Origin of the sequence: Salmonella sp. SSDFZ54 (genome assembly GCF_004010735.1) — a bacterium.
Lineage (GTDB): Bacteria > Pseudomonadota > Gammaproteobacteria > Enterobacterales > Enterobacteriaceae > Salmonella > Salmonella enterica.
In genome coordinates this window covers 403,085-460,755 of the sequence record NZ_CP034819.1, presented here as the reverse complement: position 1 = coordinate 460,755, position 57,671 = coordinate 403,085, and the positions used below count along the sequence as shown (strand labels likewise).

Annotated in this window: 52 protein-coding genes (2 of these 52 running past the window's edge); 35 read left to right on the top strand and 17 right to left on the bottom strand. The window is 55.2% G+C overall.

Features of this window, described 5'->3' with window-relative positions; genetic code table 11:
- From ppx to purM, 4 genes are all read right to left on the bottom strand, one after another.
- On the bottom strand, window positions 1–794 hold the 5' portion of the coding sequence (ppx, locus tag EOS97_RS02195) for an exopolyphosphatase (protein WP_001123330.1). 748 nt of this gene lie to the left of the window's left edge; only the first 794 of its 1,542 coding nucleotides appear in the window; it begins with the start codon at window positions 792–794; its stop codon lies beyond the left edge, outside the window.
- 4 nt (window positions 795–798) lie between these two features.
- Window positions 799–2,865: a polyphosphate kinase 1 gene (ppk1, locus tag EOS97_RS02190; RefSeq protein WP_000529555.1), complete on the bottom strand. Its 2,067-nt coding sequence runs from the start codon at window positions 2,863–2,865 to the stop codon at window positions 799–801.
- Between the two features lie 188 nt (window positions 2,866–3,053).
- A complete protein-coding gene (gene purN / locus EOS97_RS02185) occupies window positions 3,054–3,692 on the bottom strand; it encodes a phosphoribosylglycinamide formyltransferase (protein ID WP_001028589.1) in 639 nt (212 codons plus the stop codon).
- The gene (gene purM, locus EOS97_RS02180) at window positions 3,692–4,729 is read right to left on the bottom strand and encodes a phosphoribosylformylglycinamidine cyclo-ligase (RefSeq protein ID WP_000130477.1); all 1,038 of its coding nucleotides are present in this window, start codon (window positions 4,727–4,729) and stop codon (window positions 3,692–3,694) included. The genes purN and purM overlap by 1 nt, the downstream gene beginning before the upstream one ends.
- Before the next feature lie 413 nt (window positions 4,730–5,142).
- On the opposite strand from purM, the gene upp reads away from it, so the two are divergent.
- The 3 genes from upp (at window position 5,143) to EOS97_RS02165 (ending at window position 7,942) form a co-directional block, all read left to right on the top strand.
- On the top strand, window positions 5,143–5,769 hold the full coding sequence (upp, locus tag EOS97_RS02175) for a uracil phosphoribosyltransferase (protein ID WP_000706208.1): 627 nt from the start codon (window positions 5,143–5,145) through the stop codon (window positions 5,767–5,769).
- A gap of 87 nt (window positions 5,770–5,856) precedes the next feature.
- The gene (gene uraA / locus EOS97_RS02170) at window positions 5,857–7,146 is read left to right on the top strand and encodes a uracil permease (protein ID WP_000198345.1); all 1,290 of its coding nucleotides are present in this window, start codon (window positions 5,857–5,859) and stop codon (window positions 7,144–7,146) included.
- A 94-nt stretch (window positions 7,147–7,240) separates the two neighbouring features.
- Window positions 7,241–7,942, top strand: coding sequence for a DnaA inactivator Hda (locus EOS97_RS02165; RefSeq protein WP_061835882.1), 702 nt, complete (start codon window positions 7,241–7,243; stop codon window positions 7,940–7,942).
- Window positions 7,943–7,968: 26 nt separating this feature from the next.
- Here the strand turns inward: EOS97_RS02165 and arsC are convergent, their stop codons facing one another.
- Window positions 7,969–8,328, bottom strand: a complete 360-nt coding sequence (gene arsC, locus EOS97_RS02160) for an arsenate reductase (glutaredoxin) (RefSeq protein ID WP_000132650.1) — start codon at window positions 8,326–8,328, stop codon at window positions 7,969–7,971.
- Between the two features lie 39 nt (window positions 8,329–8,367).
- Window positions 8,368–9,831, bottom strand: coding sequence for a beta-barrel assembly-enhancing protease (bepA, locus tag EOS97_RS02155; protein ID WP_000489632.1), 1,464 nt, complete (start codon window positions 9,829–9,831; stop codon window positions 8,368–8,370).
- Between the two features lie 207 nt (window positions 9,832–10,038).
- Between bepA and EOS97_RS02150 the strand changes: the two genes are divergently transcribed.
- The 4 genes from EOS97_RS02150 to EOS97_RS02135 all read left to right on the top strand — a co-directional run bounded on the left by EOS97_RS02150 (window position 10,039) and on the right by EOS97_RS02135 (window position 15,051).
- Entirely contained in the window at window positions 10,039–11,106 is a 1,068-nt protein-coding gene (locus EOS97_RS02150) for an AI-2E family transporter (protein ID WP_000892057.1), read from the top strand.
- 276 nt (window positions 11,107–11,382) lie between these two features.
- Window positions 11,383–12,570, top strand: a complete 1,188-nt coding sequence (locus EOS97_RS02145) for a sugar diacid recognition domain-containing protein (RefSeq protein WP_023138796.1) — start codon at window positions 11,383–11,385, stop codon at window positions 12,568–12,570.
- A gap of 67 nt (window positions 12,571–12,637) precedes the next feature.
- A complete protein-coding gene (locus tag EOS97_RS02140) occupies window positions 12,638–13,906 on the top strand; it encodes a GntP family permease (protein ID WP_000200859.1) in 1,269 nt (422 codons plus the stop codon).
- A 5-nt stretch (window positions 13,907–13,911) separates the two neighbouring features.
- Complete coding sequence (locus tag EOS97_RS02135; protein WP_000706384.1) at window positions 13,912–15,051, top strand: glycerate kinase; 1,140 nt, start codon at window positions 13,912–13,914, stop codon at window positions 15,049–15,051.
- A gap of 46 nt (window positions 15,052–15,097) precedes the next feature.
- Here EOS97_RS02135 and bcp read toward each other — a convergent pair whose 3' ends face one another.
- Together bcp and EOS97_RS02125 are read right to left on the bottom strand one after the other, a co-directional pair.
- Window positions 15,098–15,568: a thioredoxin-dependent thiol peroxidase gene (gene bcp / locus EOS97_RS02130; RefSeq protein WP_001068686.1), complete on the bottom strand. Its 471-nt coding sequence runs from the start codon at window positions 15,566–15,568 to the stop codon at window positions 15,098–15,100.
- Entirely contained in the window at window positions 15,568–16,140 is a 573-nt protein-coding gene (locus EOS97_RS02125) for a glycine cleavage system transcriptional repressor (protein WP_000189061.1), read from the bottom strand. The genes bcp and EOS97_RS02125 overlap by 1 nt, the downstream gene beginning before the upstream one ends.
- Before the next feature lie 145 nt (window positions 16,141–16,285).
- On the opposite strand from EOS97_RS02125, the gene dapA reads away from it, so the two are divergent.
- From dapA to tmcA, 5 genes are all read left to right on the top strand, one after another.
- Window positions 16,286–17,164, top strand: coding sequence for a 4-hydroxy-tetrahydrodipicolinate synthase (gene dapA, locus EOS97_RS02120; RefSeq protein ID WP_000494020.1), 879 nt, complete (start codon window positions 16,286–16,288; stop codon window positions 17,162–17,164).
- A gap of 16 nt (window positions 17,165–17,180) precedes the next feature.
- A complete protein-coding gene (bamC, locus tag EOS97_RS02115) occupies window positions 17,181–18,215 on the top strand; it encodes an outer membrane protein assembly factor BamC (protein WP_000331877.1) in 1,035 nt (344 codons plus the stop codon).
- Between the two features lie 174 nt (window positions 18,216–18,389).
- Window positions 18,390–19,103, top strand: a complete 714-nt coding sequence (purC, locus tag EOS97_RS02110) for a phosphoribosylaminoimidazolesuccinocarboxamide synthase (RefSeq protein WP_001171630.1) — start codon at window positions 18,390–18,392, stop codon at window positions 19,101–19,103.
- Window positions 19,104–19,233: 130 nt separating this feature from the next.
- Window positions 19,234–20,097, top strand: a complete 864-nt coding sequence (locus EOS97_RS02105) for a neutral zinc metallopeptidase (RefSeq protein WP_001267523.1) — start codon at window positions 19,234–19,236, stop codon at window positions 20,095–20,097.
- A gap of 15 nt (window positions 20,098–20,112) precedes the next feature.
- The gene (gene tmcA, locus EOS97_RS02100; protein ID WP_001279816.1) at window positions 20,113–22,131 is read left to right on the top strand and encodes a tRNA cytosine(34) acetyltransferase TmcA; all 2,019 of its coding nucleotides are present in this window, start codon (window positions 20,113–20,115) and stop codon (window positions 22,129–22,131) included.
- 26 nt (window positions 22,132–22,157) lie between these two features.
- Here tmcA and EOS97_RS02095 read toward each other — a convergent pair whose 3' ends face one another.
- The 3 genes from EOS97_RS02095 to EOS97_RS02085 are packed head-to-tail and all read right to left on the bottom strand — an operon-like array spanning window position 22,158 to window position 23,873.
- A complete protein-coding gene (locus tag EOS97_RS02095; RefSeq protein ID WP_000383842.1) occupies window positions 22,158–22,358 on the bottom strand; it encodes a YpfN family protein in 201 nt (66 codons plus the stop codon).
- A gap of 27 nt (window positions 22,359–22,385) precedes the next feature.
- Window positions 22,386–23,513, bottom strand: coding sequence for a succinyl-diaminopimelate desuccinylase (gene dapE / locus EOS97_RS02090; protein ID WP_001277825.1), 1,128 nt, complete (start codon window positions 23,511–23,513; stop codon window positions 22,386–22,388).
- 3 nt (window positions 23,514–23,516) lie between these two features.
- The gene (locus EOS97_RS02085; RefSeq protein WP_000631923.1) at window positions 23,517–23,873 is read right to left on the bottom strand and encodes an ArsC family reductase; all 357 of its coding nucleotides are present in this window, start codon (window positions 23,871–23,873) and stop codon (window positions 23,517–23,519) included.
- A 412-nt stretch (window positions 23,874–24,285) separates the two neighbouring features.
- Between EOS97_RS02085 and ypfM the strand changes: the two genes are divergently transcribed.
- Window positions 24,286–24,345 (top strand): protein YpfM, encoded by a 60-nt coding sequence (ypfM, locus tag EOS97_RS02080; RefSeq protein ID WP_001386977.1) that lies wholly within the window; start codon window positions 24,286–24,288, stop codon window positions 24,343–24,345.
- A 101-nt stretch (window positions 24,346–24,446) separates the two neighbouring features.
- Here the strand turns inward: ypfM and acrD are convergent, their stop codons facing one another.
- Both acrD and narQ read right to left on the bottom strand, forming a co-directional pair.
- Entirely contained in the window at window positions 24,447–27,560 is a 3,114-nt protein-coding gene (gene acrD / locus EOS97_RS02075) for a multidrug efflux RND transporter permease AcrD (protein ID WP_001263055.1), read from the bottom strand.
- Between the two features lie 184 nt (window positions 27,561–27,744).
- Window positions 27,745–29,445: a nitrate/nitrite two-component system sensor histidine kinase NarQ gene (gene narQ / locus EOS97_RS02070; protein WP_000216812.1), complete on the bottom strand. Its 1,701-nt coding sequence runs from the start codon at window positions 29,443–29,445 to the stop codon at window positions 27,745–27,747.
- 185 nt (window positions 29,446–29,630) lie between these two features.
- Here narQ and aegA point away from each other — a divergent pair, with 185 nt between their 5' ends.
- The gene (gene aegA, locus EOS97_RS02065; RefSeq protein WP_001078943.1) at window positions 29,631–31,592 is read left to right on the top strand and encodes a formate-dependent uric acid utilization protein AegA; all 1,962 of its coding nucleotides are present in this window, start codon (window positions 29,631–29,633) and stop codon (window positions 31,590–31,592) included.
- A 448-nt stretch (window positions 31,593–32,040) separates the two neighbouring features.
- On the opposite strand, the gene pbp4b is transcribed toward aegA, so the two are convergent.
- Window positions 32,041–33,339, bottom strand: coding sequence for a penicillin binding protein PBP4B (gene pbp4b, locus EOS97_RS02060; RefSeq protein WP_127836110.1), 1,299 nt, complete (start codon window positions 33,337–33,339; stop codon window positions 32,041–32,043).
- 203 nt (window positions 33,340–33,542) lie between these two features.
- On the opposite strand from pbp4b, the gene nudK reads away from it, so the two are divergent.
- From nudK to EOS97_RS02045, 3 genes are all read left to right on the top strand, one after another.
- Window positions 33,543–34,118 (top strand): GDP-mannose pyrophosphatase NudK, encoded by a 576-nt coding sequence (gene nudK, locus EOS97_RS02055; protein ID WP_000084033.1) that lies wholly within the window; start codon window positions 33,543–33,545, stop codon window positions 34,116–34,118.
- Window positions 34,119–34,242: 124 nt separating this feature from the next.
- Window positions 34,243–35,286: a DUF1176 domain-containing protein gene (locus EOS97_RS02050; protein WP_001270674.1), complete on the top strand. Its 1,044-nt coding sequence runs from the start codon at window positions 34,243–34,245 to the stop codon at window positions 35,284–35,286.
- Between the two features lie 127 nt (window positions 35,287–35,413).
- Complete coding sequence (locus EOS97_RS02045; RefSeq protein ID WP_000700635.1) at window positions 35,414–35,644, top strand: hypothetical protein; 231 nt, start codon at window positions 35,414–35,416, stop codon at window positions 35,642–35,644.
- A 62-nt stretch (window positions 35,645–35,706) separates the two neighbouring features.
- Here the strand turns inward: EOS97_RS02045 and tkt are convergent, their stop codons facing one another.
- Together tkt and tal are read right to left on the bottom strand one after the other, a co-directional pair.
- Window positions 35,707–37,707, bottom strand: coding sequence for a transketolase (tkt, locus tag EOS97_RS02040; RefSeq protein WP_000087326.1), 2,001 nt, complete (start codon window positions 37,705–37,707; stop codon window positions 35,707–35,709).
- 19 nt (window positions 37,708–37,726) lie between these two features.
- The gene (gene tal, locus EOS97_RS02035) at window positions 37,727–38,677 is read right to left on the bottom strand and encodes a transaldolase (RefSeq protein WP_001072442.1); all 951 of its coding nucleotides are present in this window, start codon (window positions 38,675–38,677) and stop codon (window positions 37,727–37,729) included.
- Window positions 38,678–38,948: 271 nt separating this feature from the next.
- Between tal and maeB the strand changes: the two genes are divergently transcribed.
- The 18 genes from maeB to eutR all read left to right on the top strand — a co-directional run bounded on the left by maeB (window position 38,949) and on the right by eutR (window position 56,435).
- Window positions 38,949–41,228, top strand: a complete 2,280-nt coding sequence (gene maeB, locus EOS97_RS02030) for an NADP-dependent oxaloacetate-decarboxylating malate dehydrogenase (protein WP_000344299.1) — start codon at window positions 38,949–38,951, stop codon at window positions 41,226–41,228.
- 416 nt (window positions 41,229–41,644) lie between these two features.
- Window positions 41,645–41,980 carry an ethanolamine utilization microcompartment protein EutS gene (eutS, locus tag EOS97_RS02025; RefSeq protein WP_001031445.1) on the top strand — a complete coding sequence of 112 codons (336 nt, stop codon included), beginning with the start codon at window positions 41,645–41,647 and terminating at the stop codon, window positions 41,978–41,980.
- 12 nt (window positions 41,981–41,992) lie between these two features.
- Complete coding sequence (gene eutP, locus EOS97_RS02020) at window positions 41,993–42,472, top strand: ethanolamine utilization acetate kinase EutP (protein ID WP_000820751.1); 480 nt, start codon at window positions 41,993–41,995, stop codon at window positions 42,470–42,472.
- Complete coding sequence (eutQ, locus tag EOS97_RS02015; protein WP_000733862.1) at window positions 42,450–43,139, top strand: ethanolamine utilization acetate kinase EutQ; 690 nt, start codon at window positions 42,450–42,452, stop codon at window positions 43,137–43,139. The genes eutP and eutQ overlap by 23 nt, the downstream gene beginning before the upstream one ends.
- The gene (gene eutT / locus EOS97_RS02010) at window positions 43,136–43,939 is read left to right on the top strand and encodes an ethanolamine utilization cob(I)yrinic acid a,c-diamide adenosyltransferase EutT (RefSeq protein ID WP_000997656.1); all 804 of its coding nucleotides are present in this window, start codon (window positions 43,136–43,138) and stop codon (window positions 43,937–43,939) included. Before eutQ ends, eutT begins: the two co-directional genes overlap by 4 nt.
- Window positions 43,936–44,952 carry a phosphate acetyltransferase gene (pta, locus tag EOS97_RS02005; RefSeq protein ID WP_000582928.1) on the top strand — a complete coding sequence of 339 codons (1,017 nt, stop codon included), beginning with the start codon at window positions 43,936–43,938 and terminating at the stop codon, window positions 44,950–44,952. The genes eutT and pta overlap by 4 nt, the downstream gene beginning before the upstream one ends.
- A 40-nt stretch (window positions 44,953–44,992) precedes the next feature.
- Entirely contained in the window at window positions 44,993–45,283 is a 291-nt protein-coding gene (gene eutM / locus EOS97_RS02000; RefSeq protein ID WP_000387716.1) for an ethanolamine utilization microcompartment protein EutM, read from the top strand.
- 112 nt (window positions 45,284–45,395) lie between these two features.
- Complete coding sequence (gene eutN, locus EOS97_RS01995; RefSeq protein ID WP_001522340.1) at window positions 45,396–45,683, top strand: ethanolamine utilization microcompartment protein EutN; 288 nt, start codon at window positions 45,396–45,398, stop codon at window positions 45,681–45,683.
- Between the two features lie 11 nt (window positions 45,684–45,694).
- Window positions 45,695–47,098, top strand: coding sequence for an aldehyde dehydrogenase family protein (locus EOS97_RS01990; protein ID WP_001075644.1), 1,404 nt, complete (start codon window positions 45,695–45,697; stop codon window positions 47,096–47,098).
- 10 nt (window positions 47,099–47,108) lie between these two features.
- Entirely contained in the window at window positions 47,109–47,948 is an 840-nt protein-coding gene (gene eutJ / locus EOS97_RS01985; protein WP_000929670.1) for an ethanolamine utilization protein EutJ, read from the top strand.
- The gene (gene eutG, locus EOS97_RS01980) at window positions 47,938–49,125 is read left to right on the top strand and encodes an ethanolamine utilization ethanol dehydrogenase EutG (RefSeq protein WP_001147501.1); all 1,188 of its coding nucleotides are present in this window, start codon (window positions 47,938–47,940) and stop codon (window positions 49,123–49,125) included. Before eutJ ends, eutG begins: the two co-directional genes overlap by 11 nt.
- A gap of 119 nt (window positions 49,126–49,244) precedes the next feature.
- The gene (eutH, locus tag EOS97_RS01975) at window positions 49,245–50,471 is read left to right on the top strand and encodes an ethanolamine utilization protein EutH (protein WP_127836109.1); all 1,227 of its coding nucleotides are present in this window, start codon (window positions 49,245–49,247) and stop codon (window positions 50,469–50,471) included.
- Complete coding sequence (gene eutA, locus EOS97_RS01970; protein ID WP_001097526.1) at window positions 50,468–51,871, top strand: ethanolamine ammonia-lyase reactivating factor EutA; 1,404 nt, start codon at window positions 50,468–50,470, stop codon at window positions 51,869–51,871. Before eutH ends, eutA begins: the two co-directional genes overlap by 4 nt.
- An 11-nt stretch (window positions 51,872–51,882) precedes the next feature.
- Entirely contained in the window at window positions 51,883–53,244 is a 1,362-nt protein-coding gene (eutB, locus tag EOS97_RS01965) for an ethanolamine ammonia-lyase subunit alpha (RefSeq protein ID WP_000769990.1), read from the top strand.
- 18 nt (window positions 53,245–53,262) lie between these two features.
- A complete protein-coding gene (gene eutC, locus EOS97_RS01960; RefSeq protein ID WP_000372344.1) occupies window positions 53,263–54,159 on the top strand; it encodes an ethanolamine ammonia-lyase subunit EutC in 897 nt (298 codons plus the stop codon).
- A gap of 9 nt (window positions 54,160–54,168) precedes the next feature.
- Window positions 54,169–54,828, top strand: coding sequence for an ethanolamine utilization microcompartment protein EutL (eutL, locus tag EOS97_RS01955; protein ID WP_001111056.1), 660 nt, complete (start codon window positions 54,169–54,171; stop codon window positions 54,826–54,828).
- Between the two features lie 12 nt (window positions 54,829–54,840).
- A complete protein-coding gene (eutK, locus tag EOS97_RS01950; protein WP_000606272.1) occupies window positions 54,841–55,335 on the top strand; it encodes an ethanolamine utilization microcompartment protein EutK in 495 nt (164 codons plus the stop codon).
- 47 nt (window positions 55,336–55,382) lie between these two features.
- Window positions 55,383–56,435: an HTH-type transcriptional regulator EutR gene (eutR, locus tag EOS97_RS01945; protein ID WP_000753665.1), complete on the top strand. Its 1,053-nt coding sequence runs from the start codon at window positions 55,383–55,385 to the stop codon at window positions 56,433–56,435.
- Window positions 56,436–56,634: 199 nt separating this feature from the next.
- On the opposite strand, the gene EOS97_RS01940 is transcribed toward eutR, so the two are convergent.
- Window positions 56,635–57,671, bottom strand: the 3' portion of a protein-coding gene (locus EOS97_RS01940; protein WP_000344437.1) for a DUF1963 domain-containing protein. The gene runs 241 nt beyond the window's last position; only the last 1,037 of its 1,278 coding nucleotides appear in the window; its start codon lies beyond the right edge, outside the window; the stop codon is at window positions 56,635–56,637.

Here is a 57,671-nt window from a genome sequence, read left to right as displayed (position 1 = left end):
TCAGACAGACCCGGCAGGCTGAGAGCATTAAAGGAGCGGTGCTTCAACACTTCTGACTTCAGTTTATCGAGGCGCTCCGGCGTAATGAAGCCATCTTTCTCACCCAGCGCCAGGAGAACTTCATGAGCGGCCTTAATCGTACCGGAAGCGCCCATCGCCACGTTCCAACCCTGAATACGATACTGCCAGGTTAAGGTTTCCAGTTTTTGCGCCGCCGCCATTCGGGCGCGCTGGAAGTTTTCTTTATTGATAACGCCGCCGGGAAAGTAGAGCTGCGCGAAGCTCACGCAGCCCATACGACGGCTTTCAACCAGCCTGGGTTCGAAGTTTTCGCCAATGACCAGCTCTGTTGACCCGCCGCCGATATCGATCACCAGCTTGCGGCCTTTTTCCGGCTGCGTATGTTCTACGCCCATAAAAATCAGGCGCGCTTCTTCGTTACCGGAAATAATCTCTATCGGGTAGGGAATAACCTTTTCCGCGCGTTTGAGAAAATCAGCGGCATTTTGCGCCTGACGTAACGTATGGGTGCCTACGATACAGACGCTGGAAGGGGAGAAACCTTGTAAGCGTTCAGCAAACAGCGACAGACAGCTAAGCCCCCGTTCCATGGCTTCTTCGCTGAGTTTGTTATCTGCGCCCAGCCCGTCCGCCAGATGGACGCGCTGTTTTAAACGGCCGATAATCTGCATTGCGCCGTCAACCACGCGGGCAATGACCATATGAAAGCTGTTTGAGCCGAGATCGACCGCAGCGAACTCCTGCGGACGAGGGGATTTATCGTAAATTGGCATAGCGTTAGTCTGGTTGCTCGAGTGATTTGATGTAGTCATAAATTGCCAGCTGCGCCTGGACTTTACGGCGATTGCCGCGCGGTACGTAGCGGTTGCTGAGTTCTTTATCGATAAAACGCGCTTTTACCGTGTCGCTAAACAGAATGTCAATGATATCCAGGACGCGTTGTTTAAGCCGCGGGTCGAGGATAGGCGTAGCGACTTCGATACGGTAGTCAATATTACGCGTCATCCAGTCAGCTGAAGAGAGCCAAACTTGCTTATCACCGCCGTTTTCGAAAATATAAACCCGATCGTGTTCCAGATAGCGATCCACGATGCTAATCGCGCGAATATTATCGCTAATGCCTTCCAGTTGCGGAATAAGAGAACACATACCGCGCACCAGCAGATTGACCTGGACGCCCGAACCCGACGCGGCGTATAGCCTGTCGACTAGCCCTTTATCGACCAGGTTGTTAAGCTTTAAGGTAATCCCTGACGGTAAGCCTTGCTGGGCATTGGCGATTTCACGATCGATCATCTCATACAGCAGACGCCGTGAGTTTTGTGGAGAAACCATCAAATAATCGAAAGTGACCGGGCGATAGGGGTTTTCAATAAAATTAAAGACCCGGCGCACTTCATTGGTAATGCGCGCATCGGCGGTCAGCAGCGAATAATCGGTATACAGCCGCGCCGTTTTTTCGTTGAAGTTACCGGTGCCGATATGCGCATAACGCACCACGTCATCGCCCTCTTTTCGTGAGATGAGAAAGAGTTTGGCGTGAATTTTCAGCCCAGGCGCAGAGAAAATAACATGGACGCCCGCTTCGGTTAACCGCTTGGCCCAGTGAATATTCGCCTCTTCATCGAAGCGCGCCTGCAACTCCACCACCACGGTGACTTTTTTGCCGTTATGGGCGGCATGGATCATCGAGTCAATAATGCGCGAGTCTTTCGCTACGCGATAAATATTGATTTTGATCGCCAGCACGCTTGGGTCAAACGACGCCTGACGCAGCAGTTCCAGCACATGTTCAAAGGTGTGATAAGGATAATAGAGCAGCACATCACGTTCACGAATCGCGTCGAAACCGTTACGAAACTTCTCTTTATCAAACCAAAGATGGCGTAACCGCGGTAACGGTTTATTGACCAGGTTGGCTTTACCGACATTCGGAAAATTAATAAAGTCTTTAAAATTGTGGTAGCGCCCGCCGGGTACGATTGAGTCATACCGGGAGATCGTCAGTTTTTCCCGCAGTACGTCGACCAGCGCGGCGGGCATATCGCGTTGGTAGACAAAGCGCACAGGTTCAGCGGTCAGGCGCTGCTTCAGGCTGGAAGACATCAGCTCCATCAGACTGGATTCCATCTCATGCACCAGGTCATATTCGGCATCGCGGGTCATTTTCATCGAATAGGCATTAAGCGCGTCATAGTCGAAGAACCCTTTAAAAATGTCATCCAGGCAGTAGCGCAGAATATTATCCAAGAGGATCATCGGCTTGCGTCTGCGTGGTGTTTCCGGCGGCAGATTAACGAAGCGTGGGACTTTGTCGGACGGTATCTCCAGCAGCGCATAGTTGATGGTGTCGCCGCGGATAATCTCCACCGCCAGATAGGTGTAATCATCTTTTAAAAACTGAACAAGATCCGTCTCCCGGTTAATGAGAATCGGGGTAATATGCTGGCGCAAATAGTGCTTAAAATAGTGGCGCAACCAGCTTTGTTGGTTCACCGAGAGCTGACGCTCGTTGATCAGAAAGATTTGATTACGCGCCATTTCCAGCAGTAATTCGTTGTACAGGCCGTCGAACTCCTGGTCTGCTTTCAACACGCGGGACTGAATTTTGCCTAACAAATGGCGTGAATGAGAATTTGAACCCTGTTCTTCGCTGATAATAATACGTCGTTTCAGTTCAGCGAAACGCACTTTGTAGAACTCGTCGAGGTTATTAGAATAGATTCCCAGGAACCGCATCCGCTCAATCAACGGGTTGGATTTGTCCGCCGCTTCCTGTAACACGCGTTCGTTAAATGCTAACCAGCTTAGTTCTTTCTCGATATATAGCTTTTCCTGACCCATTACTACCTATACTCCGTTTTATTCACGGGACACTGCCTGATGATTATGGCGAGCATTACGCGTTAATGTCCAACTGCGCCAGAAAAATATGACAATAAACTGATAGCATAAAGGAAGGGAAAAGAGTAGGCCGGATAGGCATTTATGCCGCCATCCGGCAAGCAGACGCAGTCCTGTTCGATGACGTATTATTCGTCAGACGCATAACCTTGCGGCGGCAGACGACGCCCGTCCAGCCAGGCGGCGTTATCGCGCATCTTTAGACGCCCCTGCGCAAACCAGCTAATCACCAGCGGATAAATCGCATGTTCCTGAGTCTGTACGCGTGCGGTGATATCATCTTCGCTGTCGTCGGCAAAAACCGGCACCTTCGCCTGGAGAATGACCGGGCCGCCGTCGAGTTCGTCTGTCACGAAATGTACCGAGGTACCGTGCTCCTCATCGCCGTTTTCCAGCGCCTGGCGATGGGTATGCAACCCCGGATATTTTGGCAGCAGGGAAGGGTGAATGTTCAGCAGACGCCCGTAGTAATGCGCGACAAACATCGGACTCAGAATACGCATAAAACCGGCCAGCACGACCACATCGGGCGCATACGCGTCTATCTTGCGAATCAACTCGCGATCGAAGGCGTCGCGGCTGTCAAACCGATCGGCAGTCAGCGCTTGCGCCGGAATGCCGGCTTCTCTGGCGCGTTCAAGGCCGAACGCGTCGGCCTTATTGCTGAATACTGCCCTGAGGGTGCCTTTAATTTTCTTCGCTTCGCAGGCATCGATAATCGCCTGTAAATTGCTTCCATTGCCGGAAATCAGCACCACAATATTCATTATTCAATAACCACACGCTGTTCGGAATCAGAGGCTTTGATGATACCGATTTTCCATGCGTTTTCACCTTTCTCGTTTAGCAGAGCAAGCGCTTTGTCCGCTTCCGGAGCGGAGAGCGCAATCACCATGCCGACGCCGCAGTTAAAGGTACGGTACATTTCATGTCGGCTGACATTACCGGCGGTTTGCAGCCAGGTAAAGATGGCGGGCCACTGCCAGGACGACTCATTAATTACCGCCTGGGTATTCTCCGGCAGAACGCGCGGAATATTTTCCCAAAAGCCGCCGCCGGTGAGGTGGGCGATAGCGTGCACATCGACGTTTTCAATCAGTTCCAGAACCGATTTTACGTAGATACGGGTCGGTTCAAGCAGATGATCGGCCAGCGGCTTCCCTTCCAGCAGAGTGGTTTGTGGGTCGCAGCCGCTAACGTCAATAATTTTCCGCACCAGCGAATATCCATTCGAGTGCGGGCCGCTGGAGCCGAGCGCAATCAGCACGTCGCCTTCGGCAACCCGGGAGCCGTCGATGATTTCTGATTTTTCGACTACGCCGACGCAGAAACCCGCCACATCGTAATCTTCGCCGTGATACATGCCCGGCATTTCCGCCGTCTCGCCGCCGACCAGCGCGCAGCCGGATTGCAGGCAGCCTTCGGCAATACCGTTGATCACGCTGGCAGCGGTATCGACATCCAGTTTACCCGTGGCATAGTAATCGAGGAAAAACAGCGGTTCCGCGCCCTGAACGACCAGATCGTTTACGCACATCGCCACCAGATCAATACCGATAGCGTCGTGACGCTTTAAGTCCATCGCCAGGCGAAGTTTGGTGCCTACGCCGTCAGTGCCGGAAACCAGTACCGGTTCACGATATTTTTGCGGCAACGCGCACAGCGCACCGAAACCGCCCAGACCGCCCATAACCTCCGGGCGGCGAGTTTTCTTCACTACGCCTTTGATTCGATCAACCAGAGCGTTACCCGCATCAATATCGACGCCGGCATCTTTATAGCTAAGAGAGGTCTTATCGGTCACTGCCTGGTTCCCCACGTTTTTTCTTGCGGTAAAAGTTAAATTCGGCGCAATTCTAACAGGGAAAGCAAACGTTTGCGAGCGTGGTCTGCGCCCTGGATATCCGGGCGATTTTTTTTGCATGGTTTCGGTCGCTGCTTGAAAATTTCTCTGTTGGTAAAAAAGAAAAGGATATCCAGCACTTGGTTTACGACAGGTGGCCTGGACAGGCCATTCACCCTTAAAATTGCTAAGATTCAATCGGTTGTTAGCCTTTATCGCCTGTTTCAACGTGAGTGATTTATACTCACTTTTCCGCTATCTGCGCTTTTGGTTGATCCAGGTCAAGCATACATTGTGTTGCGTCAGAGAGGAAAAGCGGTATAATCCGGCGATTTTTTTTGTGGTTGCCAGTCATCTGAGGATAGGAGAAGAGTATGAAGATCGTGGAAGTCAAACACCCACTCGTCAAACACAAGCTGGGTCTGATGCGTGAAAACGACATTAGCACTAAACGCTTTCGTGAACTCGCCTCAGAAGTAGGCAGCCTGCTGACGTATGAAGCGACAGCCGACCTGGAAACGGAAAAAGTCACCATCGAAGGCTGGAATGGCCCGGTGGAAATCGACCAGATCAAAGGTAAAAAAATTACCGTTGTGCCGATTCTGCGCGCGGGTCTGGGCATGATGGAAGGCGTTCTGGAAAATGTACCGAGCGCGCGTATCAGCGTAGTCGGGATGTACCGTAACGAAGAGACGCTTGAGCCAGTACCTTATTTCCAGAAACTGGTATCGAACATTGATGAGCGCATGGCGCTGATCGTCGACCCGATGCTGGCGACCGGCGGTTCTGTCATCGCGACCATCGACCTGCTGAAAAAAGCAGGCTGTAGCAGCATTAAGGTGCTGGTGCTGGTCGCCGCGCCGGAAGGCATTGCGGCGCTGGAAAAAGCGCACCCGGACGTTGAACTGTACACCGCCTCTATCGATCAGGGGCTTAACGAGCACGGATACATTATTCCGGGGCTTGGCGATGCCGGCGATAAGATTTTTGGTACCAAATAAGTGAATAAATAATTAAAAGCCGACTTTAAGAGTCGGCTTTTTTTTGAATAAAACAACTCATAACAAACACACTTAGAGGAAAACACTATGACGCGCCGTGCTATCGGGGTGAGTGAAAGACCGCCGCTTTTACAGACAATCCCGCTTAGTTTACAGCACCTTTTCGCCATGTTTGGCGCGACCGTGCTGGTGCCAGTTCTGTTTCATATCAACCCCGCGACGGTGCTGCTGTTTAACGGTATCGGAACGCTGCTGTATCTCTTTATCTGCAAAGGTAAAATTCCGGCCTACCTCGGATCGAGCTTTGCCTTTATTTCCCCGGTATTACTGTTGTTGCCGCTGGGTTATGAAGTGGCGCTGGGCGGTTTTATTATGTGCGGCGTGCTGTTCTGTCTGGTCTCTTTCATCGTTAAAAAAGCGGGCACCGGCTGGCTGGATGTGATGTTCCCGCCTGCGGCAATGGGCGCAATCGTTGCCGTCATCGGTCTGGAGCTGGCTGGCGTCGCGGCGGGGATGGCCGGATTGCTGCCTGCGCAAGGGCAGTCGCCGGACACGAAAACAATTATCATCTCCATGGTCACGCTGGCGGTGACGGTGTTCGGCTCCGTACTGTTTCGCGGTTTCCTGGCGATCATTCCGATTTTGATCGGCGTGCTGGCGGGCTATGCGCTGTCATTCGCGCTGGGAGTGGTCGATACCACGCCGATTGCCCAGGCACACTGGTTTGCGCTACCGACTTTCTATACGCCGCGTTTTGAATGGTTCGCGATCCTGACGATTCTGCCCGCAGCGTTGGTCGTGATCGCCGAGCATGTCGGTCATCTGGTGGTGACGGCGAATATCGTCAAAAAAGATTTAGTGCGCGATCCCGGTTTGCACCGCTCGATGTTCGCTAACGGACTGTCGACGATCGTCTCCGGTTTCTTCGGCTCCACGCCGAATACCACCTATGGGGAAAATATTGGCGTCATGGCGATCACCCGCGTTTACAGTACCTGGGTTATCGGTGGCGCGGCGATTTTCGCCATTCTGCTTTCCTGCGTTGGCAAACTGGCGGCGGCGATTCAGATTATCCCGTTACCCGTGATGGGTGGCGTCTCGCTTCTGTTGTACGGCGTCATCGGCGCGTCGGGGATTCGCGTATTGATCGAATCAAAAGTCGACTACAACAAAGCGCAAAACTTGATCCTCACCTCGGTGATTTTGATCATCGGCGTGAGCGGCGCGAAAGTGCATATCGGCGCGGCAGAATTGAAAGGGATGGCGCTGGCGACCATCGTCGGGATTGGCCTGAGCCTGATTTTTAAACTGATTAGCCTGTTGCGTCCGGAAGAAGTGGTACTGGAGGCAAATGATGCGGAGCCTCCGCATCAGTAACGGGTTGCCGGGCAGCGATGCTGCCCGGTTCTATCTCAAGGGAATTATGTGGTAAACTCAGCGCGATTTTATGTCATCCTGGGTTGAGGTATCTCTGAACACACCGGCACAGCTCTCTTTGCCACTTTATCTTCCTGACGACGAAACTTTCGCAAGTTTCTGGCCGGGGGATAACGCCTCTCTACTGGCCGCGTTACAAAACGTGTTGCGCCAGGAACATAGTGGATATATCTACCTTTGGGCGCGTGAAGGCGCGGGCCGCAGCCATTTGCTGCACGCCGCCTGCGCTGAATTGTCGCAGCGTGGAGATGCGGTAGGCTACGTCCCGCTCGATAAACGCACCTGGTTCGTGCCGGAAGTGCTCGACGGTATGGAACACCTCTCGCTGGTGTGTATTGATAACATTGAGTGTGTCGCTGGCGATGAACTGTGGGAGATGGCGATCTTTGATCTCTATAACCGCATTCTGGAGTCTGGTAAGACGCGGTTATTGATCACCGGCGATCGTCCGCCAAGACAGTTAAATCTGGGCTTGCCCGATCTCGCTTCCCGTCTGGACTGGGGGCAAATCTATAAACTCCAGCCTCTTTCCGATGAAGACAAACTTCAGGCGCTACAGTTGCGCGCCCGGTTACGGGGGTTTGAACTGCCGGAAGATGTCGGGCGGTTTTTGCTCAAACGTCTTGATCGCGAAATGCGCACGCTGTTTATGACGCTGGATCAGCTCGATCATGCGTCGATCACTGCCCAGCGAAAACTGACGATCCCGTTTGTCAAAGAGATCCTGAAACTGTAATACGCCGCGACGGCGGCGTTCAACGGTTAACCGAGGATGTCCAGCACCTGCTCAGGCGGTCGGCCAATGCGCGCCTGACCATTTGCCACCACAATGGGGCGCTCCATCAGTTTAGGGTGTTCAACCAGCGCCTGGATTAACGCCTCTTCACTCAGCTGGCTATCCGCCAGGTGAAGCGTTTTATAGAGATCTTCTTTCTGGCGCATCAGTTCGCGCGCGCTGGACATGCCCAACATACGCAGCAGTTCCCGCACAGTGGCGGCGTCGGCGGGCGTATCCAGATAAAGCACCACTTCCGGTTCCACGCCGTTAGATTTCAGCAGGTTCAGCGTGTCGCGGCTCTTCGAGCAGCGCGGGTTATGGTAGATTTTAATCGTGTCGGTCATGAGTTCTCCTTGTGACGCCATCCGGCTAATAAACGGCGATTACATTTTCGTGTATGGCTTGAAGCGTTCCTGTAACTGGCGCAACTGGTCGATACGCGCATCGTAACGCGCCTGTTGCTGACTACCCAGTTTTGCCTGGGCGCTGGCGCTGCTGAGCAGTGAAATTGCCTGATCCAGTCGTCCCGCCAGCGCATAACTTTCAGCGCGCGCCGCCAGCTCCTGATCGCGGTTGTTCAGCGCGGCTTCGGCCTGAGCGAGCAGATCCCAGCCGTTACCGTCATCTTTATGGCTAAAGGTGTAGCGATTCAGAATGGTTTCCGCCGCTTTCGGCTGGCCTCCCTGGAGGTACGCATTGGCGAGGTTTAACTGCAGCACAGGATTAACGCGCAGATCGCGGGCATTTTTCAGGCGATTAATCGCGTCGTTGGCTCTTTTCTGCCCCAGGTCAATATCGGTGGCGAGGTCAAGATACCAGGCATTGTTCGGCTCTGCGCTTAACAGCGGCTGCAACGTTTTGCGCGCTTCATCGTACTTGCTCGCTTCCATCGCCTGCAACGCCCAGCCATATTGCGCCGCATGTTGCTGACGCACGTTGCCTTTAGACCACTGATCCAGCAGGTCGCTGGTGAGCTGGTTACGTCCGGAATTGTACATTCCCAGGGCGCGCGCTTTGGCGAGATAAAAGTCGGCGGAAGATTGCACCACGACCGGGCGCATCTGGTTGGCACGGTTGCGGGCATCCGCAAGGCGGCTTTCCGGTAAGGGGTGAGTGAGCAAAATTTCAGGCGGACGCGTGGAGTAACGCGCCTGGTCGAGCAGTTTTTCGAGGAAAGAGGGCATCGCCTGTGGGTCAAATCCGGCGCGTTGCAGTACCTGAATACCAATACGGTCGGCTTCTTGCTCATTTTGCTGGGTGAAACTTATCATTCCCTGGCGCGTTCCCGCCAGAGTACCGGTTAGTGCCGCCATACCGGCCTGTGGGCTGGCCATGGCCAGCAAAATGGAACCCAGCGCGCCCACCCAGGTAAGCGGCGCGCTGCGCTTTTGATCTTCCATCGCGCGCGCCAGGTGGCGCTGCGTCACGTGGGAGATTTCATGCGCCATGACTGAAGCTAGCTGGCTTTCGTTATCCGCGTAGCGAAAAAGCGCCGAGTGCAGCACCACATTGCCGCCAAAGAACGCGAACGCGTTGATTTCGTCATTATTGATCAAGAAAAAATGGAAGGGCGTTTTGACGGAGTCGGCGTGCGAGACCAGACGCATACCCAGCGCGTTAATGTATTGCACCAGCAGCGGATCGTTGATTAACGGCGCGCTGCCGCGTAGCTGGCGCACATAAAAGTCGCCCATTTGCATCTCTTGTCCGATAGAAAGCGTGCTTCCTGCCGAGGTTCCCATATCGGGCAGCGTGTCGGCAGGGTCGGCAAATGCGGGCGCGACCTGACCGAGAGCCAATGCTGCAATGAGGGTTGCCACCAGGTTTTTTTTCAACTGCCTGAACATAACCTCTATCCTGTTGTTTTGAGATAGCCCTTTGACCAACGTCGTGAAATATCGTTCCACGCTCCGACACTTCATAAGTGTAACTGTGATGAGCACAGACTCACTATTTTAGTTTCCTGAATCAACGATAAAAAGCGAAGTCTTTTTTGTGACATTTCGATACAATTCGGCATCACAATCCCGCAGTTGAGTTCTGGGAAGGGTTTTATGCTCGAAATGTTAATGCAATGGTATCGCCGTCGCTTCAGCGACCCGGAGGCGATTGCCTTGCTGGTCATTCTGGTGGCTGGTTTTAGCATCCTCTTTTTCTTTAGCGGCCTGTTAGCGCCGCTGCTGGTCGCTATCGTACTGGCCTACCTGCTGGAGTGGCCGACGGCGCGCCTGCAGGCGATTGGCTGTTCCCGGCGCTGGGCAGCCTCCATTGTCCTTATCCTCTTTGTCGGCATTCTGTTATTAATGGCGTTTGTGGTGATGCCGATTGCCTGGCAGCAGGGTATTTACCTGATTCGTGATATGCCCGGTATGCTGAATAAACTGTCCGATTTTGCCGCGACCTTGCCGCGACGCTATCCGGCGCTGATGGATGCGGGCATTATTGATGCGATGGCGGAAAACATGCGTACCCGGATGCTTAACATGGGCGATTCGGTGGTGAAGTATTCGCTGGCTTCGTTAGTCGGGCTACTGACGCTGGCGGTATATCTGGTGCTGGTGCCGCTGATGGTCTTTTTCCTGGTAAAAGATAAAGAGCAGATGCTGAATGCCGTGCGCCGCGTGCTGCCGCGTAATCGCGGGCTGGCGGGGCAGGTGTGGAATGAGATGAATCAGCAGATCACCAACTATATCCGCGGAAAAGTGCTGGAGATGGTAGTGGTGGGCGTGGCGACCTGGCTGGGCTTTTTGCTGTTTGGCCTCAACTATTCGCTACTGTTGGCGGTACTGGTGGGCTTTTCGGTCCTGATCCCCTATATCGGCGCCTTTGTGGTGACAATTCCGGTGGTGGGCGTCGCGCTGTTTCAGTTTGGTCTGGGGACGGAATTCTGGAGCTGTTTTGCCGTTTATCTGATTATTCAGGCGCTGGATGGCAATCTGCTGGTACCGGTACTTTTCTCCGAAGCGGTGAATTTGCATCCGCTGGTGATTATTCTGTCAGTGGTGATTTTCGGCGGTCTGTGGGGATTCTGGGGGGTGTTTTTCGCCATTCCATTGGCGACGCTGATTAAAGCCGTTGTCCATGCCTGGCCGGATGGTCAGGTGACGGATACCTCATCCTGAGCGGTCTGTACAAAAGTTGTAAAGCGTGAACGACATCATAGTGCCCTGCCGCCATTTTGCGCACGCCTGATGAGGGACAAGCGCTTAGAAAGCCGCTCTTTTTTTTAATGCCGCACCGTGTTGCGGCATTTTTATTGTTGGAACCTACAAAATTCTCGCTGTAAAGCCGCCAAAATTTGGTGACTTAGCCTAAGCATTCTTCTGAGAAATTCGTTAATAAGTGACATCATTGATGCGAGATTGTTTTTTTAATGTGAAGCGATAACGAAACAGGGAATGAGTGTGTTGAGAAAACATTACTTGAAAGGGTATACCGCGCGGCAAATTGTACAGCGAGCCATGAAAATTATTCCTTACTCGGTAAACGTCATGGATGAACATGGCGTCATTATCGCGTCTGGCGAACCTTCGCGGCTTCGCCAGCGTCATGAAGGAGCCATTCTGGCGCTGAAGGAAAACCGTATTGTAGAAATTGATTCCGCTACCGCCAATCAGCTTAAAGGCGTGCGATCCGGCATTAATCTTCCCATCTCTTTTCATGAACAGCTTATCGGCGTGGTCGGCATTACCGGCGAGCCGGAGGTGGTTCGCGCGTATGCCGAGCTGGTTAAAATGGCGGCGGAGCTGGTGATCGAGCATATGGTGCTGATCGAACAGCGACAGTGGGATAAACGCTATCGCGAAGAGCTGATCAACCAATTGATTTTGCGAGAAAATTCAACAGAGTCGTTGCGCTCCATGGCGGCCTATCTGGGCATTGATCTGGCGGTTCCCAGAGTGGTGCTGATTATTGAACTTTCCCAGCCGGATCGCGAAGCGCTGCGCAATGTAATGGATTATTTCGAGAATCACGCGCGCAACCATTTGGTGACGTTTACCGAATTTAATGAATTAATCATTATTAAGCCTATCACGTTAAAAGAGGGAAAGTGGAATACCCGCCAGGAAATGGGGGAATTGCAGATTTTTAAATCATGGGCTGCATCATCGGGCTTTAGCCGTATTTTGGTTGGGGGCTATTTTGCCGGCGAGACGGGATTGCACCGATCTTTGCTCACAGCGAGAGCCACGCAGGCGATGGCGAAAAGACAAAAGCTGCGCAGCCAGTATATTTTTTATCATGACCACGCGCTTCCCGCGCTGCTAAGCGGGCTGTCTGAAAGTTGGCAAGTGCAGGAGTTATCGCGTCTGTGGCTACAACTGGCGCAACATGACGCGAAAGGCGTATTGCAACAGACGCTGCGGACCTGGTTTGAACATAATTGTGACCTGACGCAAACAGCCAAAGCATTGCATATTCATGTGAATACATTGCGCTATCGCTTACAGCGCTGTGAGGATATTACGCACATAAAAATCAACGAGTTAAAAAGTACGCTTTGGCTTTATATCGGTATGGAGCTCCAGGCCGAATCTGTACCGTCCGACAAGTTACCGCTGCCAGGTCGAATCGAAATTTGTTGAAAGCTCCAGCGGATTTTTAGGCGGGTTTTTCCATACTGCGCGCTCCATGTTAAAGGAGGCGCAGTATATGACGTCGATATCCACCCTGGGAGCCATTGCCGCATTGGTTGTGGCCATCGTATTAATTTTAAGAAAAGTGTCGCCAGCCTACGGCATGATGGCGGGCGCGCTGGTCGGCGGTTTGATTGGCGGCGCCGATCTTCTGCAAACCGTGTCGTTGATGGTGTCAGGCGCGCAGGGCATCGTTAATGCCGTATTGCGTATTCTGGCCGCAGGCGTACTGGCGGGCGTATTAATTGAGTCCGGGGCGGCGAATACGATTGCTGAGACGATTGTCCGCAAAGTGGGGGAAACCCGGGCGTTATTGGCATTAGCCATTGCCACACTATGTCTGACCGCCGTCGGCGTATTTATTGATGTGGCGGTGATTACCGTCGCGCCGATTGCGCTGTCGATTGCGCGTAATGCAGGGCTGTCAAAAAGCGCTATTCTGCTGGCGATGGTCGGCGGCGGCAAGGCGGGTAACGTGATGTCACCCAACCCGAACGCTATTGCCGCCTCCGATGCGTTTCATGTTCCTCTTACCTCTATTATGCTGGCGGGCGTGGTTCCGGGCATCGTTGGGCTTATTATCGCCTATCTGTTAGCGAAACGGCTGAATAATAAAGGCGCGGGCGTCGCCGATCATGAAGTGACTCACCATGATGACTCCGTCGCCAGACCCGGCTTTCTGGTGGCGATTAGCGCGCCGCTGGTCGCTATTTTCCTGCTTTCTCTCCGTCCGTTTGCCGGCATTTCCATTGACCCGTTAATTGCCCTGCCCGTAGGGGGATTGGTCGGTCTGCTGTTGATGGGACGCGCGCGCCACTGTAACCAGTACATGGTCGCCGGTCTGATGCGTATGGCGCCTGTCGCTATTATGTTGCTGGGAACCGGTACGCTGGCTGGCATTATCGCTAATTCCGAACTTAAAGATGTCCTGATTCATGGCCTCACCGCTTCGGGATTGCCGTCCTGGCTGCTGGCGCCCGTGTCTGGCGCCATGATGTCAATGGCGACGGCCTCAACCACGGCGGGAACGGCGGTGGCGTCCGGCGTTTTCTCTCCCACGTTACTTGAACTTGGCGTTTCCGCCCTGGCGGGAGCCGCTATGATCCATGCGGGCGCCACGGTGCTGGACCATCTGCCGCACGGCAGCTTTTTCCACGCGACGGGCGGCAGCGTCAATATGCAAATTCATGAACGTTTAAAGCTAATGCCGTATGAAACGCTGGTGGGGTTAGCCATTACCTTTATTTCTACTCTGATGTTCGGTTTCTTTGGTTTTGCAGGATAATCCCTATGAAAATTGTTATTGCTCCTGATTCATTTAAAGAAAGTTTGTCCGCAATGGCGGTCGCTGAGGCGATAGAAAAGGGGTTCCGCGAAATTTATCCTGACGCCGACTACGTTAAAGTGCCCATGGCGGATGGCGGGGAAGGAACCGTACAATCAATGGTGGAGGCCAGCGGCGGGCGTTATGTCGACCAGTGGGTACAAGGCCCGCTTGGGCAACCGGTGACCGCGCGCTGGGGAATGCTGGGCGATAGCGATACCGCCGTGATTGAAATGGCGGCGGCATCCGGGCTGCATCACGTTTCGCCTGAATTGCGCAACCCGCTTAATACCACCAGCTACGGCACCGGCGAGTTAATCGTCGCGGCGCTGGAGCGTGGCGTAAAGCGTATTATTCTGGGAATTGGCGGCAGCGCGACGAATGACGGCGGCGCGGGGATGATGCAGGCGCTTGGCGTTATATTGCGCGATAAACAGGGGCGCTCGCTTTCTCCGGGCGGCGAGGCGCTGGCGGCGCTGGCCTCTATCGATCTGTCCGGTTGTCACCCATTGCTGCGTAAGGTATCGATAACCGTGGCGTGTGATGTCAACAATCCGCTGTGTGGTCCCCAGGGCGCATCGGCCATTTTTGGCCCACAAAAAGGGGCGACAGCGGAAATGGTGAACACCCTGGACGCGGCGCTGGAAAACTGGGGCCGGCATATTTATCAGGCTACGGGACGTGAGGTGATTAATGCTCCCGGCGCGGGCGCGGCAGGTGGAATGGGCGCCGCGCTTTTAGGGTTGCTCAATGCGGAATTACGCGCCGGCGTAGAGATTGTCGTGGAAACGCTACAGCTTGAGCAGGCGGTTAAAGATGCCGATCTGGTGATTACCGGAGAAGGGCGGCTGGACAGCCAAAGTATTTGCGGCAAGACGCCGATTGGCGTCGCCAGAGTGGCGAAGCGGTATCATAAACCGGTTATCGCGCTCGCCGGTGGGCTGCAACACGATCATCACGTTGTGTATCAGCAGGGTATCGATGCGGCGCTGTCGATTTTGTCGCATATCGTTACGTTGCCGGAAGCCTTACACGAGGCGGAATATAACCTGAGCCTGTCGGCGCGCAATGTGGCGGCGATATGGCGTCTGGCGCGGCAAGCCTGACGGCGCATTCTCTTTCCAGGCCGCACATCAGCGCGGCCTGAGGCTTTTACGCGTTTTCTTTCAGCCAGTTCAGCACCACATCATGGTGATTGCTGGTTTTAAAATCATTAAAGACGTGTTCAATCTTACCATCAGCGTCAATCAAAAAGCTGATGCGGTGAATGCCGTCATACGTTTTGCCCATAAACGACTTTTCGCCCCAGACGCCGAACTGTTCACACACCTGATGGTTTTCATCGGACAAAAGGGTAAAGTTCAGCAGCTCTTTTTCAGCGAAACGGGAGAGTTTTTCAGGTTTATCGGTGCTGATGCCCAGCACGTCCACGCCTGCTTTTTTGAGCTCGTCCATGTTATCGCGTAAGCCGCAGGCCTGCACGGTACAGCCGGGTGTCATGGCTTTTGGGTAGAAATAAACCAGAACGCGCTGTCCCTGGAAGTCGGTCAAATTTACTTGTTCCCCGTCTTGATCCGGCAAGCTAAATTTCGGTGCGATATCACCGGCTTTCAGTGGATTCATTACTTAACTCCATCCTGTTCATCATGTTGTGAGTAATTGACGACGTTTATACTGCCTTGCGCATTGAGTTCTGTACATAGTGCTTTAAAGGCTTGCTCAATATTTGCGGAATTTTGCGACGCCGGGCTATGTGCGGTGATTTGAATAAATAATTGCGCAGCTTTATCACCTTCAGCCGGCTGCGTGCGGGAGACCAGCTCCGCAATATTCATTTCATGACTATTAAACAGCGCGGTGAATCGCTCAATTAAATGCGGGGAGTCGGCGACCTCAACCTGAACCCATACCGTCGCGGGCATTGCCGGGCGGGGGCGGTCGGACGTCCGTTTCATCACAATCAGCAGATCCAGCTCCGCGCCTTTTAACGGCAATGTCGATTCAATCAAGGTAATCGCGTTCCACGTGCCGGACAACAGCATAATAAACGTGAATTCATCGCCCAGCATCGCCAGTCGGCTGTCTTCGATATTACAGCCGCAACTGCTGACATGGCGAGTAATGGTATTCACAATACCGGGCCTGTCGGCGCCCAGCGCAGTGATAACCAAATAGTGTTGTGATGACGGTGTCAAACCAGTTATTCCTTTGAGCGGTGAGGTAATCTTAAGGAAACCATAAAAAAAACCTGCATACAACAATCAGAACGGCTTTGGTCGCTTGCTTTTATTGCCATACCAAACGTACCATTGAGAGACTTGTTTGCACAGAGGATGGCCCATGTTCACGGGAAGTATTGTCGCGCTTGTTACGCCGATGGATGAGAAAGGTAACGTCAGTAGGTCTTGCCTGAAAAAACTCATTGATTATCATGTCGCCAACGGTACCTCGGCGATTGTTTCGGTTGGCACTACCGGCGAGTCTGCCACGCTAAGCCATGATGAACATGGCGATGTCGTGATGATGACGCTGGAACTGGCTGACGGACGTATTCCGGTTATCGCCGGCACGGGCGCAAACGCGACCGCGGAAGCGATTAGCCTGACGCAGCGTTTTAACGATAGCGGCATTGTTGGCTGCCTGACGGTAACGCCGTACTACAATCGCCCCACGCAGGAAGGTTTGTTCCAGCATTTCAAAGCCATCGCGGAACACACTGACTTGCCGCAAATTCTGTATAATGTGCCGTCCCGTACCGGTTGCGACATGTTGCCGGAAACCGTGGGTCGTCTGGCGGAAATAAAAAATATTATCGCTATCAAAGAGGCGACAGGGAACTTAACCCGCGTTCACCAGATCAAAGAGCTGGTTTCAGACGATTTTATTCTGCTTAGCGGCGATGACGCGTCTGCGCTGGACTTTATGCAACTGGGTGGTCATGGCGTGATTTCCGTTACGGCTAACGTAGCGGCGCGCGAGATGGCTGACATGTGCAAACTGGCGGCGGAAGGGCAATTTGCCGAGGCGCGCGCTATCAACCAGCGTCTGATGCCGTTACACAACAAACTATTTGTCGAACCCAATCCTATCCCGGTGAAATGGGCATGTAAGGCATTGGGTCTTGTGGCGACCGACACGCTGCGCCTGCCAATGACGCCTATCACGGACCATGGTCGTGACATCGTCAAAGCAGCGCTTCAGCATGCTGGCCTGCTGTAAAGTTTAGGGAGATTTGATGGCTTACTCAGTACAAAAGTCGCGCCTGGCGAAGGTTGCGGGTGTTTCGCTTGTTTTGCTGCTCGCTGCCTGTAGTTCCGATTCGCGCTACAAGCGCCAGGTAAGCGGCGATGAATCCTATCTGGATGCCGCGCCGCTTGCTGAACTTCACGCCCCGGCAGGAATGATCCTGCCGATAACGACCGGCGACTACGTTATACCGGTCACTAAGGGGAGCGGCGCGGTTGGTAAGGCGTTGGATATCCGTCCGCCAGCGCAGCCGTTAGCGTTAGTGAGCGGCGCGCGTACCCAGTTCTCTGGCGATACCGCTACGCTATTGGTGGAAAATGGTCGTAGCAGCACGCTGTGGCCGCAAGTCGTCAGCGTGATTCAGGCGAAAAATTATCCGATTGAAAAACGTGACGATGCCAGCCAGACCCTGACGACCGATTGGGTGAACTGGAACCGCCTGGATGAAGACGAACAGTATCGTGGACGTTATCAAATCTCGGTGAAGCCGCAGGGCTATCAGCAGGCGGTAACGGTAAAACTGGTTAATCTGGAACAGGCTGGCAAGCCGGTCGCTGACGCGGCGTCGCTGCAGCGCTATAGCACGGAAATGATGAACGTCATTTCCGCCGGTCTGGATAAGACCGCTACGGATGCGGCAAATGCCGCGCAGAACCGTTCCGCCGCAACGATGGATGTGCAGAGCGCCGCTGATGATACCGGTTTACCTATGCTGGTCGTTCGCGGTCCGTTCAACCTCGTGTGGCAACGCCTCCCGGCCGCGCTGGAAAAAGTGGGCATGAAAGTCACCGACAGCACTCGCTCTCAGGGCAGCATGGCGGTAACGTACAAACCGTTGTCTGACAGCGACTGGCGGGATCTGGGCGCTAGCGACCCGGGCCTGGCATCCGGAGACTATAAATTGCAGGTCGGCGATTTAGATAACCGCAGCAGCTTGCAGTTTATCGATCCTAAGGGGCATACTCTGACGCAAAGCCAGAACGACGCGCTGGTTGCCGTCTTCCAGGCAGCGTTCAACAAGTAATTTAACAGGGCTGGAGTAATCCGGCCCTTTTTTCTGATAAGATACGCAAACGTGTGCGTCGGTACAAAAACGCGATTTAACCGCTATTTCGCACCACAATTACAGGCCGACGTCTCCGGCAGGCGTAGCAGGAAATGAATACTTATCGTTAATTCACACCCAGGAGTGTTAAAGATGCAAAAGCAAGCTGAGTTGTATCGTGGTAAAGCGAAAACCGTATACAGCACGGAAAACCCGGACCTGTTGGTGCTCGAATTCCGCAATGATACGTCAGCAGGGGATGGCGCGCGCATTGAACAGTTTGATCGCAAAGGCATGGTAAATAACAAATTCAACCATTTCATTATGACCAAACTGGCCGAGGCGGGCATCCCGACCCAGATGGAACGTTTGCTGTCTGATACCGAGTGTCTGGTGAAGAAGCTGGAGATGGTGCCGGTTGAATGTGTGGTGCGCAACCGTGCGGCAGGGTCGCTGGTCAAGCGTCTGGGCGTGGAAGAAGGCATGGAGCTTAACCCGCCGATATTCGATCTGTTCCTGAAAAACGACGCGCTGCACGACCCGATGGTGAATAGTTCCTACTGTGAAACGTTCGGTTGGGTAAGTCAGGAAAATCTGGCGCGTATGAAAGAGTTAACCTACAAAGCCAACGACGTACTGAAAAAACTGTTTGATGACGCGGGTCTTATCCTGGTGGATTTCAAACTGGAGTTTGGCCTGTATAAAGGGGAAGTGGTGCTGGGCGATGAGTTTTCACCGGACGGTAGCCGCCTGTGGGATAAAGAGACGCTGGACAAAATGGACAAAGACCGCTTCCGCCAGAGTCTGGGCGGTCTGATTGAAGCCTATGAAGCCGTCGCGCATCGCCTGGGCGTGAAATTAGATTAATTCCGCTTCTGACCGGAGGGCAACCGCTCTCCGGTATCATCCTTTCCTCATTCTGATAGCGTTTACCTGTGGTAATCCTGCGCCTGACCGCCTACGATCATCTGTATAACAAAGAGAGAATGAGGTGATTATGCGCTGGCAAGGGCGTCGTGAAAGTAACAATGTAGAGGACAGACGTAATCGGCCAGGCGGCCCCTCGCTGGGTGGCCCAGGCTTTCGTCTTCCGCGCGGAAAAGGCGGCATCATTCTGTTGGTGGTGGTGTTGGTCGCAGGGTACTATGGGGTGGATTTAACCGGTCTGTTGACCGGTCAGCCGGTTTCGCAGCAGCAGTCGACGCGTTCGATAAGCCCCAATGATGATGAAGCGGCAAAATTTACCTCGGTGATTCTGGCGACGACCGAAGATACCTGGGGGCAACTCTTTCAAAAAATGGGCCGCGGCTATCAGCAGCCAAAACTGGTGATGTACCGTGGTATGACGCGTACCGGCTGTGGTGCGGGTCAGTCCGTGATGGGGCCGTTTTACTGCCCGGCGGACGGCACCGTCTATATCGATCTCTCATTTTACGATGATATGAAAAATAAGCTGGGCGCGGACGGTGATTTTGCTCAGGGTTATGTCATCGCCCACGAAGTCGGCCACCACGTACAAAAACTGTTAGGTATTGAGCCGAAAGTACGCCAGTTGCAGCAAAACGCGTCGCAAACGGAGGTGAATCGCCTTTCGGTGCGCATGGAGCTACAGGCGGATTGCTTTGCCGGCGTGTGGGGACACAGTATGCAGCAGCAAGGCGTACTGGAGGCGGGCGATCTGGAAGAGGCGCTCAATGCCGCACAGGCTATCGGCGACGATCGCTTACAGCAACAGGGGCAGGGGCGCGTCGTGCCGGATAGTTTTACCCACGGCACCTCAGAACAGCGCTACAGCTGGTTTAAGCGTGGATTTGACAGCGGTGACCCGGCGCAATGTAATACGTTTGGCAAAAACTTTTGATAAACCGGGGCAGGGATGTCTGATATCGATGCGCTACAGGCGTTAACGTCGCAAATGACACAGGAAGGCATTCGCCGTTTACTGGTCATCAGCGGCGATGCGGCGTGGTGCCGGGAGCGGGCCGAGGCGATACGCGCTGCATTGCCCGGTGACTGGCTGTGGGTCGCGCCTGACGCGCCCGCCCAGCCGTGCTGTACGCCACAGGCGTTACAAACGCTGCTGGGCCGTGAATTCCGTCATGCGATATTTGATGCCTGGCAGGGCTTTGACGCGGCAGCGTTTGCCGCCCTGAGCGGGACCTTGCAGGCCGGAAGCTGGCTGCTTCTGCTGATGCCGCCGTACGAGACGTGGGAAAGCAGGCCTGATACCGATTCACTGCGCTGGAGCGACTGCGCGCAGCCTATCCCCACACCGCAGTTTGCACAGCATCTTAAACGGACTCTTTCCCGCGATCCGCAAACGCTGCTTTGGCGACAGCGCCAGCCGTTTTGCTGGCCATCTTATCCTTCCCGTGAACGCTGGCGACCCGCCACCGGCGAGCCACAGCCGGAGCAGGCGGCTATCTTATCGCGTTTACGTGAAATGCCGCCCGGCGTGGCGACGGTGATTGCCCCCCGTGGACGCGGCAAATCGGCGCTGGCCGGGCAATTCATCTCCCGGATGGCGGGTACGGCTATCGTGACCGCACCGGCGAAAACGGCAACGGATATCCTGGCAGCGTTTGCCGGTGAGCGGTTCTGCTTTATGGCGCCGGATGCGTTGCTGGCGAGCGGGGCAAGAGCCGACTGGCTGGTGGTTGACGAGGCGGCGGCAATCCCCGCGCCGCTGCTGCTGCAACTGGTTTCGCGCTTTTCCCGCATACTACTCACCACCACCGTTCAGGGCTACGAAGGCACCGGACGCGGTTTTTTACTTAAGTTTTGCGCCCGTTTTCCGCAGCTTCACCGCTTCACGCTTCGTCAGCCTGTCCGCTGGGCGCCAGAATGCCCGCTGGAAAATATCGTCAGCGAGGCGCTGATATTCGACGATGAAGCGTTTGCGCAGGCGCCACATGGCGCGATAGCAATCTCGGCGTTTTACCAACAGGCCTGGGGGAAGACGCCCGTGTTGCCGAGGGCTGTGTATCAGTTACTGTCGGGGGCGCACTATCGTACTTCGCCGCTGGATCTGCGCCGAATGATGGATGCGCCAGGACAGCATTTCTTGCAGGCCACGGCGAATAACCGTGTGGCGGGCGCCGTCTGGCTGGTCGAAGAGGGCGGGTTATCCGCAGAACTCAGTCAGGCTGTATGGTGCGGTTTCCGGCGTCCGCGTGGAAATCTGGTGGCGCAGTCGCTGGCGGCGCACGGTAGCGACCCTTTAGCCGCGACGCTGGTCGGGCGTCGCGTAAGCCGTATCGCGGTGCACCCCGCCCGCCAGCGCGAAGGCATCGGTCAGCAGTTGATTGCCTGCGCGTGCGAGCAGGCGGCGCAGTGTGATTATCTTTCCGTCAGCTTCGGCTATACGCCGGAGCTGTGGCGTTTCTGGCAACGCTGCGGCTTTGTACTGGTACGGATGGGCAACCATCGGGAGGCGAGCAGCGGTTGCTATACGGCGATGGCGTTATTGCCGCTGAGCGACGCGGGAAAACGGCTGGCGCAGCAGGAACACCGACGTTTGCGCCGCGATGCGGATATCCTGACGCAGTGGAACGGCGAGGCGATACCGCTGGCGGCGTTAGATGAACAGGCGCTTAATGATGAAGACTGGCGTGAGCTGGTCGGTTTTGCTTTCGCGCACCGCCCGCTACTGACATCGTTAGGTTGCCTGCATCGTTTACTGCAATACAGCGCATTGCCATTACCAGCGCTGAGAGGGCGGCTGGAAGAAAAAGCCAGCGATGCCGAACTGTGCGCCCGGCTACGCATTTCAGGCCGTAAAGCTCTGCTGGCGTTGCAGCGTGCGCAGGCGGCGCAGGCGCTAATTGCGTTGGATGCCGGACGAACGCAGCGTTTGCGCGACGTAATGCCCGGCGGTGGGAACCATACCGGATAGCGATACCTGTCCGGCATGATATCCGGTTACTTTTTCGGCTGATCTTTCTTCGGCCAGTCTTCTTCATCGTCCCACTTATCGTTAAAATCGCGATGCGGGGGCAGCTCAGGTTTATTGGCAAGGAATTTCTTATGGTCGATGCGTTTGAGATCTTTGATCACATTCAGCAGTACGCCTACCAGAAACACCAATACCAGAATCCACCAATATTTTGCCAGCCAGTCCATGCTTATTTCCTCTTACCGGAACGCTCATCAGGCGACGAGCTGTTCCATAATGCGTTGATACATACGGGCCAGTAGCTGGAGATCGGCGGCATTCACACATTCATTAATTTTATGAATGGTGGCGTTCACCGGCCCCAGTTCTACCACCTGCGCTCCCATACGGGCGATAAAACGTCCGTCGGACGTACCGCCCGTCGTCAGTAATTGCGGTTTAATTTCATTATAGTGCTCAATGGCGTTTACCACCGCGTCCACCAGCTTGCCGCGTGCGGTCAGGAACGGCTGGCCGGAAAGCCACCAGTCTACGGTATAGCGTAGCTGATGCTTTTCAAGCAGCGCATGTACCCGCTCTTTGATCATCTCATCGGTCAGTTCCGTGCTGAAACGGAAGTTAAACTGCACGAACAGTTCACCGGGAATGACATTATTGCTGCCGGTGCCTGCCTGGATATTGGCTACCTGCATACTGGTGGCCGGGAAAAAGTCATTGCCCCGATCCCACTCGATAGCGACCAGTTCATTAAGAAAAGGCGCGGCGCGATGAACAGGGTTATCCGCCAGATGCGGATAGGCGACGTGCCCCTGAACGCCATGAATAGTGAGGTTACAGGTGAGGGAACCGCGACGCCCGTTTTTGACGACATCACCCACAATTTCAGTACTGGAAGGTTCGCCGACCAGACAGTAATCCAGCCGCTCGTTACGGGCCATCAGCGCTTCAACCACCTTTACGGTGCCATTTTTTGCGCTGGCTTCCTCATCAGAGGTAATCAAAAACGCGAGGCGGCCCCGGTGATGAGGATGCTGCGCAACAAATCGTTCAGCAGCCACCACCATGGCCGCCAGTGAACCTTTCATATCCGCCGCGCCGCGACCGAACAACATTCCGTCGCGAATCGTAGGTTCAAACGGCGGATTGATCCAGCGATCGACATCGCCAGCCGGTACGACGTCAGTATGCCCGGCGAACGCCAGCGTTTCGCCACGCCCACGCCATGCCCAAAAATTTTGCGTGTCGCCAAAATCCATATGCTCAATGGTAAAACCGATTTTACGCAGGCGTTCAATCATTAATGCCTGACAGCCTGCGTCATCCGGACTCAGGGAGGGGCGACGAATAAGTTGCTGTGTCAGCTCAATAACCGGGCACGACATAGACTACACCTCATCAAAAAACTGCTGATAACGGGATTCACTGAAACCAAGCAGCATAGGCTTCCCGGGCGCGCAGAGCAATGGGCGTTTGATGATTGCCGGCTGTTCAACCATGAGAGCAGCGGCGGAGTCGGCATCGGTAATCCCGCTGCGGTCGCCTTCATCCAGTTTGCGCCATGTTGTGCCGCGCGTATTCAGTAAAGGCTGCCAGCCGAGTTCGGCAATAAAGGTATTAAGAAGAGGGAGGTCTATGCCATCCACACGGTAATCGTGAAAACGATAATCAATGCCATGCTCCTCCAGCCAACGGCGCGCTTTTTTGATCGTGTCGCAATTCTTAATGCCATAGAGGGTAATCATATTGAATCCTTTAACGCGAAATTCGAATAAATAATCAATAGTATCGTCTGCGGGATAATAAGTGTGGCTGTTAATGGTTATTTATCCAGCGCTGATCGGCAATCAATATAACATTGTTGAGTGAATGTGAATAATGATTCCAAAACGTTCCAGATGTGGCTTGTTTATAATTCGCGAGGAAAATCCTATTTTGCGCACATGCAATTGATTGTTTTTTAACCCGATTTGATAAAGTAGTAGAAAAGGTATTAATGTTGCTAAATATTGCAGTAAGTCACATAAAATTTACGGCTACAGCGCCATAGTAATATCATAGACAGCGTAACCAGAGGATATCGCAACAATCGGTTAAATGAACTTCTCTCTATACCGCTAACTACGTAGAATACCCATAATAATAAGAGAGGCTATTATGATTGAACGTGAACTGGGGAACTGGAAAGATTTTATCGAAGTCATGCTTCGTAAATAAATGCCTGGAAGGCACCGCGCTCCCATAGGGGATAAGAAAAGGCGACTCAACGAAAGTCGCCTTTTTTGTGCCCGACACCTCGTATCAGGCTGGCCGGGAGCTTATTCCGGGCGCGGCTTCAGCGGGAAGCGGCGACGTATCAGCACGAAAAACAGGGGTACAAAGAAGATAGCCAGAATGGTTGCTGAGATCATTCCCCCCATCACGCCGGTTCCGACAGCATGTTGGCTACCCGAGCCTGCCCCGGTGCTGGTGGCCATCGGCAATACGCCAAAGATAAACGCCAGCGAAGTCATCAGTATCGGTCGCAGGCGCTGGCGGCTGGCGTACAGCGTGGCGTCTAACAGCGCGTGTCCCTTCTGATTCATTTCGTTGGCGAATTCCACAATCAGAATCGCGTTTTTCGCCGAGAGGCCGATAACGGTCAACAGCCCCACCTGGAAGTAAACATCGTTTTCCAGCCCGCGCATCCAGGTAGCGAGTAGCGCGCCAATGACGCCGAGCGGCACAACCAGCATCACCGAGAAGGGCACCGACCAGCTTTCATACAATGCCGCCAGACACAGGAAGACGACTAATAGCGAAATAGCGTACAGCGCGGGCGCCTGCGCGCCGGAGAGCCGTTCCTGGTAAGACATGGCTGTCCATTCCAGGCCAAAACCGCCCGGTAGCTGATGCACCAACGACTCCATGACATCCATCGCCGTCCCGGTACTGACCCCCGGCGCGGCCTCTCCGACAATTTCTACCGCCGAATAGCCGTTATAGCGTTCCAGACGCGGCGATCCGGTTTCCCAGCGCGAGGTGGCGAAGGCGGAGAAGGGGACCATGCCGCCGTCTTTGTTACGGACATACCAAAGATTAATATCATCCGGCAACATACGATATTTCGCTGCGGCCTGAACATAGACCTTCTTCACGCGGCCCCGGTCCATAAAGTCGTTGACGTAGCTCGATCCCCAGGCTGTTTGCAGGGTGTCGTTGATATCGTCAATCGATACGCCCAGCGCCTGCGCTTTTCGTTGGTCAATATCAATTTGCAGTTGCGGGCTGTCGTCCAGGCCGTTGTGGCGCACGCGGGTCAAGGAACTGTTTTTCCCGGCCAGCTCAATGAGTTGATCTCGTGCGGCCATCAGCGCGTCATGGCCTGCTCCGGCGTGATCCTGTAATTCCATATCAAAACCGGCGGAGCTGCCCAGACCGCTAATTGCCGGCGGGCTGCTGGCGAAGACGCGAGCTTCTTTAATCTGGTTAAATGCTTTTGTCGCCCGCTCAATAATGGCGAACGAGGAGCCGGTGGTGGGATCGCGCGCGTCCCAGTCTTTCAAGCGAACAAACATGCGCGCGACGTTTTGCCCGTTCCCGCCAGGGCCGGAACCGACCGTCGAGAAGACCGACATAATGTTGTCTTTCTCATGGGTGAAGTAATAGTTTTCAACCTTTTCAACGACTTTCAGGGTCTGCTGTTGCGTAGAACCGCTCGGTAGCTGGATAGACGTAGTGAACATGCCCCGATCTTCCTGCGGCAGAAAGGAGGTGGGGAGGCGCAAAAACAGGAACACCATGCCGCCAAGCAACAGAACATAAATCAGAATCCAGCGCAGGCTGCGATGCAAAATTTTCGCTACGCCTTTCTCATAACGTTCGGCATTACGATTGAAGGTACGGTTAAACCAGCCGAAAAATCCGCGTTGCCCGTGCTGCTCGCCTTTGTGCAGCGGTTTTAATAACGTTGCACACAACGCTGGCGTCAGGATCATGGCGACCAGCACCGACAGCACCATTGCCGAGACAATAGTAATAGAAAACTGACGATAAATCGCCCCGGTGGTACCGCCAAAGAACGCCATCGGCACGAATACCGCAGACAGCACCATCGCGATACCGACCAGCGCCCCCTGGATTTGTCCCATGGATTTGCGCGTCGCTTCACGCGGCGTGAGCCCTTCTTCGCTCATGATACGTTCGACGTTTTCCACCACCACGATGGCATCGTCGACCAGGAGCCCGATCGCCAGCACCATCGCGAACATGGTTAATGTGTTAATACTGTAGCCGAACGCGTAAAGCACAGAGAAGGTGCCCATTAATACTACCGGCACGGCGATCGTCGGAATCAGCGTGGCGCGAAAGTTTTGCAGGAACAGGTACATCACCAGGAAAACCAGCGCGATAGCCTCCAGCAACGTTTTGACCACATCGATAATCGAGGCTTTGACAAAGGAGGTGGTCTCATACGCGATCTTGTATTCCAGCCCTTGAGGGAAGTACTGCGCCAGCTCGTTGAGGCGATCCAGCACCAGCTTCGCGGTCGCCATTTCGTTCGCGCCGGAAGCCAGCTTAACGCCAAGACCGGAAGCCGGCTTGCCGTTAAAACGGCTGAGGTAGTCATATTTTTCCGCCCCCAGCTCCACGGTGGCGACATCGCCCAGTTTGACCTCGGAACCGTCCTGATTAACGCGCAGGGTGATATCGCGAAATTGTTGCGGCGTTTGCAGCAGCGACTGTGCATTAATGGTGGCGTTCAGCGCCTGCTTGTCGACCGAAGGCGTACCGCCAAGCTGCCCGACGGCGATTTGCGCATTCTGCGACTCAATTGCATCGGTCACGTCTTTCGCGGTCATCTGAAAACTATTCAATTTGGCCGGATCGAGCCAGATACGCATAGAGTACTGTGAACCATAAGCGTCAATATCGCCGACGCCGTTGACGCGGCTGAGCGGGTCCTGAATATTACTGGCGACGTAGTCGGCGATATCCTGCTTGTCCATAGAACCGTCGGTAGAGACGAAAGCGATGGTCAAAATATTGGTATCGCCCGTTTTGCGTACCGTGACGCCTTGATCCTGTACCGCCTGCGGCAGTTTACGCATCGCGGACTGTAACTGGTTTTGCACCTGCTGAACCGCCTCATCAGGATCGGTTCCCGCAATAAAGCTCAGGGTGATGGTCGCCTGTCCGGTTCCGCTGCTTTGTGATGACATGTACATCAGATTATCGAGGCCCGTCATATTCTGCTCAATAACCTGGGTTACGGTATTTTCCAGCGTTTGCGCCGACGCTCCCGGATAATTCGCGGTAATACGTACGTTGGGCGGCGCCAGATCGGGATATTGTTCAACAGGTAAAGAGAAAATGGCTAACGCCCCTGTCAGACACAACAGGATAGCCAGCACCCAGGCAAAAATGGGGCGATCGATAAAAAAATTCGCCATTAAAGGGAAACCTCGTGTTTCTACATATCGTTATAGATTTGAACTGCTTCACTGTAGCGGCAAGCTACGAGCCAAACGTGGAGAAATAAAGGAGATAATGTAAATTATCATGCGCTTTTACAGCATACTTTTTGTGCCAACGCCGGAAAGCCTGACATCTGGCCTTCCGGCGATTTGCCGTTCTTTACGTTAACTGACTCTCTTCCTTGTTGGAGGAGCGAAAACTGATACTGACCAGTGTGCCGCCGCCGGAGGGTTGCGAAAAATTCAGCGTGCCGCCAAGGCGCTCCGCGCGCTCACGCATTATATTCAGACCATAGTGTCCGGCAGGCTCATGGGGTTCGCCGATACCAATGCCATTATCGCGAATATAAACGGTATGATCGCCGTCAGGCGCGGTGACGCAGCTCACGGCGATTTCGCTCGCGTTGGCGTGTTTAATGGCGTTCAGGACCGCTTCGCGCACAATTTGCAACAAATGCACCTGCATTTGCGCATCCAGCGCCAGCGTGGGTAAACGGCAATCCAACGTGAGTTTGGCCGGGGTCTGACTCTGTAAATCTTCCAGCATCTCATGCAATGCGGAGGGTAAATCGGCCTGCTGTAACGTCAGACGGAACGTGGTGAGTAGCTCGCGAAGCTGACGGTAGGCGTCGTTCAGCGCTCTGGAAAAATCCGCCATGATGCTTTGCGCGCCGGCGTTATCCTCAGGAATAGCGCGCTTCAAAAGCGTTAACTGAATACGTAAATAAGAAAGTACCTGCGCCAGCGAATCGTGTAGCTCACGGGCAATCGTCGCGCGCTCTTCCATTAACAAAAGTTGCTGGAAGTGTTTTTGCGCCTGATTAAAGTACAAACCACGCCCCAGCATCGTGGAGACGCTGTTCAGCAGCGGCGTAGAGGCATTAACGTTGGGGCTTTGCCAGTGGAGTTCGCCATAGACCGTGTCCTGCATCGTCACTGGCAGCATTTGCATCGGCAGGTCGGGGCTTTGCATGCCTTCGCTAATCCGCCAGTTATCGCCCACGGTTAACTCCAGATACCAGGCGGCGTCATGTTCACGGACAATTTGCAAAATATGGCGAAAACAGTGGACATCGATTTGGCTGGTATTCAGCGCCTGGGAGCACTGGTATAACACCTCCAGGCGGCGATGCGCTTCGTGCAGATCGTGCGTTTTTTCTTCCACCGAGGCTTCCAGCGAACGGTAAAGTTTATGCAGCTCGCTCGACATCTGACTAAACGTTTTCGCCAACAATCCCAGCTCATTGGGTAAGCTGGTATCCAGCGGCAGCGGGGCGAACTGACCATGTTCAATACGCTGACTGGCGGTGACCAGTTGATTCAGCGGACGAACGACCTGCTGGCGAATACGCCGTAGGGTAAAAAAGACCAGCGTAAATATGCCGATACCGCCCGCCAGCGATATGGCGACGACCAGCATGACTTTACGCTCGGCGTAATGCTGTAACGCCAGAACGAAGAGATCAATTTGATCGACATAATTGTTGATATTGGTCTGATACCAGGCAATGTCGCCGTCCTGTAGGCGGCTATTCATCTCCAGCCAGTTGGCGTGCAGGCGCGCGTAGCGAGTTTTCACCGCCTGCGGCACATACCAGGCGTTGAGATTTTGCAGTACCGGCGAGTTGAGCGCGTGCTGGAAAAGTTGACGATGCGCATTAATCTGCGGGCTACGGCTTTGCAGATCGTAACCCAGCCGATAGCTCTGCATTCGTAGCGAACCAGCGATATTGATCGCTTCGGCATCCCGTAAACTGCTGGTCAGCGTCAGTAATGCGCTGCCGGTGGACAGAATAGACAACAGCACAATATAGAAAAAAGCCTTAGCCAGACTGGCTGAGACCGGGCGTTTAACCGTCACGCTGGCACTCCCCGCATTTAGCTGAATCGCAATTGCATTTGCTTTGAAATAAATTGATCTGCCACAGGTTCTGGACAGATAGTTGTGCTTCCTGGGCAGATGAACATTGCCGACCCCGCCTTCGTCAGTTAATAACAATGCTCATATAAAGAATAAGGTTTTTACAACCAAAACAGAAGGATGCCATGAATCGTTTTATTATGGCCAATAGCCAGCAGTGTCTGGGCTGCCATGCCTGCGAGGTCGCCTGCGTAATGGCTCACAATGATGAGCGACATGTCCTGACGTCACAGCGCTATCAGCCCCGAATTACTGTCATTAAACATCAGCACCAGCGCAGCGCAGTCACATGTCACCATTGCGAAGATGCGCCCTGCGCCCGTAGCTGTCCGAACGGCGCGATCGCGCATATTAACGACAGCGTGCAGGTCAATGCGCAGAAGTGCATCGGCTGTAAATCCTGCGTCGTCGCCTGCCCATTCGGCACCATGCAGATGGTATTAACGCCCGTCGCGCCAAACCAGTTCAAAGCCAGCGCGCATAAATGCGATCTGTGTCAGGGACGTGAACAGGGTCCGGCCTGTGTGGAAAATTGCCCGGCGGATGCGCTGCAATTGGTCACCGAAGACTCGTTGACCCGTCTGGCTAAAACGCGACGGCTGCGTACCGCCCGGCAGGAGATTCGCCCCTGGCATACCGTGGATACACAACACAGTGGGACAGCAAGCAGCAAAGTCGAGCGTATGCAGGCGACGCCGCCGCGCGGCGAACCGGATAAACTGGCGATTGAAGCGCGTAAAACCACCTTTGAGGAAATTTATCTGCCGTTTCGCGCCGCGCAGGCGGAGCGTGAAGCGGCCCGCTGCCTCACATGCGGGGAACACAGTATCTGCGAATGGACCTGTCCGCTGCATAACCATATTCCCCAGTGGATCGAACTGGTGAAAGCCGGCGATATTGATGCGGCGGTAGAGCTTTCTCACCAGACCAACTGCCTGCCGGAAATTACCGGGCGCGTCTGTCCGCAGGACCGGCTATGCGAAGGCGCGTGTACACTCCGCGATGAGTATGGCGCGGTTACCATCGGCAACATTGAGCGCTATATCTCCGATCGCGCTCTGAGCAAAGGCTGGCGTCCCGACCTGTCGGACGTACAGAAGAGCGACAAGCGCGTGGCGATTATCGGCGCGGGGCCGGCAGGTCTTGCCTGCGCTGACGTGCTGGCGCGCCATGGCGTAAGCGCCACCGTCTACGATCGCCATCCGGAAATCGGCGGTTTGCTCACCTTTGGTATTCCGGCTTTCAAACTGGATAAATCTCTGCTGGCGCGCCGTCGGGAAATCTTCAGCGCGATGGGGATTCGTTTCGAGCTTAACTGCGAAGTAGGGAAAGATATTTCTCTGGAGACGCTGCTGGAGAGTTATGACGCCGTCTTTGTCGGGGTAGGAACCTACCGTTCCATGAAGGCTGATTTACCGAATGAAGACGCGCCGGGGGTATATGATGCGTTGCCATTCCTCATCGCCAATACCAAACAGGTGATGGGGCTTCCGGCGTTGCCTGACGAGCCGTTTATTGATACTGCGGGTCTTAACGTGGTTGTGCTGGGCGGCGGTGACACCGCAATGGACTGCGTACGTACGGCGCTGCGTCATGGCGCTGCCAACGTCACCTGCGCTTATCGCCGCGATGAGACCAATATGCCGGGGTCGAAAAAAGAGGTGAAAAACGCGCGGGAAGAGGGCGCGAACTTTGAATTTAACGTTCAGCCGGTTGAGTTGGTGCTGGATACGCACGGGCGCGCCAGCGGTATTCGCTTTTTGCGTACGCGGCTTGGCGAACCGGATGGTCAGGGGCGACGCCGCCCGGTACCTGTACCGGACAGCGAGTTCGTGATGCCGGCGGATGCGGTCATTATGGCGTTTGGTTTTCATCCGCATGGTATGTCGTGGCTGGAATCGCATGGCGTGAAGGTGGATAACTGGGGACGTATTGCCGCCAGCGTCGAGAGCGAGTTTCGTTACCAGACGTCCAACCCGAAAATTTTCGCCGGCGGCGATGCGGTGCGCGGCGCCGATCTGGTGGTGACGGCGATGGCAGAAGGCCGACATGCTGCGCAGGGGATACTCGACTGGTTAGCTAAATAAGCGTATTTGTAGGCCGGTTAAGGCCTGGAACGGTTAAATGATTGAGTGATAAAAAATCTTAAACTTATTGGCTAACCTTACTCCGTTTGCAGAAATGTTGACGCTCGCAGGGCTGGACGCCCTGCGATAAACATTTTTCCGTCGGGTCGACGTTTAACAGGCCTGATGAGGCCAATCTTAGTATTGAAAATAGAGTGTAAATTGAAGGAAGGGACGCTATCAGAATCCCTTCTTAGAGCCTATCCCATTAGGGCTATTTTACTTGCCATTTTGGTCCTGGGTAGTGCTCGCCAAAACGCGTTAGCGTTTTGAACGCCGCTTGCGGCGGCCCGAAGGGCGAGCGTAGCGAGTCAAACCTCACGTACTACGTGTACGCTCCGGTTTTTGCGCGCTGTCCGTGTCCAAACTGGCTGCGCCAATAACGCCTGGTGGGACAGGCTCTTAATTTTTATTTTAAGGAACCATATATCTGGTCAACAATCCAGCCATACGTCGCCGCAGGTAATAATCCACTGACAAAAACATTCGGATTTACTTTAGGATTTGCTACCGGCGAGTGCGGCCTGTTACCTAAAATCACAATCGCCATATGATTAACCGGATCGATAGACGTCAGCGTTCCGGTCCATCCGGTATGTCCATATGTTTGTGGACTGGCTAATACCCCGAACGTGGGGGTCATTGAGGCGTTGCCGTTAACGCGCCACCCCAGACCAAAGGTAGCGTCTTCTGGCGAGCGTCGAGTAAACTGCGCAACCGTTTTGTCGTCGAATAGCTTCACGTTACCGTAGCCGCCCCCATTGAGCATGACTTGCATTAACACAGCTATATCATGGGTGTCAGAAAACAGTCCGGCGTGTCCTGAAACGCCGCCCATTGAGTACCAGGCTTTTTCATCATGCACCTGGCCCCATAGTGTATTGGTGCGAATATTGGGGAAATGAATCACGCCGTCACGCGTATTGCCGTGTAGTTCCGTTGCGGCGATTTGCGGCGGCGTGAAGCCTTTCATCAGCGGGTTAAAGACGGTATGTTTTAATCCGAGCGGTTTATAAATGGTGGTTTCGACGTAGCAATCTAATGGCATTGCCGTTATCGATTCAATGATAAAACCAAGAATCATATAATCCACGTCGCTGTAGATATGCTTCGACCCAGGTTGATATTCCAGCGGTGTCTTTTTAATCATCTCCAGAGTAGTGCTTTTACTCTGTGAAAATAATTTACCGGCGACGTTTTTATTGGGATATTGTGGGTCGGCAGGAAAGCCCGCGACGTGATGAAGAATATCAATAATGCGGAGTTTATCTTTGCCTTTTATTTTATCCCCAGGCATATCCTTAAAGCCGGGGATGTATTTTGATACCAAATCATTGACATCTATTTTTCCTTCATACACTAGTTTTTGCAATGCAAAGTTAGTGGCATACATTTTTGTGTTTGAAGCCAGGTCATACATCGTGTTAGTGGTCGCCCTAATGGGATGGGCTAACAGCGTGGAACCGTCATATTTTTTAGCATAGCCCCAGGATTTTTGTAGAACAATATGATTATCTTTTATCACCAGAAGATTGATGCTGGGATATCCGGCATCAATTTGATTTTGAATCCAGCCATCAAGTCGGTGAAGTTTTTGGCTATCAAACCCCACCTGATCAGGGCTCGCGATGGTCAATACCGGATACTCAACGGCAAAAGCTGAAAGGGAAAACGTCAGTAGAACCGTCGCAACGAGAGTAAATTTCATGATGATTCCCTCAGTCTCACTCCGGCCGTCAAATCATATCGCGAGCATGGACTCTGCGGCCCGGAGAAGCAGAATATGGTCATGGCAGTGACAGAAAAATATGGCTGTACATCCGTTCAGTCGGCATTAAGGATTAACCCTTCAGCAGACAAAACCGACCTCACGGCGTAATATTAATGCTCTTTTTACACCCTGGAGCCAGCATGTCGCAAACCATTACGCTTATTAAGGATAAAATTCTTTCTGATAATTATTTTACTCTGCGCAACATTACCTATGACCTGACCCGTCGTAATGGCGAGGTTATCCGTCACAAGCGTGAGGTTTACGATCGCGGGAATGGCGCAACCATTCTGCTTTACAACTCAACTAAAAAAACCGTGCTTCTGGTTCGTCAGTTTCGCGTGGCGACATGGGTCAACGGTAATCAAGACGGTATGTTAATTGAAACCTGCGCTGGCCTGCTTGATAACGACGAGCCGGAGGTCTGTATCCGTAAAGAGGCCATTGAAGAGACAGGGTATGACGTTGGTGAGGTACGCAAGATATTTGAGCTGTATATGTCGCCAGGCGGCGTCACGGAGCTGATTCATTTCTTCATTGCCGAATATCATGATAGCGAGCGCGCCAGCATCGGCGGCGGCGTGGAGGATGAAGAGATTGAGGTGCTTGAACTGCCGTTTTCCCGGGCGCTGGAAATGGTGCGCTCAGGCGAGATTCGGGACGGTAAGACCGTGTTATTGCTTAACTATTTACAGACGTCTCATCTAATGGACTGAAAAAAAAGAAATATATTTCTTTACACAAAAAAGACCAATCCGATAAATCTGATTGAGAACCCTGAGGCGCGCAAGGAAGATACCGCCTTAGCTGTGTTGTTCTGAATCTGGGGTTGTTCCGTTCATGCGCTACCGCGTTATTCTTTTTTGTCTGTTTGGCCTGTTGCCGGTCCAGCTACTGTGGGCTGCGCCAGCGCAACGGACTTTTTCCGACTGGCAGGTCACCTGCAATAACCAAAATTTTTGCGTAGCGCGCAATACTGGCGAACATCATGGGCTGGTGATGACATTAAGCCGCAGCGCCGGGGCGCGTACCGATGCGGTACTGCGTATCGACCGCGGCGGTTTGGCGCCGCCCGACGCTAAAGAAGCCGCAATTGCGCCTCGCTTATTGCTGGATGGCAAACCGCTTTCGTTCAACAGTCCACACTGGCGCGTGTCGCCCTGGCATCTCATGACCGGCGATCCTGCCACCATCACCGCATTTTTACAGACGATTCAGGATGCGCAGGCCATCACCTTAAAAAACGGCGTTCAGACGCTTTCGCTGGCGGGATTAAAAGCGGCATTACTGTTTATCGACGCGCAACAAAAACGTGTGGGCAGCGAAACCGCCTGGATTGAAAAAGGAAACGAACCGCCGCTCAGCGTGCCCCCGGCACCGGCATTAAAGGGGATCGCCGTGATTAATCCAACGCCCGTACCGCTGAGTGAGGAAGAACGCGACGATCTGCTGGACTACGCAGCATGGCGGGTAAACGGCATTCGTTGTTCGCTTGACCCGCTGCGTCGCGAGACGCAGGTCAGCGCGTTGACGGATGATAAAGCGTTATTGATTGTTAACTGCGAAGCCGGCGCCTATAACACTATTGATCTCGCCTGGGTAGTTTCACGCAAAAAAACGCGCGTCTCGCGCGCCGTACGTTTGCGGCTGCCGTTTAATCGCGGCGTCGAAAGTAATGACATGGAGTTGATGAACGCCTTCTTTGACGAGAAAACGCGCGAGCTGGTGACGTTGGCGAAAGGGCGGGGGTTAACCGACTGTGGTATCCAGACGCGCTGGCGCTATGATGGCGATCGTTTTCGTCTGGTACGTTATGCCGAAGAACCGAGCTGCGATAACTGGCACGGGCCGGATGCCTGGCCTACGCTGTGGATCACGCGTTGAATCCTGGTTGTTATCCCCTTTTCAGAATAGGGATACACCTATTGAGGTTTCATTTATGGTATAGAGATTGCTACGTTACGGTAGGATTGTTACTTTACCCGATAGCCTCACCACAGCAGGAAATAGTATGAAAATAAATAATGGCCCCGTATTATGCCCCCATTGTGGCTGCCTGAGCGCTTATTATGAAATAGATCGACTGGCGGCGATAAGAGAAAAAGTGAATAAAGAAGGCGGATCAGCGGCGTGGGATTCAACATTACAGGCGCATAAAAAAAAGGCCTTTTGCCTGATGTGCCATAAATCCATTGATGAGGTCGTCATCGGGCAGTCAGATGCGCCTGAGTCTACGAAGTAATTTTGCACAGCCTACAGAACAGGTCTGCAGACTGCGCAAAGTCTGTGTTGCTAACGCTCGCCTTAGCCTTTGATGTTCAGCACCCGGCGGGCTTTTTCCACAATATTTTCCACGGTAAAGCCAAAATACGGGAACAGTTTGTCAGCCGGGGCGGATTCACCGTATCCCGTCATGCCGATAATTGCGCCTTTTAGGCCAACATATTTATACCAGTAGTCGGCTATACCGGCTTCCACCGCGACGCGGGCGGTCACGTGCGCCGGTAGCACTGATTCGCGATATGCCTCGTCCTGCGCATCGAAAATATCCGTTGAAGGCAACGACACCACGCGAACGTTATGCCCCTCGCCAGTCAATTTTTCCGCCGCCTGTAGGGTAATTTCCATTTCCGATCCGGTAGCGATCAGAATGATATCCGGCTTGCCGCCGCTATCTTTCAGAATATAACCGCCGCGGGCAATCGCTTTCACCTGTTCCGGCGTGCGTTCCACCTGCGCCAGATTCTGCCGCGAGAGAATCAGCGCCGTCGGCCCGTGCTGACGTTCAATGGCCAGCTTCCAGCCGACCGCCGCCTCAACCTGATCGCAGGGACGCCAGGTGCTGAAGTTTGGCGTTAAGCGCAGGCTCGCCAGTTGTTCCACGGCCTGGTGCGTCGGGCCATCTTCGCCCAAACCGATGGAGTCGTGGGTATAGACCATAATCTGCCGGGCTTTCATTAAGGCCGCCATACGCGCCGCGTTACGCGCATATTCGACAAACATCAGAAACGTGGCGGTATACGGTACAAAGCCGCCGTGGTGGGCGATGCCGTTGGCAATGGCGGTCATGCCGAATTCGCGCACGCCATAGTGGATATAATTACCTGCCGGATCCTCTTTCAACGAGGTCGAACCTTTCCAGATAGTCAGGTTGCTCGGCGCCAGATCTGCCGATCCGCCCAACAGTTCCGGCAACAGGGGACCGTAGGCATTGAGCGTATTTTGCGATGCTTTACGGGTGGCGATTTTGGCCGGATTAGCCTGCAAGTCGTTAATAAATTTTTGCGTGGCGGATTCCCATGCCTCCGGCAATCCGCCGCTCATCCGGCGGGTAAACTCCGCGGCCAGCTCAGGATAAGCCTTCTCATAAGCAGCAAACTTTTCCTGCCACTGCTGCTGCGCTTTCTCGCCTTTTTCACGGCCATCCCACGCGCGGTAAATCTCTTTTGGGATCTCAAACGCCGGATGATGCCATCCCAGCTTCTGGCGGGTCAGCGCCACCTCTTCTTCGCCCAGCGCCGCGCCGTGCGACTCCTCCTTCCCGGCTTTATTCGGCGAGCCAAAACCTATCACCGTTCGACAGATAATTAGCGAAGGTTTATCTTTTACGCTCTGGGCTTCCAGAATGGCTTTTTTCACCGCCTCCGGATCGTGCCCGTCAATGTCATGCACGACATGCCAGTGGTAGGCTTCAAAACGTTTGGCGGTATCGTCGGTAAACCAGCCTTCGGTTTCGCCATCAATGGAGATGCCGTTGTGATCGTAAAAGCCGATCAGTTTGCCCAGTCCCAGCGTACCAGCCAGCGAACACACCTCATGCGAGATCCCCTCCATCAGACAGCCGTCGCCCATAAAGACATAGGTGTAGTGGTCGACAATCTCATGGTCCGGCCGGTTGAACTGTGCGCCTAACGTACGCTCGGCAATCGCCAGCCCGACGGCATTCGCCAGCCCCTGGCCCAGCGGTCCGGTGGTGGTTTCAACGCCGGGCGTATAGCCAATCTCCGGGTGACCTGGCGTTTTAGAGTGCAGTTGACGGAAGTTTTTTAGCTCCTCCAGCGGCAGGTCATAGCCGGTTAAATGCAGCAGACTATAGAGCAGCATGGAGGCGTGACCGTTGGAAAGGATAAAACGATCACGGTCATACCAGGTCGGATCGGTGGGGTTATGTTTAAGAAAATCGTTCCATAGCACTTCAGCGATATCCGCCATCCCCATCGGCGCGCCGGGGTGCCCGGAATTGGCTTTTTGAACGGCATCCATGCTCAGCGCACGAATCGCATTGGCAAGGTCTTTACGGGACATAAATCACTCCATGCAAGGTTTATAGTTTGGCGGCAAGCAGGTCTTCCAGTTTGCGCTGGTCAACGGCAAAAAGACGGATACCTTCCGACAGCTTCTCTACGGCCATCGCGTCCTGATTATGTTCCCAGCGGAACTCCGCTTCCGTCATTGGCGTAGGACGGTGGAACATCTGCGAGGAAGGCACCAGTTTACGGATTACCGGTTCTTCTTTTTCTTTCAGCTCTTTAAGCAGGTTAGGGGAGATAGTCAGTCGATCGCAGCCGGTTAGCGCGAGGATTTGCTCAGTACGGCGGAAACTTGCGCCCATCACGATGGTTTCATAGCGATGCTGTTTAAAGTAATCGTAGATATTGCGTACCGATTTCACGCCGGGATCTTCCTCCATGACATACGGCTCCAGCGGACTACGCGCCTGATACCAGTCGTAAATTCGGCCCACGAACGGAGAGATCAAATAGACGCCCGCTTCGGCGCAGGCGCGCGCCTGGGCAAAAGAGAACAACAACGTCAGGTTGCAATTAATGCCCTCTTTTTCGAGCTGCCCGGCGGCGCGGATACCTTCCCAGGTTGCGGCGAGCTTGATCAGAATGCGCGATTTATCAATACCCTGCTGCTGGTAGAGATCCACCAGATGGCGCGCTTTCTCGATACTTTTTTCTTTATCGAATGATAACCGCGCGTCGACTTCAGTGGAGACGCGACCGGGAATACTTTTCAGTATTTCCGCGCCAAAATTGACCGCCAGTTTATCGCTGGCTGCCGCAACCTGCTGTTCCTGCGTACCGCCGTGTTTTTTCCCCCAGGCAATCGCATCCTCAATCAAATGACCATACTGCTCAAGCCCGGCGGCTTTCAGCAGTAAAGAGGGATTTGTCGTGGCATCCTGCGGCTGGTAGTGGCGGATGGACTCGATGTCGCCGCTGTCGGCGACGACGGTAGTGAATTGTTTGATGCCGTCTAGCTGGTTCATAGGAAATACTCCTTGAAAAGTAAAGTGTTAGATGAGTGTGTTGATTCACACTTCTGAAAGATTGATACACTACATAACCAAAAAGCATAGCAGACAGGCATGGTATTGCTGGTATAAGCAGGTAACATGGCCGTTATAAGTTGATAACAAACTCTTGCGCCGCGTCGTGATAGTTTGCAGACCTTCAAAGTTTGTGTTGCGCAGTACGGTGATAATGTGCGGCGCACCAGGCCGCGTCACTTTTTGAACGATACGTGAAAGGAACAACAAAATGGATGAGCAGTTAAAACAAAGCGCCCTTGATTTCCACGAATTTCCGGTACCCGGTAAAATTCAGGTTTCTCCGACTAAGCCCCTTGCCACCCAACGCGATCTGGCGTTGGCTTACTCGCCAGGCGTGGCGGCGCCCTGCCTGGAAATCGAAAAAGATCCGCTGGCAGCCTACAAATACACCGCGCGCGGCAACCTTGTCGCGGTCATTTCCAACGGTACAGCGGTACTGGGGTTAGGCAACATTGGCGCGCTGGCCGGCAAGCCGGTCATGGAAGGCAAAGGCGTTCTGTTTAAAAAATTCGCCGGCATCGATGTGTTTGACATTGAAGTCGATGAGCTTGATCCGGACAAATTTATCAATGTGGTCGCAGCGCTGGAGCCGACCTTTGGCGGCATTAACCTCGAAGACATTAAAGCGCCGGAATGTTTCTATATTGAGCAGAAACTGCGCGAGCGCATGAACATCCCGGTTTTCCATGACGATCAGCACGGAACGGCGATCATCAGTACGGCCGCCATTCTTAATGGCCTGCGAGTCGTAGAGAAAAATATTTCCGACGTGCGGATGGTCGTCTCCGGCGCAGGGGCGGCGGCAATCGCTTGTATGAACCTGCTGGTCGCGTTGGGGATGCAAAAGCACAACATCGTGGTGTGCGACTCTAAGGGCGTTATTTACAAAGGCCGTGAGCCGAATATGGCGGAGACCAAAGCGGCCTATGCGGTGGACGACAGCGGCAAGCGCACGCTGGATGAGGTCATTGACGGCGCGGATATTTTCCTCGGCTGTTCAGGCCCGAAAGTGCTGACTCAGGAGATGGTGAAGAAAATGGCCCGCGCGCCAATGATTCTGGCGCTGGCTAACCCGGAACCGGAAATTCTGCCGCCGCTGGCGAAAGAAGTGCGTCCGGACGCCATTATCTGTACCGGTCGTTCCGACTATCCGAACCAGGTGAACAACGTATTGTGCTTCCCGTTTATCTTCCGCGGCGCACTGGACGTCGGCGCGACGGCGATCAACGAAGAGATGAAACTGGCGGCGGTCCGTGCGATTGCCGAGCTGGCGCACGCCGAACAGAGCGAAGTGGTGGCCTCGGCCTATGGCGATCAGGACCTGAGCTTTGGGCCGGAATACATTATTCCGAAACCGTTTGACCCGCGTCTGATTGTCAAAATCGCTCCAGCGGTCGCGAAAGCGGCAATGGATTCCGGCGTGGCGACGCGCCCGATTGCTGACTTTGATGCCTATATCGATAAACTGACCGAGTTTGTCTACAAAACTAACCTGTTCATGAAGCCGATCTTCTCGCAGGCACGCAAAGATCCGAAGCGCGTAGTGCTGCCGGAAGGGGAGGAGGCGCGCGTGCTGCACGCAACCCAGGAGTTGATAACCCTGGGGCTGGCGAAGCCCATCCTGATCGGACGTCCGAGCGTGATCGAAATGCGTATCCAGAAACTGGGGCTACAGATCAAAGCGGGCGTTGATTTCGAGATCGTGAATAATGAATCCGATCCGCGCTTCAAAGAGTACTGGAGCGAGTATTACCAGATCATGAAGCGTCGCGGGGTAACTCAGGAACAGGCGCAGCGTGCGATGATCGGCAACCATACGGCCATTGGCGCGATCATGGTGCAGCGTGGGGAAGCGGATGCGATGATCTGCGGCACCATCGGCGACTACCATGAGCATTTCAGCGTCGTGAAAGCCGTCTTTGGCTACCGTGACGGCGTGCATACGGCAGGGGCGATGAACGCCTTACTGCTGCCAAGCGGCAACACTTTTATCGCCGATACTTATGTTAACGAAGATCCCACGCCGGAACAGTTGGCGGAGATCGCCGTAATGGCGGCGGAAACCGTTCGCCGCTTTGGTATTGAGCCGAAAGTCGCGCTGTTGTCGCACTCTAACTTTGGTTCCTCAAATTCGCTGTCCGCCAGCAAAATGCGCGAAACCCTTGAGCGGGTACGCGAACGAGCGCCCGATCTGATGATTGACGGTGAGATGCACGGTGATGCGGCGTTGGTGGAAAGTATTCGTAATGACCGGATGCCGGATAGTCCGCTGAAGGGAGCCGCCAATATTCTGGTGATGCCGAATATGGAAGCCGCCCGCATTAGTTACAACTTACTCCGCGTCTCCAGCTCCGAAGGCGTCACGGTCGGCCCGGTCCTGATGGGCGTGTCTAAACCGGTACATGTATTAACGCCGATCGCCTCTGTACGTCGTATCGTGAATATGGTGGCGTTAGCGGTAGTTGAAGCGCAAACCACGCCGCTTTAATAACGCATTACTCTCTCTTCTGGCGCAGGTTCTCCTGCGCTTTTTTTATGCGCCGCTGGGCTTCGCCATGGCATGAAAGGCTCGGGTGGGGATATTCTGGAACCTATTGCGTTACCCCTACTTATTTCACTGAATCTGTACTATGCACAAATCGAGTGATACGCATTATTTTTATCAATAATAGTAATACAAAGAATAGCCAGTGGGTATTTATTGCGGAACAAGCTTAAATTCAAAATGACGCCTGAAAATGTGATGCACCACGATATTTATCGTTAACACCTTCGACAGAAGTCCCTTTTATTTTCTTCCTCTTAGTGATCTACCTCACCTTTTACATCACCTTGCCGAATTTTGTTATTTACTCCGACAAAAAATTGCCACGATGACGGCAGTTTCAGTGGAGACGGTGAGCAATGAATAAAGAACGCATTATTCAGGAATTTGTGCCGGGCAAACAGGTCACGCTGGCGCATCTCATTGCGCACCCTGGTGAAGAACTGGCGAAAAAGATCGGTGTTCCCGATGCCGGCGCGATTGGCATTATGACTTTAACGCCGGGGGAAACGGCCATGATCGCTGGCGATTTAGCGATGAAGGCTGCGGATGTACACATCGGTTTTCTCGACAGATTTAGCGGCGCGCTGGTGATTTATGGCACCGTCGGCGCAGTAGAAGAAGCGCTATTACAGACGGTCAGCGGGCTGGGGCGATTATTAAACTTTACCCTGTGTGAGTTAACAAAAAGTTAATTGGTGGCGGTAATGAAACGTATTGCTTTTGTCGGCGCGGTCGGCGCCGGAAAGACAACGCTTTTTAACGCGTTACGGGGAAATTATTCCCTCGCCAGAAAAACGCAGGCCGTGGAATTTAATGATCATGGCGATATCGATACGCCGGGTGAATATTTTAGCCATCCCCGTTGGTATCACGCCTTAATTACCACGTTGCAGGATGTGGACACGCTGATTTATGTCCACGCGGCAAACGATAAAGAAAGTCGCTTACCTGCCGGGTTATTGGATGTTGGAACCCGTAAACGACATATCGCCGTTATCAGCAAAACGGACATGCCGGATGCCGACGTCGCCGCTACGCGGCAGTTGCTTTGCGAGATTGGGTTCCGGGAGCCGATTTTCGAGCTCAACGGCCACGACCCGCAAAGCGTGCGGCAGTTGGTGGATTATCTGGCGGCTCTCAGTGAACAGGAGGAAGAGGCAGGTGAAAAAACTTATCACAGCTAACGATATTCGTGCGGCCCACGCCCGCGGCGAACAGGCGATGTCGGTAGTGCTGCGCGCCAGCATTATTACCCCGGAGGCTCGCGAAGTGGCGGAACTACTGGGCTTCACGATTACCGAATGCGACGAGCCCGTCCCGGCATCCACATCGGCGCAGTCGTGTAAAAGCGAAAGCCAGCGCATTCGGGAAGCCATCATCGCGCAGCTCCCGGAAGGGCAGTTTACTGAAAGCCTGGTGGCGCAGTTGATGGAAAAAGTGCTGAAGGAAAAGCAGTCGCTGGAACTGGGGACGATGCAGCCGAGCTTTACCTCCGTCACGGGTAAAGGCGGCGTGAAAGTCATTGACGGCAGCAGCGTGAAATTTGGCCGCTTCGACGGCGCCGAACCGCACTGCGTCGGCTTAACCGATCTGGTTACAGAGCAGGATGGCAGCAGCATGGCCGCCGGGTTTATGCAGTGGGACAACGCCTTTTTCCCGTGGACGCTGAACTACGACGAAATCGACATGGTGCTGGAGGGCGAATTGCACGTACGCCATGAAGGCGAAACCATGATTGCCAAAGCCGGAGATGTCATGTTCATCCCTAAAGGCTCCAGCATTGAATTTGGCACGCCAACGTCCGTGCGCTTTCTGTACGTCGCCTGGCCTGCAAACTGGCAATCCGTATGAACGATTTCATCACCGAAACGTGGCTCAGAGCGAATCACACGCTCAGCGAAGGGTCGGAGATCCATCTGCCCGCTGATGCCCGCCTGACGCCCTCGGCCCGGGAACTGCTGGAAAGTCGTCGCCTGCGCATTAAGTTTCTGGATCCGCAAGGTCGGCTGTTTGTCGATGATGACGAACAGCAGCCGCAGCCGGTACATGGCTTAACCAGTAGCGATACGCACCCACAGGCCTGCTGTGAACTGTGCCGCCAGCCGGTGGTGAAAAAGCCCGATACGCTGACCCATCTGACGGCGGACAAAATGGTCGCCAAAAGCGACCCGCGCCTCGGCTTTCGCGCCGCGCTCGACAGCGCCATCGCGCTGACCGTGTGGCTACAAATCGAACTGGCGGAACCCTGGCAGCCGTGGCTTTTCGATATCCGCTCGCGGCTGGGCAACATTATGCGCGCCGACGCTATAGATGAACCGCTGGCGGCTCAGTCTATCGTCGGGCTGAACGAGGATGAGCTGCATCGGCTTTCCCACCAGCCGCTGCGCTATCTCGACCACGATCACCTGGTGCCGGAGGCCAGCCACGGTCGCGATGCGGCGCTGCTTAATCTCCTGCGAACCAAAGTCCGCGAAACGGAAACCCTCGCCGCACAAGTGTTTATTACCCGTAGTTTTGAGGTCTTGCGCCCGGACATTTTACAGGCGCTGAACCGTCTCTCCAGCACGGTTTACGTGATGATGATTTTGAGCGTGGCGAAACATCCGCTGACGGTCGCCCAAATTCAACAACGGTTGGGAGAGAAGCCATGATCATTGAACGCGCCCGCGAACTGGCGGTACGCGCCCCCGCCAGAGTCGTCTTTCCCGATGCGCTGGACGAACGCGTGCTGAAAGCGGCGCATTACCTGCAACAGTACGGTCTGGCTCGCCCCGTTCTGGTCGCCAGTCCGTTTGCGCTGCGTCAGTTTGCCCTGAGTCATCGTATGGCGATGGATGGCATTCAGGTCATCGACCCACACAGCAACCTGAGTATGCGCCAGCGTTTTGCGCAACGCTGGCTTGCCCGTGCCGGAGAAAAAACGCCGCCGGACGCAGTGGAAAAGCTTAGCGACCCGCTGATGTTCGCTGCCGCCATGGTGAGCGCCGGTGAGGCTGATGTGTGTATCGCAGGCAACCTGTCGTCAACGGCGAACGTGCTGCGCGCAGGGCTGCGGGTGATTGGCCTGCAACCCGGGTGCAAAACATTGTCGTCTATTTTCCTGATGCTGCCGCAGTATGCCGGTCCGGCATTAGGGTTCGCCGATTGCAGCGTAGTGCCGCAGCCGACGGCGGCGCAGCTGGCGGATATCGCTCTCGCCAGCGCCGACACCTGGCAGGCCATTACCGGCGAAGAGCCGCGCGTGGCGATGCTGTCATTTTCAAGCAACGGCAGCGCCCGTCACCCCAATGTTGCCAACGTGCAGCAGGCGACAGAGTTCGTTCGCGAACGTGCGCCGCAACTGCTTGTGGACGGTGAATTGCAGTTTGACGCCGCTTTCGTACCGGAGGTCGCCGCGCAAAAAGCGCCTGACAGCCCGCTGCAAGGCCGCGCCAACGTGATGATTTTCCCGTCGCTGGAGGCGGGCAATATTGGCTACAAAATCGCTCAGCGTCTGGGAGGCTATCGCGCTGTTGGGCCGCTAATTCAGGGGCTTGCCGCGCCGCTTCACGACCTCTCCCGAGGCTGTAGCGTGCAGGAAATTATCGAACTGGCGTTGGTGGCAGCCGTGCCGCGCCAGGCTGACGTGAGCCGCGAACGCAGCTTACACACACTGGTTGAATGAACGGTCCCGTTCTGGACCCCTTTAATGAGAGGAAAACACGATGGAAGCATTAGGAATGATTGAAACCCGGGGCCTGGTTGCGCTGATTGAGGCCTCAGATGCGATGGTAAAAGCCGCACGCGTGAAGCTGGTCGGCGTGAAGCAGATTGGCGGTGGCCTGTGTACGGCCATGGTGCGTGGCGACGTGGCGGCGTGCAAAGCCGCAACCGATGCTGGCGCCGCTGCGGCGCAGCGCATTGGCGAGCTGGTCTCCGTACACGTGATTCCACGCCCGCACGGCGATCTGGAAGAAGTGTTCCCGATCAGCTTCAAAGGCGACAGCAACATTTGATGGTAGGCCGGATAAGACGCGCAGCGTCGCCATCCGGCATGAATGCGCGCCATTGCCTGATGGTGCGCAGATTCAAGGCCTACGACCCAACGGGCAATCCATGGAGGCGGATATGAAACTGGCAGTCGTCACAGGACAAATCGTATGTACCGTCCGCCATCAGGGACTGGCGCATGACAAATTGCTGATGGTGGAAATGATCGATGCCCAGGGCAACCCCGACGGGCAGTGTGCCGTCGCTATCGACAGTATCGGGGCGGGAACCGGAGAGTGGGTACTGCTGGTCAGCGGCAGTTCCGCACGCCAGGCGCATCGCAGCGAATTATCACCGGTCGATCTGTGCGTCATTGGCATCGTCGATGAAGTGGTGGCTGGCGGGAAAGTGGTTTTCCATAAATAGGACTGAACATCATGAATCAACAGGATATTGAACAGGTGGTGAAAGCGGTACTGCTGAAAATGAAAGACAGCAGCCAGCCGGCCAGCACTGTTCATGAGATGGGCGTTTTTGCCTCCCTGGATGACGCAGTGGCGGCAGCAAAACGGGCCCAGCAGGGGCTGAAGAGCGTGGCGATGCGCCAGCTTGCCATTCATGCCATTCGCGAAGCGGGCGAAAAACACGCCCGAGAATTAGCGGAACTTGCCGTCAGCGAAACCGGCATGGGACGCGTTGACGATAAATTTGCTAAAAACGTGGCGCAGGCGCGCGGCACGCCGGGCGTCGAGTGTTTATCTCCGCAGGTGCTGACCGGCGATAACGGCCTGACGCTGATTGAAAATGCGCCGTGGGGCGTGGTGGCCTCGGTCACGCCGTCCACCAATCCGGCGGCGACGGTGATCAATAACGCCATCAGCCTGATTGCCGCAGGCAACAGCGTCGTGTTTGCCCCGCATCCGGCGGCGAAAAAGGTCTCTCAGCGGGCAATCACTCTCCTCAATCAGGCGGTGGTCGCCGCCGGTGGCCCGGAAAATTTGCTGGTCACCGTGGCGAACCCGGATATCGAAACCGCCCAGCGGCTGTTCAAGTACCCCGGTATTGGCCTGCTGGTGGTGACCGGCGGCGAAGCGGTGGTGGACGCGGCGCGTAAACATACTAATAAACGCCTGATCGCCGCCGGTGCCGGTAATCCCCCGGTGGTGGTGGATGAGACCGCCGACCTGCCGCGCGCTGCACAATCCATCGTCAAAGGCACGTCGTTTGATAACAACATCATCTGTGCCGACGAAAAAGTGCTGATTGTGGTGGATAGCGTCGCCGACGAGCTGATGCGTCTGATGGAAGGTCAGCACGCGGTGAAACTGACCGCCGCTCAGGCCGAACAGCTCCAGCCGGTGCTGCTGAAGAATATCGATGAACGCGGTAAAGGCACCGTCAGCCGTGACTGGGTCGGTCGTGACGCGGGCAAGATTGCCGCAGCCATCGGCCTGAACGTCCCGGATCAAACGCGCCTGCTGTTTGTTGAAACCTCTGCCAACCATCCGTTCGCGGTGACCGAACTGATGATGCCGGTGCTTCCTGTCGTACGCGTTGCCAACGTTGAAGAAGCCATTGCGCTGGCGGTCCAGCTTGAGGGCGGCTGCCACCACACCGCGGCAATGCACTCGCGCAATATCGACAATATGAACCAGATGGCGAACGCCATTGATACCAGTATTTTCGTCAAAAACGGTCCGTGCATTGCTGGTCTCGGACTGGGCGGTGAAGGCTGGACCACCATGACCATCACCACGCCAACCGGCGAAGGGGTGACCAGCGCGCGTACCTTTGTGCGGCTGCGTCGATGCGTGCTGGTGGATGCGTTTCGCATTGTATAAGGGATGACTCATGGCGCACGACGAACAACTCTGGCTCACCCCAAGACTGCAAAAAGCGGCGGCCCTGTGTAACCAGACGCCCGCCGCCAGCGATACACCGCTGTGGCTGGGCGTCGATTTGGGCACCTGCGACGTGGTGTCGATGGTGGTCGACGGCAACGCCCAGCCGGTGGCGGTATGCCTTGACTGGGCCGACGTTGTGCGTGACGGCATCGTCTGGGATTTCTTCGGCGCCGTCACCCTCGTGCGCCGCCATCTCGACACCCTTGAACAGCAGCTCGGCTGCCGCTTTACCCACGCGGCGACCTCGTTCCCGCCGGGCACCGACCCGCGTATTTCGATCAACGCGCTGGAGTCTGCCGGGTTAGAAGTCAGCCACGTACTGGATGAGCCGACGGCGGTAGCGGATCTGCTGGCGCTTGATAATGCAGGCGTGGTGGATATTGGCGGCGGCACTACCGGCATTGCCATCGTCAAACAGGGCAAGGTGACTTACTCCGCCGATGAAGCCACTGGCGGGCACCATATCTCCCTGACGCTGGCGGGCAACCGCCGTATTCCCCTGGAAGAGGCGGAACAGTACAAGCGCAGCAATGCGCAGGAGATTTGGCCGGTAGTGAAGCCGGTGTACGAAAAGATGGCGGAGATCGTTGCTCGCCACATTGAAGGGCAAGGAATTGCTGATTTATGGCTGGCGGGCGGTTCCTGTATGCAGCCGGGCGTGGAGGCGTTATTTCGCCAGCGTTTCCCGGAGTTACAGGTGCATTTACCGCAGCACAGCCTGTTTATGACCCCGCTGGCGATAGCTAACAGCGGGAGAGCGAAAGCGGAGGGACTCTATGCAAGCTGAACTACAGACGGCGCTATTTCAGGCATTCGACACCCTGAATCTGCAACGGGTGAAAACGTTCAGCGTACCGCCGGTCACGCTGTGCGGGCTTGGGGCGCTCGGCGCCTGCGGCCAGGAAGCGCAAGCGCGAGGCGTAAGCCATCTGTTTGTGATGGTCGACAGCTTCCTGCATCAGGCGGGAATGACCGCGCCGCTGGCACGCAGCCTGGCGATGAAAGGCGTGGCGATGACGGTCTGGCCGTGTCCGCCAGGCGAGCCGTGCATCACCGATGTCTGCGCGGCGGTGGCGCAACTGCGTGAGGCGGCGTGCGACGGCGTAGTGGCCTTTGGCGGTGGTTCGGTGCTGGACGCGGCGAAAGCGGTCGCCCTGCTGGTGACTAACCCTGACCAGACGCTGAGCGCCATGACCGAGCACAGTACATTACGCCCGCGTCTGCCGCTGATTGCGGTGCCGACCACCGCCGGAACCGGTTCTGAAACCACCAACGTGACGGTGATTATCGACGCGGTCAGCGGACGCAAGCAGGTACTGGCACACGCGTCACTAATGCCGGACGTGGCGATTCTTGATGCTGCCGTGACCGAAGGCGTTCCGCCAAACGTGACGGCGATGACCGGTATCGATGCGTTGACGCATGCGATTGAGGCCTACAGCGCGCTCAACGCCACGCCGTTTACCGACAGCCTGGCGATTGGCGCGATAGCGATGATTGGCAAATCGCTGCCGAAAGCCGTGGGTTACGGCCACGATCTGGCGGCGCGTGAAAATATGTTACTGGCCTCCTGTATGGCGGGAATGGCCTTTTCCAGCGCTGGTCTGGGGCTGTGTCATGCGATGGCGCACCAGCCAGGAGCGGCGCTGCATATTCCGCACGGCCAGGCCAACGCCATGCTGCTGCCAACGGTCATGGGCTTTAACCGGATGGTTTGCCGCGAGCGCTTCAGTCAAATTGGCCGGGCGTTAACCAATAAGAAATCGGACGATCGCGATGCGATTGCGGCGGTGAGCGAGCTGATTGCCGAAGTGGGGCAGAGCAAACGGCTGGCTGACGCTGGCGCCAAACCCGAACACTACAGCGCGTGGGCGCAAGCCGCGCTGGAGGATATTTGTCTGCGCAGTAACCCACGCACCGCCACACAGGCACAGATTATCGACCTGTACGCGGCTGCCGGGTAATGCCTGTAGGCCGGATAAGGTGCTCGCACCGCCATCCGGCAATAACACGGCGTTAATGCCGGAGGCGACGTAAACGTCTTATCCGGCTTACAAATCAAAAATGACAGGGAGTAGGGGCTATGGGAATTAACGAAATCATCATGTACATCATGATGTTCTTTATGCTGATTGCCGCCGTGGACAGAATCCTGTCGCAGTTCGGCGGGTCGGCGCGCTTCCTCGGTAAATTCGGCAAGAGTATCGAGGGGTCTGGCGGCCAGTTTGAAGAGGGCTTTATGGCGATGGGCGCTCTGGGGCTGGCGATGGTCGGTATGACCGCGCTGGCGCCGGTGCTGGCGCATGTACTGGGGCCGGTTATTATCCCGGTATACGAAATGCTGGGCGCGAACCCATCCATGTTCGCGGGTACGCTACTGGCCTGTGATATGGGCGGATTCTTCCTCGCCAAAGAGCTGGCCGGCGGTGATGTCGCGGCGTGGCTATACTCAGGGTTAATACTTGGGTCGATGATGGGACCGACCATTGTGTTCTCCATTCCGGTGGCGCTCGGCATTATCGAACCGTCTGACCGCCGCTACCTGGCGCTTGGCGTACTGGCGGGTATCGTCACCATTCCCATTGGCTGCATTGCGGGGGGATTGATCGCCATGTACTCAGGCGTGCAGATCAATGGTCAGCCAGTGGAGTTTACCTTCGCGCTGATCCTGATGAACATGATCCCGGTATTGATCGTCGCGGTGCTGGTAGCGCTGGGGCTGAAGTTCATCCCGGAAAAAATGATCAACGGTTTCCAGATTTTCCCCAAATTTCTGGTGGCGCTGATCACCATCGGTCTGGCGGCTGCGGTGGTTAAATTCCTGTTGGGCTGGGAGTTGATTCCGGGGCTCGACCCGATCTTTATGGCGCCAGGCGACAAACCCGGCGAAGTGATGCGCGCCATTGAAGTGATCGGCTCTATCTCCTGCGTGCTGCTCGGCGCGTATCCGATGGTGCTGTTACTGACCCGCTGGTTTGAAAAACCGTTGATGAATGTCGGTAAACTGCTGAACGTAAATAATATTGCGGCGGCAGGCATGGTAGCGACCCTGGCGAACAATATCCCCATGTTCGGCATGATGAAGCAGATGGATACCCGCGGCAAAGTGATTAACTGCGCATTTGCCGTCTCTGCGGCGTTCGCGCTGGGCGACCATTTAGGCTTCGCCGCTGCCAACATGAACGCCATGATCTTCCCGATGATTGTCGGCAAGCTGATCGGCGGCGTGACGGCGATTGGCGTGGCGATGATGCTGGTGCCGAAAGATGACGCCGCCCAGGTGAAAACCGAAGCGGAGGCGCAATCGTGAACACTCGCCAGCTACTGAGCGTCGGTATCGATATCGGCACCACCACCACGCAGGTGATCTTCTCGCGCCTGGAGTTGGTTAACCGTGCGGCGGTGTCGCAGGTGCCGCGCTACGAATTCATCAAACGCGACATTAGCTGGCAAAGCCCGGTCTTCTTTACGCCCGTGGATAAGCAGGGCGGTCTGAAAGAGGCCGAACTTAAAGCGCTGATTCTGGCCCAGTATCAGGCCGCAGGCATCGCGCCTGAATCGGTGGACTCAGGGGCTATCATTATCACCGGCGAAAGCGCCAAAACCCGCAACGCCCGTCCGGCGGTCATGACGCTCTCGCAGTCGCTGGGCGACTTTGTGGTCGCCAGCGCCGGGCCGCATCTGGAATCAGTCATTGCCGGTCACGGCGCCGGAGCGCAAAGCTTGTCTGAGCAGCGGATGTGCCGGGTGCTGAATATTGATATCGGCGGCGGCACGTCTAACTACGCGCTGTTTGACGCGGGAAAAGTCAGCGGCACCGCCTGCCTTAACGTCGGTGGTCGCCTGCTGGAAACCGACGCTCAGGGGCGCGTGGTTTATGCCCATCAGCCGGGGCAGATGATTATCGATGAGGTATTCGGTTCGGGTACTGATGCTCGCGCCTTAGCTGCCGCACAGTTGGGGCAGGTGGCGCGGCGGATGGCGGATCTCATCGTCGAGGTTATCACTGGCGCGCTCTCGCCGCTGGCGCAATCGCTGATGCAAACCGGGCTGCTGCCCGCCGATATTACGCCGGAGGTGATCACCCTTTCCGGTGGGGTAGGTGAATGCTACCGCAACCAACCTGCCGATCCGTTCTGCTTTTCTGACATTGGGCCGCTGCTGGCGACCGCGCTGCATGAGCACCCGCGTCTGCGCGAGATGAACGTGCAGTTTCCGGCGCAAACCGTGCGCGCCACGGTGATTGGCGCGGGGGCCCATACGCTCTCGCTTTCCGGCAGTACTATCTGGCTGGAAGACGTCCAACTGCCGCTGCGCAACCTGCCGGTGGCGATCCCGCAGGATGACGCCGATCTGGTGAACGCCTGGCGGCAGGCGCTTCTCCAGCTTGATCTCGACCCGCAAACCGACGCTTACGTGCTGGCGCTTCCCGCCACGCTCCCGGTGCGTTACGCCGCATTACTCACGGTCATCAACGCGCTGACGGCTTTTGTCGCGCGTTATCCCAATCCACATCCCCTGCTGGTGGTGGCCGAGCAGGATTTTGGTAAAGCGCTGGGCATGTTATTGCGCCCACAGTTACCGCAACTTCCGCTGGCGGTCATCGATGAGGTGGTCGTGCGGGCGGGAGACTATATCGACATTGGTACGCCTCTTTTTGGCGGATCGGTTGTGCCGGTGACGGTGAAATCACTCGCATTTCCTTCCTGAGGGAACGACTTATGAAACTAAAGACCACATTGTTCGGCAATGTTTATCAGTTTAAGGATGTAAAAGAGGTACTGGCCAAAGCCAACGAACTGCGTTCGGGGGATGTGCTGGCCGGGGTTGCCGCGGCAAGTTCGCAGGAGCGCGTAGCGGCAAAACAGGTACTGTCGGAAATGACGGTGGCGGATATCCGCAACAATCCGGTGATTGCCTATGAAGAGGACTGCGTGACGCGCCTGATTCAGGACGACGTCAACGAAACGGCCTATAACCGGATTAAAAACTGGAGCATCAGCGAACTGCGCGAATACGTACTGAGCGATGAAACCTCCGTGGACGACATCGCGTTTACCCGCAAAGGCCTGACCTCCGAAGTGGTGGCGGCAGTAGCGAAAATCTGCTCCAACGCTGACCTGATCTACGGCGGCAAGAAAATGCCGGTGATCAAAAAAGCCAATACCACCATCGGTATTCCGGGCACCTTTAGCTGCCGTTTGCAGCCGAACGATACCCGTGACGATGTACAGAGTATCGCCGCGCAAATCTACGAAGGGCTTTCTTTCGGCGCAGGCGATGCGGTGATCGGCGTTAACCCGGTGACCGATGACGTGGAGAACCTGACCCGCGTGCTCGACACCGTTTACGGCGTTATCGATAAATTCAATATTCCGACCCAGGGCTGCGTGCTGGCGCACGTCACCACCCAGATCGAAGCGATTCGTCGCGGCGCGCCGGGCGGACTGATTTTCCAGAGCATTTGCGGCAGCGAGAAGGGCTTAAAAGAGTTCGGCGTGGAACTGGCGATGCTCGACGAAGCGCGGGCTGTGGGGGCGGAGTTCAACCGCATCGCCGGGGAAAACTGCCTGTACTTTGAAACCGGGCAAGGGTCTGCGCTGTCGGCTGGTGCGAACTTTGGTGCCGACCAGGTGACGATGGAAGCGCGTAACTACGGGCTGGCGCGCCACTACGATCCGTTCCTGGTGAACACCGTGGTGGGCTTTATCGGGCCGGAGTATCTCTACAACGACAGGCAGATTATCCGCGCCGGTCTCGAAGATCACTTTATGGGCAAGCTGAGCGGCATCTCGATGGGCTGCGACTGCTGCTATACCAACCATGCCGACGCCGACCAGAACCTTAACGAAAACCTGATGATTCTGCTCGCCACTGCCGGCTGTAACTACATCATGGGGATGCCGCTCGGCGACGACATCATGCTCAACTACCAGACCACCGCTTTCCACGATACCGCCACCGTCCGTCAGTTGCTGAATTTACGGCCATCGCCGGAGTTTGAACGCTGGCTGGAAACGATGGGCATTATGGCAAACGGTCGTCTGACCAAACGGGCGGGCGATCCGTCACTGTTCTTCTGATGACGCGGGGATAACATCATGGATCAAAAACAGATTGAAGAAATTGTACGTAGCGTGATGGCGTCAATGGGACAGGACGTACCGCAGCCCGTCGCGCCGTCAACGCAGGCAGGCGCAAAGCCGCAGTGCGCCGCGCCGACGGTGACCGAAAGCTGCGCGCTGGATTTAGGTTCCGCAGAGGCAAAAGCCTGGATTGGCGTCGAGAATCCGCATCGTGCGGACGTGCTGACCGAACTGCGTCGCAGTACCGCTGCTCGTGTATGTACCGGGCGCGCTGGCCCACGTCCACGTACCCAGGCGCTGTTGCGCTTCCTGGCGGATCACTCCCGTTCGAAAGACACCGTGCTCAAAGAAGTGCCGGAAGAGTGGGTAAAAGCGCAAGGGCTGCTGGAAGTGCGTTCGGAGATCAGCGACAAAAACCTGTACCTGACGCGCCCGGATATGGGGCGTCGCCTGAGCCCGGAAGCCATTGACGCGCTGAAGTCGCAGTGCGTGATGAACCCGGATGTGCAGGTAGTGGTCTCCGATGGCCTCTCTACGGATGCGATCACCGCCAACTATGAAGAGATCCTGCCGCCGTTGCTTGCCGGTCTGAAGCAGGCCGGGCTGAACGTCGGCACGCCGTTCTTTGTGCGCTATGGCCGCGTGAAGATTGAAGATCAGATTGGCGAAATTCTCGGCGCGAAGGTCGTCATCCTGCTGGTGGGCGAACGTCCGGGGCTGGGGCAGTCGGAAAGCCTTTCCTGCTACGCGGTCTATTCCCCGCGCGTGGCGACCACCGTCGAGGCCGACAGAACCTGTATTTCAAACATTCATCAGGGGGGGACGCCGCCAGTAGAAGCCGCCGCCGTGATTGTGGATTTGGCCAAACGGATGCTGGAGCAGAAAGCGTCCGGCATCAACATGACCCGTTAAGGAGACATCATGCCTGCATTAGATTTGATTCGACCTTCAGTGACTGCCATGCGCGTGATTGCCTCCGTGAATGACGGCTTTGCGCGGGAACTTAAATTACCGCCACATATACGTAGTCTCGGACTCATCACGGCAGATTCTGATGATGTGACCTATATTGCCGCTGACGAAGCGACCAAACAGGCGATGGTGGAAGTGGTCTATGGCCGCTCCCTCTATGCCGGGGCGGCTCACGGGCCGTCGCCTACCGCCGGTGAGGTGTTGATTATGCTGGGCGGACCGAACCCGGCGGAAGTGCGCGCCGGTCTGGATGCAATGGTCGCCAGCATTGAAAACGGCGCGGCGTTCCAGTGGGCGAACGATGCGGAAAATACCGCATTCCTGGCGCATGTGGTTTCGCGTACCGGCTCGTACCTCTCGTCTACCGCAGGTATCGCGCTGGGCGATCCAATGGCCTACCTGGTGGCACCGCCGCTGGAAGCGACATTCGGCATTGACGCGGCGATGAAATCCGCTGACGTTCAACTGGTGACTTACGTGCCGCCGCCGTCGGAAACCAACTATTCGGCCGCGTTCTTAACGGGAAGCCAGGCCGCGTGTAAAGCCGCCTGCAACGCCTTTACCGACGCCGTGCTGGATATCGCCCGTAACCCTGTCCAGCGTGCGTAACGGAGGCTGCCAATGATCAATGCCCTGGGATTACTGGAAGTGGACGGAATGGTCGCCGCCGTCGATGCGGCGGATGCCATGCTGAAAGCGGCCAACGTGCGTTTGCTCAGTCATCAAGTGCTCGACCCTGGCAGGCTCACGCTGGTGGTGGAGGGCGATCTGGCGGCGTGTCGTGCGGCGCTGGATGCCGGAAGCGCCGCCGCGCAGCGCACAGGCCGTGTGATTAGTCGCAAAGAAATTGGTCGTCCGGAAGAGGACACCCAGTGGCTGGTTGGCGGGTTTGCGCGTGCGACAACGCAGACTGAGAAAGCGCCCCAGGTACCCGCAACGCCTGAGTTCGCTGAAGCGTTACTGGCGCTGCTGGCATCAGTACGCCAGGGAATGACGGCGGGAGAGGTTGCCGCGCATTTTGGCTGGCCGCTGGAGCAGGCCAGAAACGTGCTGGAACAACTCTTTTCTGACGGAGCGTTGCGTAAACGCAGTAGTCGCTATCGCATCAAAAATTAATCTGTCGGAGGGCCGGGCGTCCTGGCGGGCGTCCGGCATAGAAGATCATGAAAAAGACCCGTACAGCGAATTTGCACCATCTTTATCATGAAGCGTTACCCGAAGACGTTAAACTTACGCCCAGAGTCGAGGTGGACAATGTTCATCAGCGACGGACGACGGATGTCTATGAACATGCTCTGACTATCACCGCCTGGCAGCAGATCTACGATCAGTTACACCCGGGTAAATTTCATGGCGAGTTCACGGAAATCCTGCTTGATGAGATTCAGGTGTTCCGTGAATACACCGGCCTGGCGCTGCGTCAGTCGTGTCTGGTTTGGCCAAACTCTTTCTGGTTTGGTATTCCGGCGACGCGCGGCGAACAGGGATTTATCGGCGCGCAGGGGCTCGGCAGCGCCGAGATTGCCACCCGACCGGGAGGCACCGAGTTTGAACTGAGCACGCCGGATGATTACACCATTCTGGGCGTCGTTATCTCGGAAGATGTTATTTCCCGTCAGGCCACGTTTTTGCATAACCCGGAAAGGGTGCTGCATATGCTGCGTAACCAGTTAGCGCTGGAGGTAAAAGAGCAGCATAAAGCGGCGCTGTGGGGCTTTGTGCAGCAGGCGCTGGCCACCTTCAGCGAGAGTCCTGAAACCCTGCATCAACCTGCGGTGCGTAAGGTCTTGAGTGATAATTTATTGCTGGCGATGGGCACGATGCTGGAAGAGGCGAAGCCGATTCATAGCGCCGAAAGCATCAGCCATCAGGGATATCGTAGGCTACTGTCGCGGGCGCGGGAATATGTGCTGGAAAATATGTCGGAGCCGCTGACGGTGCTCGACTTATGTAACCAGCTACACGTAAGCCGTCGCACGCTGCAAAATGCGTTTCACGCCATTTTGGGCATAGGCCCCAATGCGTGGCTGAAACGTATTCGCTTAAACGCAGTACGCCGGGAGTTGATTAGCCCGTGGTCGCAGAGCGCCACGGTCAAAGATGCCGCGATGCAGTGGGGATTCTGGCATCTGGGGCAATTTGCCACCGATTATCAGCAATTATTTGCCGAAAAACCGTCGTTGACGCTGCATCAACGGATGCGGCAATGGGCTTGATATTGATGGGTAGGCTCTCCGGTTGCTGATAACGTGCGCGTGTCGGGAATTGCCCGGTGGCGGCTGGCGCCTTACCGGGCCTACGGATTCGCTGCTGTCTGTGGTTGGTAGCCCGGACAAGGCACGCCAGCGCCGCCTCCGGGGAAGCGCGCGCACAACGTGCAAAATAGTTTTGTCATCAGGTCATGAGGATGAGCGTTTATGTTTGCTGATAAGACGTTGCCGTTGTTTGGCAGGAGGGGCAGATAAACCCATAAAGCATTCCTTCCGCATATTCCTCTTCCTCGATATCTTCATAGCTTAGCTGCGCAAGAAACATCATCGTTTGCGCGCACGTTGGGCACGTGGGATAGTCTGCATCCTGAACCCATGCGGGATGGCCGCCGAGCTGTGAGAAGGTGGTGGGTAAAAATATTTCAGCAGCGAATAGCGGCAAACGGGATTCCCCGGGGTGCAGAACATCAAGCGGTAGCGTTATCCAGTCAGAGGAATTCTCCACCGCCAGCGTCGAGAGCGCATTTTTTTCGCACCATCGCGGCTGGCCTTGTGGATCGACGGTGGCGAAAACGGTGTTATATGCCGTACAACACTGACAGGTCAGAATACGAATTTGACCGGGCCAACCCTGCGTGCTGAGGCCGACGGCGCTCGGCGCAACCTCAAACAGATTGATTAGCGGCAGGGAACAGTGTGGGCAGTTTTCACCATATTCTGCGACGGCGCGAAAAACGGCAGGCTGTTCAGGTGCCTGTTTTACCAGATGGGTACATTGCGTAAAGTAAAGATCGCGCCTGCGGCCATTTTCAGTGAGCTCCCATCCCGCCTGGTGAGCATAGCGATGAGGGAGGATATGAAGTGAAGCACTCCACGCAGGTGGTTCCTGGCGCCAGCGGTTAAAATGCTCAACGACAACCTCATCGCCAATCCAGGCCAGGGCGCAAAGAATGCCGTCACGGTTTTCGTCATCGGTTTCCACCTTCTGCAAAAGCGCGTCGCGTACGTCAGGCGGCGCACGGTGAAAAGGTAGGGGTGAAGAGAGCTCCAGTTCTTCTTCATTTATTACCTGGCGCAGGAAATTATCCAGATTGGCCCGGGTAAATGCCGCCAGGCACAGCGCAATTTCCTGAGCTTCCTCCTGCCATCCGGAATCAAATAATTCTTCTGCATAATCGACCATGTCGCGGCTTTCATCATCGGAGAGCTTTTTGTAAAGCTCATCGGTCGGAATGGGGCAGG

Coding starts and splice junctions, on each gene's coding strand:
- bcp (WP_001068686.1), bottom strand. CDS start 15,568: ATGAATCCACTGAAAGCCGGTGATATCGCACCGAAATTTAGCTTGCCG.
- dapA (WP_000494020.1), top strand. CDS start 16,286: ATGTTCACGGGAAGTATTGTCGCGCTTGTTACGCCGATGGATGAGAAA.
- EOS97_RS02045 (WP_000700635.1), top strand. CDS start 35,414: ATGAAAATAAATAATGGCCCCGTATTATGCCCCCATTGTGGCTGCCTG.
- tkt (WP_000087326.1), bottom strand. CDS start 37,707: ATGTCCCGTAAAGACCTTGCCAATGCGATTCGTGCGCTGAGCATGGAT.
- EOS97_RS02050 (WP_001270674.1), top strand. CDS start 34,243: ATGCGCTACCGCGTTATTCTTTTTTGTCTGTTTGGCCTGTTGCCGGTC.
- aegA (WP_001078943.1), top strand. CDS start 29,631: ATGAATCGTTTTATTATGGCCAATAGCCAGCAGTGTCTGGGCTGCCAT.
- eutL (WP_001111056.1), top strand. CDS start 54,169: ATGCCTGCATTAGATTTGATTCGACCTTCAGTGACTGCCATGCGCGTG.
- maeB (WP_000344299.1), top strand. CDS start 38,949: ATGGATGAGCAGTTAAAACAAAGCGCCCTTGATTTCCACGAATTTCCG.
- EOS97_RS02145 (WP_023138796.1), top strand. CDS start 11,383: ATGAGTGTGTTGAGAAAACATTACTTGAAAGGGTATACCGCGCGGCAA.
- EOS97_RS02085 (WP_000631923.1), bottom strand. CDS start 23,873: ATGATTACCCTCTATGGCATTAAGAATTGCGACACGATCAAAAAAGCG.
- bamC (WP_000331877.1), top strand. CDS start 17,181: ATGGCTTACTCAGTACAAAAGTCGCGCCTGGCGAAGGTTGCGGGTGTT.
- eutJ (WP_000929670.1), top strand. CDS start 47,109: ATGGCGCACGACGAACAACTCTGGCTCACCCCAAGACTGCAAAAAGCG.
- eutM (WP_000387716.1), top strand. CDS start 44,993: ATGGAAGCATTAGGAATGATTGAAACCCGGGGCCTGGTTGCGCTGATT.
- eutK (WP_000606272.1), top strand. CDS start 54,841: ATGATCAATGCCCTGGGATTACTGGAAGTGGACGGAATGGTCGCCGCC.
- EOS97_RS01990 (WP_001075644.1), top strand. CDS start 45,695: ATGAATCAACAGGATATTGAACAGGTGGTGAAAGCGGTACTGCTGAAA.
- eutR (WP_000753665.1), top strand. CDS start 55,383: ATGAAAAAGACCCGTACAGCGAATTTGCACCATCTTTATCATGAAGCG.
- eutC (WP_000372344.1), top strand. CDS start 53,263: ATGGATCAAAAACAGATTGAAGAAATTGTACGTAGCGTGATGGCGTCA.
- EOS97_RS02135 (WP_000706384.1), top strand. CDS start 13,912: ATGAAAATTGTTATTGCTCCTGATTCATTTAAAGAAAGTTTGTCCGCA.
- purN (WP_001028589.1), bottom strand. CDS start 3,692: ATGAATATTGTGGTGCTGATTTCCGGCAATGGAAGCAATTTACAGGCG.
- eutT (WP_000997656.1), top strand. CDS start 43,136: ATGAACGATTTCATCACCGAAACGTGGCTCAGAGCGAATCACACGCTC.
- eutB (WP_000769990.1), top strand. CDS start 51,883: ATGAAACTAAAGACCACATTGTTCGGCAATGTTTATCAGTTTAAGGAT.
- eutG (WP_001147501.1), top strand. CDS start 47,938: ATGCAAGCTGAACTACAGACGGCGCTATTTCAGGCATTCGACACCCTG.
- eutP (WP_000820751.1), top strand. CDS start 41,993: ATGAAACGTATTGCTTTTGTCGGCGCGGTCGGCGCCGGAAAGACAACG.
- upp (WP_000706208.1), top strand. CDS start 5,143: ATGAAGATCGTGGAAGTCAAACACCCACTCGTCAAACACAAGCTGGGT.
- pbp4b (WP_127836110.1), bottom strand. CDS start 33,339: ATGAAATTTACTCTCGTTGCGACGGTTCTACTGACGTTTTCCCTTTCA.
- bepA (WP_000489632.1), bottom strand. CDS start 9,831: ATGTTCAGGCAGTTGAAAAAAAACCTGGTGGCAACCCTCATTGCAGCA.
- uraA (WP_000198345.1), top strand. CDS start 5,857: ATGACGCGCCGTGCTATCGGGGTGAGTGAAAGACCGCCGCTTTTACAG.
- acrD (WP_001263055.1), bottom strand. CDS start 27,560: ATGGCGAATTTTTTTATCGATCGCCCCATTTTTGCCTGGGTGCTGGCT.
- tal (WP_001072442.1), bottom strand. CDS start 38,677: ATGAACCAGCTAGACGGCATCAAACAATTCACTACCGTCGTCGCCGAC.
- tmcA (WP_001279816.1), top strand. CDS start 20,113: ATGTCTGATATCGATGCGCTACAGGCGTTAACGTCGCAAATGACACAG.
- eutH (WP_127836109.1), top strand. CDS start 49,245: ATGGGAATTAACGAAATCATCATGTACATCATGATGTTCTTTATGCTG.
- pta (WP_000582928.1), top strand. CDS start 43,936: ATGATCATTGAACGCGCCCGCGAACTGGCGGTACGCGCCCCCGCCAGA.
- arsC (WP_000132650.1), bottom strand. CDS start 8,328: ATGACCGACACGATTAAAATCTACCATAACCCGCGCTGCTCGAAGAGC.
- eutS (WP_001031445.1), top strand. CDS start 41,645: ATGAATAAAGAACGCATTATTCAGGAATTTGTGCCGGGCAAACAGGTC.
- EOS97_RS02095 (WP_000383842.1), bottom strand. CDS start 22,358: ATGGACTGGCTGGCAAAATATTGGTGGATTCTGGTATTGGTGTTTCTG.
- nudK (WP_000084033.1), top strand. CDS start 33,543: ATGTCGCAAACCATTACGCTTATTAAGGATAAAATTCTTTCTGATAAT.
- eutN (WP_001522340.1), top strand. CDS start 45,396: ATGAAACTGGCAGTCGTCACAGGACAAATCGTATGTACCGTCCGCCAT.
- ppk1 (WP_000529555.1), bottom strand. CDS start 2,865: ATGGGTCAGGAAAAGCTATATATCGAGAAAGAACTAAGCTGGTTAGCA.
- EOS97_RS02105 (WP_001267523.1), top strand. CDS start 19,234: ATGCGCTGGCAAGGGCGTCGTGAAAGTAACAATGTAGAGGACAGACGT.
- purC (WP_001171630.1), top strand. CDS start 18,390: ATGCAAAAGCAAGCTGAGTTGTATCGTGGTAAAGCGAAAACCGTATAC.
- EOS97_RS02140 (WP_000200859.1), top strand. CDS start 12,638: ATGACGTCGATATCCACCCTGGGAGCCATTGCCGCATTGGTTGTGGCC.
- EOS97_RS02150 (WP_000892057.1), top strand. CDS start 10,039: ATGCTCGAAATGTTAATGCAATGGTATCGCCGTCGCTTCAGCGACCCG.
- dapE (WP_001277825.1), bottom strand. CDS start 23,513: ATGTCGTGCCCGGTTATTGAGCTGACACAGCAACTTATTCGTCGCCCC.